The 57671-nt window shown below is 46.5% G+C and carries 44 protein-coding genes and 2 tRNA genes (2 of these 46 running past the window's edge); 33 read left to right on the forward strand and 13 right to left on the reverse strand.

Going from position 1 to position 57671, the window contains the following annotated elements:
• The 6 genes in view from MYF79_RS17075 to MYF79_RS17100 are tightly spaced (at most 26 nt apart) and all read left to right on the forward strand, a layout consistent with a single transcriptional unit that may run on beyond the window.
• Window positions 1-775, forward strand: partial view of a SusC/RagA family TonB-linked outer membrane protein gene (locus MYF79_RS17075; RefSeq protein ID WP_247808863.1) — the 3' portion only. It extends 2378 nt beyond the left edge of the window; 775 of the gene's 3153 nt are visible here — the last part of the coding sequence; its start codon lies off the left edge, out of view; it ends in the stop codon at window positions 773-775.
• Between the two features lie 11 nt (window positions 776-786).
• A complete protein-coding gene (locus tag MYF79_RS17080; protein WP_247808864.1) occupies window positions 787-2628 on the forward strand; it encodes a RagB/SusD family nutrient uptake outer membrane protein in 1842 nt (613 codons plus the stop codon).
• A gap of 26 nt (window positions 2629-2654) precedes the next feature.
• Window positions 2655-3062, forward strand: coding sequence for a hypothetical protein (locus MYF79_RS17085; protein ID WP_247808865.1), 408 nt, complete (start codon window positions 2655-2657; stop codon window positions 3060-3062).
• Window positions 3063-3086: 24 nt separating this feature from the next.
• The gene (locus MYF79_RS17090) at window positions 3087-4076 is read left to right on the forward strand and encodes a DUF4466 family protein (RefSeq protein WP_247808866.1); all 990 of its coding nucleotides are present in this window, start codon (window positions 3087-3089) and stop codon (window positions 4074-4076) included.
• Window positions 4077-4087: 11 nt separating this feature from the next.
• Entirely contained in the window at window positions 4088-5302 is a 1215-nt protein-coding gene (locus tag MYF79_RS17095) for an alginate lyase family protein (RefSeq protein WP_247808867.1), read from the forward strand.
• A gap of 16 nt (window positions 5303-5318) precedes the next feature.
• A complete protein-coding gene (locus tag MYF79_RS17100) occupies window positions 5319-7256 on the forward strand; it encodes a heparinase II/III family protein (protein WP_247808868.1) in 1938 nt (645 codons plus the stop codon).
• Between the two features lie 89 nt (window positions 7257-7345).
• On the opposite strand, the gene MYF79_RS17105 is transcribed toward MYF79_RS17100, so the two are convergent.
• Complete coding sequence (locus MYF79_RS17105; RefSeq protein WP_247808869.1) at window positions 7346-8428, reverse strand: TlpA disulfide reductase family protein; 1083 nt, start codon at window positions 8426-8428, stop codon at window positions 7346-7348.
• Between the two features lie 534 nt (window positions 8429-8962).
• On the opposite strand from MYF79_RS17105, the gene MYF79_RS17110 reads away from it, so the two are divergent.
• From MYF79_RS17110 to MYF79_RS17120, 3 genes are all read left to right on the forward strand, one after another.
• Window positions 8963-9328: a hypothetical protein gene (locus tag MYF79_RS17110; RefSeq protein ID WP_247808870.1), complete on the forward strand. Its 366-nt coding sequence runs from the start codon at window positions 8963-8965 to the stop codon at window positions 9326-9328.
• A 404-nt stretch (window positions 9329-9732) separates the two neighbouring features.
• Window positions 9733-12723, forward strand: a complete 2991-nt coding sequence (locus tag MYF79_RS17115; protein ID WP_247808871.1) for a SusC/RagA family TonB-linked outer membrane protein — start codon at window positions 9733-9735, stop codon at window positions 12721-12723.
• Between the two features lie 30 nt (window positions 12724-12753).
• Entirely contained in the window at window positions 12754-14070 is a 1317-nt protein-coding gene (locus MYF79_RS17120; RefSeq protein ID WP_247808872.1) for a RagB/SusD family nutrient uptake outer membrane protein, read from the forward strand.
• A 66-nt stretch (window positions 14071-14136) separates the two neighbouring features.
• Here MYF79_RS17120 and MYF79_RS17125 read toward each other — a convergent pair whose 3' ends face one another.
• Together MYF79_RS17125 and MYF79_RS17130 are read right to left on the reverse strand one after the other, a co-directional pair.
• Complete coding sequence (locus MYF79_RS17125; protein WP_247808873.1) at window positions 14137-14877, reverse strand: ROK family protein; 741 nt, start codon at window positions 14875-14877, stop codon at window positions 14137-14139.
• Between the two features lie 63 nt (window positions 14878-14940).
• On the reverse strand, window positions 14941-15126 hold the full coding sequence (locus MYF79_RS17130; RefSeq protein ID WP_247808874.1) for a DUF3606 domain-containing protein: 186 nt from the start codon (window positions 15124-15126) through the stop codon (window positions 14941-14943).
• Between the two features lie 142 nt (window positions 15127-15268).
• Here MYF79_RS17130 and MYF79_RS17135 point away from each other — a divergent pair, with 142 nt between their 5' ends.
• Window positions 15269-15529 (forward strand): SemiSWEET family sugar transporter, encoded by a 261-nt coding sequence (locus MYF79_RS17135; protein ID WP_247808875.1) that lies wholly within the window; start codon window positions 15269-15271, stop codon window positions 15527-15529.
• A gap of 215 nt (window positions 15530-15744) precedes the next feature.
• Here MYF79_RS17135 and MYF79_RS17140 read toward each other — a convergent pair whose 3' ends face one another.
• From MYF79_RS17140 to MYF79_RS17150, 3 genes are read right to left on the reverse strand one after another with little or no spacing between them, the layout of a single operon-like run.
• Window positions 15745-17691 carry a sialate O-acetylesterase gene (locus MYF79_RS17140; RefSeq protein ID WP_247808876.1) on the reverse strand — a complete coding sequence of 649 codons (1947 nt, stop codon included), beginning with the start codon at window positions 17689-17691 and terminating at the stop codon, window positions 15745-15747.
• A 21-nt stretch (window positions 17692-17712) separates the two neighbouring features.
• Window positions 17713-18462 carry an SDR family NAD(P)-dependent oxidoreductase gene (locus MYF79_RS17145; RefSeq protein WP_247808877.1) on the reverse strand — a complete coding sequence of 250 codons (750 nt, stop codon included), beginning with the start codon at window positions 18460-18462 and terminating at the stop codon, window positions 17713-17715.
• Between the two features lie 24 nt (window positions 18463-18486).
• Complete coding sequence (locus tag MYF79_RS17150; RefSeq protein WP_247808878.1) at window positions 18487-20616, reverse strand: alpha-glucuronidase family glycosyl hydrolase; 2130 nt, start codon at window positions 20614-20616, stop codon at window positions 18487-18489.
• A gap of 521 nt (window positions 20617-21137) precedes the next feature.
• Between MYF79_RS17150 and MYF79_RS17155 the strand changes: the two genes are divergently transcribed.
• A complete protein-coding gene (locus MYF79_RS17155; protein WP_247808879.1) occupies window positions 21138-21611 on the forward strand; it encodes a hypothetical protein in 474 nt (157 codons plus the stop codon).
• 3 nt (window positions 21612-21614) lie between these two features.
• On the opposite strand, the gene MYF79_RS17160 is transcribed toward MYF79_RS17155, so the two are convergent.
• Window positions 21615-22649 (reverse strand): LacI family DNA-binding transcriptional regulator, encoded by a 1035-nt coding sequence (locus MYF79_RS17160; RefSeq protein WP_247808880.1) that lies wholly within the window; start codon window positions 22647-22649, stop codon window positions 21615-21617.
• A 551-nt stretch (window positions 22650-23200) separates the two neighbouring features.
• On the opposite strand from MYF79_RS17160, the gene uxuA reads away from it, so the two are divergent.
• The 3 genes from uxuA (at window position 23201) to MYF79_RS17175 (ending at window position 27203) form a co-directional block, all read left to right on the forward strand.
• Window positions 23201-24367, forward strand: a complete 1167-nt coding sequence (uxuA, locus tag MYF79_RS17165) for a mannonate dehydratase (RefSeq protein WP_247808881.1) — start codon at window positions 23201-23203, stop codon at window positions 24365-24367.
• Window positions 24368-25255: 888 nt separating this feature from the next.
• Window positions 25256-26341 (forward strand): major royal jelly family protein, encoded by a 1086-nt coding sequence (locus tag MYF79_RS17170; protein WP_247808882.1) that lies wholly within the window; start codon window positions 25256-25258, stop codon window positions 26339-26341.
• 286 nt (window positions 26342-26627) lie between these two features.
• Entirely contained in the window at window positions 26628-27203 is a 576-nt protein-coding gene (locus MYF79_RS17175) for a YdeI/OmpD-associated family protein (protein WP_247808883.1), read from the forward strand.
• Here the strand turns inward: MYF79_RS17175 and MYF79_RS17180 are convergent.
• Entirely contained in the window at window positions 27200-27382 is a 183-nt protein-coding gene (locus tag MYF79_RS17180; RefSeq protein ID WP_247808884.1) for a hypothetical protein, read from the reverse strand. The two genes, MYF79_RS17175 and MYF79_RS17180, sit on opposite strands and share 4 nt — an antisense overlap.
• A gap of 150 nt (window positions 27383-27532) precedes the next feature.
• On the opposite strand from MYF79_RS17180, the gene MYF79_RS17185 reads away from it, so the two are divergent.
• On the forward strand, window positions 27533-28168 hold the full coding sequence (locus MYF79_RS17185) for a hypothetical protein (protein ID WP_247808885.1): 636 nt from the start codon (window positions 27533-27535) through the stop codon (window positions 28166-28168).
• 113 nt (window positions 28169-28281) lie between these two features.
• Here MYF79_RS17185 and MYF79_RS17190 read toward each other — a convergent pair.
• Window positions 28282-28353: transfer RNA gene (locus MYF79_RS17190), tRNA-Met, on the reverse strand.
• Window positions 28354-28473: 120 nt separating this feature from the next.
• Window positions 28474-29076, reverse strand: coding sequence for an FMN-dependent NADH-azoreductase (locus tag MYF79_RS17195; protein ID WP_247808886.1), 603 nt, complete (start codon window positions 29074-29076; stop codon window positions 28474-28476).
• A 167-nt stretch (window positions 29077-29243) separates the two neighbouring features.
• Here MYF79_RS17195 and MYF79_RS17200 point away from each other — a divergent pair, with 167 nt between their 5' ends.
• Complete coding sequence (locus tag MYF79_RS17200) at window positions 29244-29630, forward strand: winged helix-turn-helix transcriptional regulator (protein WP_247808887.1); 387 nt, start codon at window positions 29244-29246, stop codon at window positions 29628-29630.
• Between the two features lie 8 nt (window positions 29631-29638).
• Here MYF79_RS17200 and MYF79_RS17205 read toward each other — a convergent pair whose 3' ends face one another.
• A complete protein-coding gene (locus MYF79_RS17205) occupies window positions 29639-30028 on the reverse strand; it encodes a winged helix-turn-helix transcriptional regulator (RefSeq protein ID WP_247808888.1) in 390 nt (129 codons plus the stop codon).
• A 144-nt stretch (window positions 30029-30172) separates the two neighbouring features.
• On the opposite strand from MYF79_RS17205, the gene MYF79_RS17210 reads away from it, so the two are divergent.
• The 10 genes from MYF79_RS17210 to MYF79_RS17260 all read left to right on the forward strand — a co-directional run bounded on the left by MYF79_RS17210 (window position 30173) and on the right by MYF79_RS17260 (window position 39978).
• Entirely contained in the window at window positions 30173-31063 is an 891-nt protein-coding gene (locus MYF79_RS17210) for an NAD(P)-dependent oxidoreductase (protein WP_247808889.1), read from the forward strand.
• A gap of 294 nt (window positions 31064-31357) precedes the next feature.
• Entirely contained in the window at window positions 31358-33685 is a 2328-nt protein-coding gene (locus MYF79_RS32475; protein WP_317233071.1) for a TonB-dependent receptor, read from the forward strand.
• A gap of 234 nt (window positions 33686-33919) precedes the next feature.
• The gene (locus MYF79_RS17225) at window positions 33920-34186 is read left to right on the forward strand and encodes a hypothetical protein (RefSeq protein WP_247808890.1); all 267 of its coding nucleotides are present in this window, start codon (window positions 33920-33922) and stop codon (window positions 34184-34186) included.
• A gap of 129 nt (window positions 34187-34315) precedes the next feature.
• Complete coding sequence (locus MYF79_RS17230; protein ID WP_247808891.1) at window positions 34316-35062, forward strand: hypothetical protein; 747 nt, start codon at window positions 34316-34318, stop codon at window positions 35060-35062.
• A 36-nt stretch (window positions 35063-35098) separates the two neighbouring features.
• Window positions 35099-35572 carry a hypothetical protein gene (locus MYF79_RS17235; protein WP_247808892.1) on the forward strand — a complete coding sequence of 158 codons (474 nt, stop codon included), beginning with the start codon at window positions 35099-35101 and terminating at the stop codon, window positions 35570-35572.
• 143 nt (window positions 35573-35715) lie between these two features.
• A complete protein-coding gene (locus MYF79_RS17240) occupies window positions 35716-37059 on the forward strand; it encodes a hypothetical protein (protein WP_247808893.1) in 1344 nt (447 codons plus the stop codon).
• A gap of 1 nt (window position 37060) precedes the next feature.
• Window positions 37061-37136, forward strand: a tRNA-OTHER gene (locus MYF79_RS17245).
• Window positions 37137-37339: 203 nt separating this feature from the next.
• Window positions 37340-38257 carry a hypothetical protein gene (locus MYF79_RS17250; RefSeq protein ID WP_247808894.1) on the forward strand — a complete coding sequence of 306 codons (918 nt, stop codon included), beginning with the start codon at window positions 37340-37342 and terminating at the stop codon, window positions 38255-38257.
• A 289-nt stretch (window positions 38258-38546) separates the two neighbouring features.
• Entirely contained in the window at window positions 38547-39431 is an 885-nt protein-coding gene (locus MYF79_RS17255; RefSeq protein ID WP_247808895.1) for a DUF2911 domain-containing protein, read from the forward strand.
• The gene (locus tag MYF79_RS17260; protein WP_247808896.1) at window positions 39406-39978 is read left to right on the forward strand and encodes a hypothetical protein; all 573 of its coding nucleotides are present in this window, start codon (window positions 39406-39408) and stop codon (window positions 39976-39978) included. Before MYF79_RS17255 ends, MYF79_RS17260 begins: the two co-directional genes overlap by 26 nt.
• Window positions 39979-40121: 143 nt before the next feature.
• Here the strand turns inward: MYF79_RS17260 and MYF79_RS17265 are convergent, their stop codons facing one another.
• On the reverse strand, window positions 40122-40574 hold the full coding sequence (locus MYF79_RS17265) for a hypothetical protein (RefSeq protein ID WP_247808897.1): 453 nt from the start codon (window positions 40572-40574) through the stop codon (window positions 40122-40124).
• A 262-nt stretch (window positions 40575-40836) separates the two neighbouring features.
• Between MYF79_RS17265 and MYF79_RS17270 the strand changes: the two genes are divergently transcribed.
• From MYF79_RS17270 to MYF79_RS17280, 3 genes are all read left to right on the forward strand, one after another.
• Window positions 40837-41424 (forward strand): DUF4202 domain-containing protein, encoded by a 588-nt coding sequence (locus MYF79_RS17270; protein ID WP_247808898.1) that lies wholly within the window; start codon window positions 40837-40839, stop codon window positions 41422-41424.
• Window positions 41425-41617: 193 nt separating this feature from the next.
• A complete protein-coding gene (locus MYF79_RS17275; protein ID WP_247808899.1) occupies window positions 41618-42214 on the forward strand; it encodes a hypothetical protein in 597 nt (198 codons plus the stop codon).
• A gap of 181 nt (window positions 42215-42395) precedes the next feature.
• Complete coding sequence (locus MYF79_RS17280) at window positions 42396-45431, forward strand: T9SS type A sorting domain-containing protein (protein ID WP_247808900.1); 3036 nt, start codon at window positions 42396-42398, stop codon at window positions 45429-45431.
• A gap of 88 nt (window positions 45432-45519) precedes the next feature.
• Here MYF79_RS17280 and MYF79_RS17285 read toward each other — a convergent pair whose 3' ends face one another.
• Complete coding sequence (locus MYF79_RS17285; RefSeq protein WP_247808901.1) at window positions 45520-46638, reverse strand: polysaccharide lyase family 1 protein; 1119 nt, start codon at window positions 46636-46638, stop codon at window positions 45520-45522.
• Between the two features lie 253 nt (window positions 46639-46891).
• On the opposite strand from MYF79_RS17285, the gene MYF79_RS17290 reads away from it, so the two are divergent.
• The 4 genes from MYF79_RS17290 to MYF79_RS17305 form a co-directional block, all read left to right on the forward strand.
• Window positions 46892-47857 (forward strand): DUF5996 family protein, encoded by a 966-nt coding sequence (locus tag MYF79_RS17290; RefSeq protein ID WP_247808902.1) that lies wholly within the window; start codon window positions 46892-46894, stop codon window positions 47855-47857.
• Between the two features lie 257 nt (window positions 47858-48114).
• On the forward strand, window positions 48115-51609 hold the full coding sequence (locus tag MYF79_RS17295) for a gliding motility-associated C-terminal domain-containing protein (protein WP_247808903.1): 3495 nt from the start codon (window positions 48115-48117) through the stop codon (window positions 51607-51609).
• A gap of 92 nt (window positions 51610-51701) precedes the next feature.
• Entirely contained in the window at window positions 51702-54317 is a 2616-nt protein-coding gene (locus MYF79_RS17300) for a hypothetical protein (protein WP_247808904.1), read from the forward strand.
• Window positions 54318-55116: 799 nt separating this feature from the next.
• Window positions 55117-57671, forward strand: partial view of a SusC/RagA family TonB-linked outer membrane protein gene (locus tag MYF79_RS17305; protein WP_247808905.1) — the 5' portion only. Its footprint extends 667 nt past the window's final position; 2555 of the gene's 3222 nt are visible here — the first part of the coding sequence; its start codon is at window positions 55117-55119; its stop codon lies beyond the right edge, outside the window.

Raw genomic sequence — 57671 nt, forward strand, 5'->3', positions numbered from 1 at the left:
CAATCTCATCTGGTCGGACAAGGTGGGAGAGCTGAAATATGGATTCGGTTTTAATGCATCTTACAACACCACTACACTGGAGAAATGGAACGAGTTCCTGGGGCGGGGATGGGTGTTCCTCGACATGCCATATCATTTCCTGTACACGTATGAAGACGCGGGTATCGCTCAGACCTGGCAGGACGTGTATAGCCATACACCACAGGGCGCCTCTCCCGGAGATCTTATCCGTAAAGATCTGAACGGCGACGGGCGTATTGATGGTAATGATATGAAGGCCTATCCGAATGTACAGCGTGACAGACCTACCACTATTGCTGCATTGAATACAAGCCTTTCGTGGAAAGGTATTGACCTGTCATTCCTCATCACGGGGGCTACCGGACGGAAGGATTTCTGGATCAACAACTACAATAATATCAACTTCGGTTTACAACGCTATGCTTCGAGCTGGAATCACTGGAACAATCCGTGGTCGGTGGAGAACCGCGACGGTGAGTGGCCCCGCCTGGGAGGAAGTAACAACAGGGTGGAAACCAGTTTCTGGCTGGATAATCTCAGTTATATCCGCTTTAAGAACATTATGCTGAGTTACAGCTTCCCTAAGAAGTGGCTGGAGAGGATCGGCCTCGCGGGCTTCCGCATTTATGGTGCAACTGAGAATATAGCCACTATCACTTCTTTCCGCGGACTTGATCCCGAGCTGACGGGTAACAGAAGTAATGCCTATCCGCTGAACAGATCTTATGCAGTGGGTTTAAACATGAGTTTATAAATGTAATGATCATGAAACAAGCAAGTGTTAAAATATATTTCACCGGTGTGTTGTGCCTGTGGGCTTTCTTTACCAGCAGCTGTATGAAGGACCTGTTGAACAGGGACCCGACCACCGAGCTGGGAACAGCATCTTTCTGGAAAACAGAGGCAGATGCAACTTATGCCCTTATGGGCGCCTATGCCGATATCAGACCGCTGTTTGACCGCGATTACTATTTTGACGGACAGGGGGAATATATCAGGACCCGCGGCACCAGTACCGCCAGCGGCAATCTGCAGAAAGGCGATGCCTACAATGGAGGCGATTACAGTCCTTCGGGTTATGGCGACAACTTCGACAAAATGTATGAGCGTCTCTATGGCGGCGTACATCGCGCCAATTACGTCATTGAGAATGTGAGGAAGATGCTGCCGGCAGCGAGTGAAACATCATTGCCACAACTGGAAAGAATAGTGGGAGAAGCCCGCCTGCTCAGGGCGATAGTCTATTTCCGGCTGATCTCCATGTGGGGGGATGTGCCTTATATAGATCATGTGATATACGATAACGCAGAAGTGGCTAACCAGACCCGTACACCGCTGAAACAGGTGAAAGATTCAATTATCGCTGATCTCACCTATGCGTTTGATAAATTGCCCGCGCGGGCGCAGGAGCAGGGCCGGGCTTCAAAACCGGCGGCGCTGGCTTTCCGAGGTAAAGTGCAATTATTCTGGGCCTGCTGGAACAAATTTGGCTGGCCTGAACTGGACACCTTCACGCCGGATGAAAACGAGGGCAATGCCGCCTACAAAGCAGCGGCGGATGATTTTGCCAAAGTGATCAATGACTATGGCCTTACGCTTTTCAGGGGAGGAGAACCTGGTGAATGTGATGAACCGGGGAAGGCTGACAAACTGCCGAATTACTATTATCTGTTCACGCCTGTGGCCAACGGAGATGCTGAAATGATCATGGCCTTTACACATGGTGGTACGGGTACCAACCAGGGGGAAGAGCTGATGCGTGATGTAGCCGGCCGCTCACATGAAGGTTCCCAGTGCTGGGTATCTCCCCGTTATGAAATTGCAGACAGGTACCAATCGACCATTACAGGCGATTTTGCGGACAAACTGATTCCGATGAGCCCAACTACGCCCGGCGCAAGAACTGCTCTTAATTCGGCTATAAATCCCCAAAGCTACGCAAACCGCGATTATAGGATGAAGTCGTCCATTATGTGGGACTATGAGGTGAGCGTGGGTATGATCTCTTTAAAATCGACCGGATGGGTCCCATTCATTTACAAGACCTGGAATCAGCCCGTTACGATCAATGGCGTTCAATACACCACCTACAATACGGATGGCTGTAATTCGGGTTATGTGCTGCGCAAGTTCCTCCGTAACACCGCAGGGCTGGGCCGCAGCGATGGTACTTATAGCTATCCGGTGATGCGCCTGGCGGATGTATACCTGATGTATGCAGAGGCGACGAATGCGGTGAACGGTCCGCAGGCAGATGCGATTGCCCTGGTGAACAGGATACGCCATCGCGGGAACCTGCCACCACTGGCGGCAGATAAAACTGCCAGCAAGGAGGCATTTTTCAGCGCTATCGAACAGGAACGTATCGTGGAACTGTTCGGCGAGGGGCAACGGGCATTTGACCTCCGCAGATGGAGGGCTATAGAGAGAGTATGGAATCCGCCCTACGGTAATGGCGTATGGCGTATCGATACCTACGGTGCACAGGCGTCCCGTTACTTCCAGAACATGTCTGAGCGGGAGTATCAGCAGTGTTACATTTTCAGGATCCCGCCGGGCGAGCGTAACAGGAACCCTAACCTGACACAGAATACGCCCTGGCTCTAATTGCATGACCTAATAAAATCAAGACGATGAAAAGATATTTCACTTTACTCTTATTACTTTTCCTCAGCGGCCTGGCTTTGATGGGTTGCCGGAAAGATCCTCCAATTGACGAAGACGGCCTGCTGATCACTACCCGTGCGGAATGTTATGTGAGCAATTTTGAATTGCTGGGCTCCGATTTTCAGACAGTACGTACCAAAAATGCTGTAATAGATACAGTAGCCTGTACGGTCAACGTTACAGTGTTCTTTGGCACAGACCTGAAAAACCTCTATCCACAGTTCACATTAGTGACAGATGCAAAGCTGGACCCTAAGATCACCGGCTTCACTGACTTTTCAGACCTGGCCAACCCGAGAACATATACGGTTATTTCGGGCAACAGGCAGGTGAGAAAGACCTATAAAGTGATCGTTACTGTACAGCCAAGGTAGTATTTACACTTAAACATGCTTTCTATGAACATTAAATATGTTGGATATACACTGTGGTTCTTCTCGATCTGTGTTTTGGTGGCAGGGTGTAAGGACGACAAATACGCCGTTCCGTCGCCTAAGAATGAGTTGCAGAACGACTGTATCAAAAGAACACTGGGACCGAATGTGGCGGGCCTGAAAATAGAGTTTGCCTATGCCATAGCGCTTCCTGCTGCAAAAGGAAAGATCGTGTCTGCACAGGTGGAAGCTTCGATTGCAGGAGATGCGGCCACTTACCTGGAGAATAAGTCCTATTACACAAATGGTAGTGGTGAAGACGTGGGTATTCCCATCGGAGATCCCTCTGTGAATGAAGGGCCGCTTACAAAAGTGGCATTTACAAAAGATACCAATGCGGTGACGCTGAGGTATTATTATGTGATACCCAGGGCCGCGCAGGGTAAAGAAGTGAAGTTCACTTTCTCTGCCAGGAGCAGTAACGGGGAAACAGTGTCTTATACAATGGGGCCTTATACTATTTCCAAAATGGATATGGTGCTCGATCTGCCGGTGAAGAACGGAGATGCCTGTTTCATTTCCATTGCAGATATGGCGGTATATAATGCGACAGATGCCGCCGCGAATGCCGGCAAAATTGACCTTGTTTACCTGTACAGGGCTATTTCGGGTATCTCATTTAATCATGCACTGGTAGCGCCGGCTGCTGATACTGCTTATCTTCCGGGCGTGGTATTGCCCACCGGGGTGAACAGGGACACGAAGATCCGCAAGACCTGGAACCTGCGCGACTTCCATCTTGCGCGGCTGCAGTATGGCGTTTATATTGACGACCTGGATTTCCAGCAGCTGGATATGAAAGATGCGCCTGATTATGCTATCAATCTTAAAACAGAGGCAGGCGCCTGGATTGAAACAGCGGATGGGAAATACCGTGCTTATATTTTTATGAATAAGGCTGATGATGGCAAGAAGAGCGCCACCATCAGCATCAAACGTTACACACTTAAATAACTGATGTTTTTATGAGGACGCCTGCAATAGAGATTTGTATTATGTTGATCCTGGCGCTACTGATGTGTATCAGCACCTTGAAGGCGCAAGCGCCGCCGGAGACTTTCCTGATCAAAGCGCGGAAGCTGCTGGAGGCAAAACGAAGGATTGCCCGGCAGGAGCCGGCTATGCAGCAGGCGCTGGCAGAATTGCTTTCCATAGCTGACCGGTCACTGAAGAACGGGCCTTATTCCGTCGTGTATAAAGATAAGGCGCCACCCAGCGGTGACAAGCATGATTATATGAGCGTCGGGCCATATTGGTGGCCCGACTCCACTAAAGCGAACGGCTTACCGTATATCCGGAAGGATGGACAGGTGAACCCCGAACGCTATGCCATCAAGGATGATGAATACCAGAATGCCATATCCAGGGATGTATATTTCCTGGGACTGGCCTGGTTTTACACCGGTGATGAAAAGTATGCTGCACATGCGGCGGGGCTGTTGCGTACCTGGTTCCTCGACACTGCAACCAGGATGAATCCGAACCTGAATTACGGGCAGGCCATTCCTGGTATTACAGCAGGCAGGGGAATAGGGCTGATCGACACTCATAATGTGACGATGCTGATAGACGGCGTGCAGTTGCTGAAGCGTTCAACGTCTTTGTCTGCCGCGGAATACAAAGGTATCCAGGACTGGTACCGGGAGTTCCTGCAGTGGATGCGAACCAGTCCGATAGGGGTAGACGAAGCAGATGAATTGAATAATCATGGTACCTGGTATGATGTACAGCAGGTGGTGATCGCACTGTTCACCGGTCAGCGGGAACTGGCGAGACAGTTCCTGGAGGAGCAGACCAGGAAACGGATAGACCTCCAGTTGGAGCCGGATGGGCGTCAGCCGAAAGAACTGGCCAGAACACTTTCCTGGAATTATTCCCTGTTCAACCTGCGTGCTTTTTTTGAACTGGCCTTACTGGCAGAGAATGTAAATATTGATCTCTGGCATTATGAAAGTCCGGACAAGAAAAGCCTGAAGAAAGCATATACATGGTTGCTGCCCTATGCTACCGGAAAGAAGGACTGGCAGTACCAGCAGATCAAGCCGAAGCATGATGAGGAGTTCCTGGAGCTGTCGGAAGTGGCCGCTAAAAAATATACAGACATTGATCTGGCTGCGCTCAGGGAGCTGCACAAGGACTTCCGGAATAATTTATTACTCCTTACTGACTGGGCATATTAATGAAATAAAAGGTCTCATGAAAAAATATACTGTTTTAACCTGTATGCTGTTGTTGCTGGGAAGCCAGTTATCTGCACAGAACCTGCTGAGCGGCCGTTATACATCCGCACAACTGGCAGAAAAGCTGATGCCATATGCCAAATGGGAGCCTTTTCCGCGCCTGGAGAACAGGGCGGGATGGGAAAAAGCTGATCCGGCAACAGGAGCGGCTATCATTAAAAAGGCAGAAGCTTATCTGGACTACGAATGGCCGGGTATCCCCGCTGTGAAATCTTTACTGATCATCCGTAACGGGAACCGTTCAGAGTACCAGGACATCAGCGGAAAAAAAAGAGAGGTGTTAGGTACGCTGCTGCTGGCAGAAGTATATGAGCACAAAGGCCGGTTTGTTGACCAGGTGGTGAATGGCGTATGGTCGATCTGTGAGGAATCTTTCTGGGGAGCATCGGCGCACCTGCCAAGGTCTTTCGACGGGTTGATGGATGTATCTGCGCCTTTTGTAGAGCTGTTCTCGGCGGAGACAGCCACTCTGCTGGCCTGGGTGGATTACTTCCTGGGGGCGGAACTGGACAGGGTATCTCCGCAGGTAAGAAAACGGATCTATTATGAAACGAACAAACGGATCTTTGAGCCGCTGATGACCAAACCTCATGGATGGATGAGTTCCAGCGGTAGTGGCCGGAGGCCGAACAACTGGAATCCCTGGATCTGTTCCAACTGGCTGAATTCCGTGTTGCTGCTGGAGAAAGATGAGAGCAAACGGGTGGCCGCAGTATCGAAGCTGCTGGGCGTACTGGATGCATTTCTGAATCCCTATCCTGCTGATGGCGGCTGTGATGAAGGCCCGGGGTACTGGGGCGCAGCAGCGGCATCATTGTATGATAATATCTCTTTACTGAACCTCGCTACTAACAACGCTTTCGCATATGTGTATGCTGACCCGAAAGTAGCCGAGATGGGCAGGTTCATTTACAAGGCACAGATCAGTGAAAAGTATTTTATCAATTTTGCAGATGCTGATCCACAACCTGGTATGGCAGCCAGTATGATCTACCGGTTTGGGAAGGATATAAAGGATACAGCCATGATGCGTTTCGGAGCCTATTACCTGAAAAACGAAAACCCCGCATCGATGAGGGGGTATCATTATTTCAGGCATCTGTTCGTGCTATTCATGCAGGATGAACTGCAACATGCCGATAAAGGGCTGGTATTGCCCGGTGATGTCTGGTGGCCGGACCTGCAGGTCATGATAGCCCGTGACAGGAATGGCAGTACGGATGGCTTTTTTGTGGCAGCACAGGGCGGACACAATGACGAGAGCCATAACCATAACGATGTGGGCAACTATGTAGTATACCATGACGGATTACCGGTGCTGATCGATGTAGGAAGAGGGACGTATACAGCCAAGACTTTCAGCGGCAGGCGATATGATATCTGGTACAATAGTTCCGATTACCATAATGTACCTGCTGTGAACGGCTATGCACAGTTGCCTGGCAGCAGGTTTAAGGCAGAAAAGGTGGCGTATAAAAGGACTGCATCTGCGAGCACAATGGCCATGGATATCAGTGCCGCCTACCCGGAGCAGGCAGGTATAAAGCGATGGCAACGGAGTATCCGGCTTAATAAGGGAAAGAACGTGCAGATAGAAGACGTGATGCAGCTGGAGGAAGATGGACAGGTGACGGAACATTTTATGACCTGTTACCCGGCAGAAGTAATTAAACCGGGCGTATTGGTGATACACCGGAAAGAAGGTAGCGGATCCAAAGATTTTTATTTGCGTTACCCGGCGACAGACCTTGTAGCGAGCGTAGAGAAAGTGCCTTTACAAACGGAGGAAGACGGAGGAGTAAGGCAGAAGTGGGGCGACAATATTTACAGGATCAACCTGCAGGGGAAGGTGAAGGCGCAGGGTAAACTGAAGTTTCTCGTGGAAGCAATGTAGAATTTTAATTAAAAAAGAACCGGCAGGTTTTCACCTGCCGGGTTTGCATTAATTCACTATGACTACCTGTTATGATTACACTCTTTTACTTATTTACCAACTATACCAGCTAATTTATCTGACAGTTGACTCCCCTTCAGATTTCTGGCAATAATATTTCCGGAACCGTCTATCAGCACGTTCTGCGGAACAGCAGTAACGTTATAAAGTTCGGCGATCTCGTTTCTCAGGAATTTCAGATCAGATACATTGTACCCTGGCATTCTGTCTTCATTCATGGCCTGGATCCACGGCTCTTTGCGTTCTTCCAGTGCAATGTTGATCACAGTCACATCTTTCGCGGTGTATGTTTTCAGGATCTGTTTCAGCTGCTGGTTCTCCAGTCTGGAAGCTGCCGACCAGCTGGCCCAGAAGTTCAGTAATACTACCTTTCCTTTGAAGGAAGACAGGGTTACCCGGTTACCATTAGCGTCTTTTTGTGAGAACTCAGGAGCAGCAGCGCCAACGGCGGTCTGTTTCGCGGTTTCGATCTTTTTCAGGTATGCCTTACCTTTTGCAGATGTTTTTGTACGATCGGCCAGTGATTTAAACAAAGGCTCAACATCGCGGTAGTCGATAAAGGCGCCCGCATATTCTTCCAGGATATCCAGGCTGATGTACATCTCGGGATGCAGCTGGATAAACTCCTTCATTTTTTGTTTGCGATAGTCCATTGCCGCACGGAAATGCTCCATATATGAGCCTTTGGCTGCAAGTGCTTTTTCCGATACATCATTCTGCAATGTGTTGGATGACTCGGTGGTCAGCAGTGTCAGTTTTTCTTCTGCATCTGCCATGAACTTCTGGTAGGTTTTATAATCATCCTGTGAAGCGGAGCCGTTAGCATCAAAGTTGGCGATGCTTTCGTCGGATGTTAACCATACGATTGAACCTGGTTCTACGTAGAGATGAGCAATGTCCTTGGCATTAAAGAAAGTCTGTGGCTCTCCGTCCCGGCTTACAGTCAGCAGGATGTTAGTAGGATAGGAGACAGGCCTGTCGAACGAAAAATTACCGTTGTCAACATCTGCAGAATCGTAAATGCTTTTGCCGTCGAAAGTGTAACCGATGTACACTTTGGCAGGCGCCTGTAATCGTCCGAGCTTTCCTTTGATCTGAAAGGATTGTGCCATTGCAGGCATAGTTATGCAGCAGGCTGCAAGAACCATTAAGCTTCTGTTCATCTATTTTACCTTTTACCTTTATTATTATGGTTACACGAATTATTAACCCAGATTCAAAATTTAAACGCGCATTGAACTGAATGAACCCTTTGCATATAAGACAACATTTAATACCCGATATGCGTACAAGGGTTAAAAAAAATTTTAAAGTATATAGGTGAGAAAAATGGAGATGTAGATATTATGAGTAAGCCAAATGTGGTGGGCTGTAACACATAATTGATTTATTTTATGAGAGTTATGTGCCAGTAGGTAGCCCCGACTGAACGAAAATACGCCGGGAAAATTTTTTTTAGCCAATTGTCCATTATACGTATTAAGTGGTTGATAACCAGTTGATAAAAATTTTACAAAAAATTTTTCTGCCTTCTCAGGAAATTATTTTTCCCGCATAAGGAATAAAAATTGTTTTTAAATATAAAAAAATGTTAAATTGTAATAGAACCTTGAACCTTTATTATTATTTAAACGAAAACTATCCCTATGACGAAGCGCGCATTGAACCTGTTTCTGATTGTTATGATGGCACTGTGTTCCTTTACTTCAGTAGCCAATGCAAATGATAACAAACCTCCTTTTACTGAAATCGGATACCAGACTGACGGTAACTATTACTATACTTTTTATGTAGACTTGTCTAAAGACGCGCCTAACGCTATCGCTTATATACAGGTGCAGAAAAATGCTACGGGTGAAATACTGAAGCTGGATAATTTTAGTGGTAAGGTAGTCCTGTTGAATCCAGTAAAATTCAGCATCAAAGACAAAGCTACTGTGTCATTCTTTGACGGGAACCAACTGATTTCCAAAGACCTTAAAGGTGCGATCGACGGTAGTGTAAAACCCTGATCAATGCTATATATAGATAAAAATCCTGTAACCGGATTACTATGTAATCCGGTTACAGGATTTTATTGTTTAATGCTGAACTATTGCAGGTGAAATGAAGCCATCAGAAAATATAGTATAAATAGCCCAAACAAAAAAAACGAAATGCTTTGAGTTTTTCGTAATCTGCCGAACTTATTCGACGTTATAAAGACCGCTTATGAGAGTCGCCTGCCGATGTACGGAAACCCCGCAACTGAAGGAACATTCCGGCAGGGAACCACAATGCACTGTTAACTGTTAAATAAGCAGACATGACCAATAGCACGTTTAACACCAAAATCTAAAGATCGCGGATCATAAGATCAGTAAAGGAAACTGTAGCAATTTTTATCAATCATCATCATATCTAAATCGAACAAGCTATGCTTCTACCCAAATCCAGCTTGCTTGTGTTGCTATTTCTATGTAGCGCACTGGCACTATTTGCGCAGCAAAACATTTCAGGTAAAATCAAGGACGCCGTGAATGGCAAGCCTATTCCCGGTGTGACTATCAGAATACAGGGCACCAACAAGGGAACGATCTCGGATGGAAACGGCGTCTATAATCTCTCCGTTCCATCCAACGCGACGCTGCTTGTTTCCTTTACAGGATACAAAACACAAACGATTAAGGTATCGGGCAGTTCTTCTCTGGACATTACGATGGAAGAAGACTTTGCCAAATTGGATGAAATTGTGGTAACCGGTCTGGCCACTACTGTAAAAAGGAGCAACCTGGCCAATACCGTGGTGACCATCAATGCCAATCAGCTGTCGGGTACAGCGCCTGCGCAGACCTTCGATGCAGCGTTGAGCGGCAAGGTGCCCGGCGCCCTGATCACGGCCAACTCCGGTGCCCCCGGTGGCGGTATTTCTGTAAAGATGAGGGGTATCACCTCCGTATTTGGGAACTCACAGCCACTATATATAGTGGATGGTATCTTCTTTAATAATAGCAGTATCCCTGCGGGACTGAACGATGTAACCGGTGCAGCTACTGCGGGTAACCCTAACAACCAGGATAACCCTTCCAGCCGTATCGCTGATCTCAACCCACAGGATATTGAGAACATAGAGATCCTTAAAGGAGCCTCTGCTGCTGCCTTGTACGGCGCGAAAGCAGCAGCCGGTGTGGTGATCATCACTACAAAAAAAGGAAGGGCCGGTAAAACAAAGATCAGTGTGAATCACGAAACTGGTTTCGCCAAAGTAAGGCACCTGATGGGTGTGCGTGCTTTTACCGCTGAAACAGCTGCTGATCTGGCCGGACCGTCTTCCAGCGCTGATCCTACCGTAATAGCGAGGCGTGCGCAATATGCAGCGCAATATAATGCAGCTAAGAGCGCAGGCAAGATCTACGACTATGAAAAGGAAATGTATGGCGAAACAGGCCTGATATTGAACACTGGTCTGTCGCTGAGTGGCGGTGGTGAGAAAACCACATTCTACATCTCGGGCAATCGCAGGCAGGAGCAGGGTATCGTAAAGAATACCGGTTATTTTAATAACTCTGTACGCGTGAATATCGATCACAGGATCAGCGATTATATCTCTCTTGGCGTTACTACCAGTTATATTCACTCTGATGCTGACAGAGGGCTGACCAACAATGATAACAATGGTGTTACTTATGGTGTGGCTTTGTCGTCTACGCCCGATTTTGTGGACCTGTTCCCTAATGCCCTGGGTGAATATCCCCGGAACCCGTTCGCGGCGTCCAATCCGCTGGAGACCCGTGACAAAATGAAAAACAACGAACTGACCAACCGCTTTGTTGGCGGCGCCAACCTGGAGATCCGCATTCAGCAGAATGAACATTCTTCCACCAAATTCATTGGCCGTGGCGGAGTGGATTATTTTAACTATAAAACTGCCGCCCTGTTCCCCCGTGATCTGCAGTTTGAGGAGAACGCTTTACAGGGGCATTCCATCCAGGGTAATACAAACAACACCAATACAAACTTAGGTGGGTTCCTGGCCAATACCTTCACACCAAATGATAATATCAGCCTGACCAGTACTGTAGGTGCTACACTGGAAACTGGTTTTATGGATAACATCGTGACTGTAGCCACCAACCTTGTATCGGGTCAGAGCAATCTGGACGCAAGCGCCAATACCACTACCCGGCAGTTCAGGCAGAAGTACCGCGACAATGGTATCTTCATACAGGAAGACCTCTCGCTGCTGGACGCTATTACGCTGAGCGGAGGTGTACGTTTTGACCGGTCTACCAATAACGGCGACTACAAGAAATATTATGTATTCCCTAAAGGAGCTGTTTCCTGGAACATTGCCAAGATGAAATTCTGGGATGTGAAGGATGTGCAGAACCTGAAGATACGTGCAGCCTATGGCCAGTCAGGCAACGTACCGCCATACAGCAGTAAGTTCACCGGTATGCTGGGAAGTAATATCGGCGGATTTCCCGGTATATTGGTCGATAACCTGCTTGGTAATCCTGACATCAAACCGGAAAGACAGTCTGAGTTCGAAACAGGTCTGGACGTAAGTGTGCTGGACGGCAGGGTGAGCCTGGAAGCTACTTACTATATCAAGAAAATACAGGATGTACTGCTGCGTCACGCCCTGCCCGGATCTTCCGGTTATGCGAACGAGTGGAAGAACAGTGGAGACCTGAAAAACAACGGTATTGAGCTGGGACTGACCGCCCTGCCGATCAATAATAAATACATCAGGTGGTCATCTTCCATCAGCTGGTGGCGTAACCGTTCCAAAGTAACGAAACTGATCATACCTCCATATGCGATCGGCGCCTTCGGTAACTCACTCGGTACTTTTTACCTGGAAGAAGGACAACCCGCTACTCAGATCAAAGGAACGGTGGGCAGTGATCTGAAACTGATCGGTAACTCAGAACCTAAATTCCAGATGAGTTTTTATGATGAAGTGACCTTCCTGAAAAACTTCACCCTGCGCTTCCTGGTACATTGGAAGAAGGGCGGCGACAATATCAACCTCACGCAGCTGCTGACAGATCTGGGCGCTACTTCATTCGACTACGACGATGTGTCGCATGGCACTAAAGCGGGTGTGTACCGCACGGGTGCAGGTGATGCTTCTATCTACGTACAGGATGCATCTTATGTACGTATCCGCGAGATTGGGCTTTACTATAATGTACCGTTGAGAAACACCAATTTCATCAAGGGCGTCCGTCTGGGCGTATCGGCCAACAACTTCTTTACCTGGACAGATTATGTAGGGTACGACCCTGAAGTATCCAACTTCGGAAGTAATACCATCACTACTTCTACAAGCCGTGGTAGTAATGGTTTATCTACCGGTGTGGATGTTACACCGTTCCCTGCTTCAAAAAGAGCGAGCTTCCATGTTGGTGTGGATTTCTGATCATTTTCTGTCTGTTAAAAATTATTACATATGAAGAGCTATTTCTCAATTATAACTGCCGCCTTTTTCCTGCTGATCATGAGTGCATGTCAGAAAGGAGAAATAACCAGTCTGAATACGCCTGTAGTAGGTGGTATCATTAATAACCCAACCCGCAGCGACCTGTTTAACCTTGTAACAGGTGCGGAATCGGGCATGCGTAATCACTATGCTGTTTACCTCGATGGCCTGGGCGCCATTGGCCGGGAGATCTATCGTTTCTCCGGTTCTGAGCCCCGTTATACCACTGATATTCTTGGCGGTGGTAGCAGGAGACTGGACAACAATACTTTCTACCTGACAAATCCCTGGGGCGCCCGTTACCAGGTGGCCAGGCAGTGTTTCATCCTGCTGGATGCGGTTAAGAATGCCCGTACGGAAATTGCTTCCGATGTACAGAAAAAAGCCTTCTCCGGTTTTGCAAAGACGCTGATCGGTTACCAGTTGTTGTTGAACATCAATATGACAGATTCCAATGGCGCGCGTATACCGGTGCCTAATGGTGCTACATTAGGTCCTGTGGTGACAGACCCCGGAAAAGTAATGGACACTATCCTGCAATTCCTGGACGACGGTAAAGCCGACCTGACAGGATCGCAGGTCATGTTCCCCTTATCAGATGGTTTTGCCGGTTTCAAAGATGCTGCCGGTCTGCTGAAATTTAACCGTGCGCTGGCTGCCAGGGTGTACATCTACAGGAAGAACTGGGCAGCGGCATTAACGGCTTTGAACGAATCTTTCTTCGATCTGAACGGCGCACTGAATACAGGCATATACCATTACTTCTCTACAAATGGTGGCGACCTGGCCAATACAATGTTCATCGCCCCAAACAATACCGGTGAAGTAAGAGGAGCACATCCTTCCTATGCGGCTGATATTGTTCCCGGTGACGATCGTATCAATAAGACCGCCCTGCGTAATGCCGCTTTCAGTCAGAATGGACTGACCGCTACGCGTGACGTGGTGATCTGGAGCTCACTGAATTCGCCGGTAAGCATCATCCGCAATGAGGAACTGATCCTGATCTATGCGGAAGCCAAGATACAGAGCGGTGCTATTCCCGATGCTATTGTAGCGCTGAACCGTATCAGGACAGCGCATAACCTGACGCCATATGCAGGCGCCGTTACAGTGGCCGCGTTGACAACAGAGCTGCTGTACAACAGGAGGTATTCCCTGTTTATGGAAGGACACCGTTGGATAGACGCAAGACGTTATAACTTATTGGGCACCCTGCCGAAAGACAGGCCCGATGATGATGTGTGGGCAAGGTATCCGTTGCCGCAGAATGAGAGCAATTTGTAGTTTTAGTCAACAACAGCGCCGCAGAGGATACGTCTTCTGCGGCGCTGTTGTTTTTTATCTGATGCACTAGTTTTTAGGATGGTTGGTGCTGATATGATATCTGTCTTCCAGATCCCATAGTCGCGCACCGCCCTTAATACCTTCTTTATTGGTGAAAATGTGCATGTTATCGTCCAGGGGGATGGTGAGTTCGTCAGCACTTCCTCCTCCTATATACAGGCGGTCGTAATTAAAGACGATCTTCAGGATCTCGAATACCCGTTCCATTCTTTTGTTCCATTTCTCTTTCCCTTCTTTTTCCAGGGCTTTATTCCCGATGTATTCGTCATAATCGTGCTCTTTGGTCACAGGGTGGTGGGCCAGTTCGAGGTGAGGCAGGAGATACCCGTCTATCAGCAACGCGGTGCCGAACCCGGTGCCCAATGTGACAGCCAGTTCGTATCCTTTACCGCTGACCACGCCCAGGCCGAGCTGGTCTGCATCGTTCACAAGCCTTACCGGCTTACCAAGCAGGTCAGCGATCTGCTGGCCCAGGTCGATGTTCTTCCAGTTGGGATTGCCCAGGTTGGGTGCGGTATAAACGATACCATTGCGTACATAACCAGGGAAGCCTACTGAAACCTTGTCGTAGGCCGGCATATCCTGGACCAGTGTGGAAATGGTTTCCAGTACATCCGCCGGCTTCGCGTCTTTAGGAGTTGGAAGCCGCTTGTATTCCATCTGCCATTCGCCTTTGCTGTTGAGAATCGTGCCTTTGATGTGTGAACCGCCTACGTCTATTGCTAAAATGTGATCGGATGATGCCATTGTTTACCCTAATTATGATGAGTGAAAAACCCTGCGTTCCTTACGCAGGGCGTTTCACTGAAATTACTTCAGATTCTGCAGATATTTGATAACATCTTCCCGGAATGGCCCTTTATTTTTGATGGCCTCCAGTACCTGTTCATGTTTAAGGTGCGGAAACTGCCTGTGAACATATTCCACTTCTGCCGGATCATTGGCATCAATTCTTATGCGGTCCTGCTGACCAACATTGGTTTTGTTATCAGACATATGATAAGGTTTTGGGTGAAAAAATCTTATGATATGCCTGATCAGAGATTGTGCCATTCTTACAGCTGCCGGAGCGCGGCGCAACTATGCAAGGGGCTGCCGGTATTGGCATTATTTTACTGCCGGAATAATAAACTGGGTCATGGAATTTATTGAAATACTGGGGCTTGTAGCAGGTATATGTACATCTTCTTCATTACTTCCACAGCTGATTAAGACGGTAAAGACAAAAGAGGCACAGGATGTGTCCGTATTTATGTTCATAGTGATGCTAACAGGAAACAGTTTATGGATATACTATGGATTCGCCAAATCCGATCTTCCTATTATTTCAACCAATTTTCTGGCATTGGGATTGAATATCGCGATGCTGGTGTTCAAATACAAATACAGGCATCGCTGAGCGCTATGCCTGTATTTGTATTAATGGATAAGCGGGTAGTATTGGACAGGTATCGCCGGGGGCTGCGCCAGTATGTATTTCGGAGGAATGCAGCCAGTCTTGCGTGCTTTGATACAAACAATGATCTCTGCGTGATACGCCCGTATTTGAAGGACAAACGGGATGCTGCTTAGATATACATACAGGCATCGGCTGCGCTGCGTTCCGTAGATGTTTTAAGGAATAGCCGGGAAATCATCTGTTCTGAAAGGTGATGCGGGCAGGCCTTCTTTATTGTATAGATTAGCATCCAGCGGACTGTCGGCCCAGGCATAACGCACCGCTACAGGCTTGCTGACAGATTCATGCCATACAACCACCGTGTTGCCTTTTATTTCTGCATGTGCCCACCTGAATTTGCCATCGGCTGCGGCAATAGCGAAGTGTTTGAGCGGTCCGCCTTTTGCTGTCAGGCCAGCGCCGGTATTGGTGAATTGCAGGATGATCTTATTCCCCTTTATGGTCATGCTTTTATACAGGGGACCTGAGCTAACCAGCAGGCTATCATGATACGCCAGTTTACGGGCGGCCAGGGCCAGCCGTTTGCCTACATCTTCTTTGTTGAGCGGATGGATGTCGTTCCATTCGCCGATATCTGTGGTTACGGCCATCGCTGTATTGGGAACAGAAAGCGTCTTTAACTGTGCTTCGCGCAACAGGGCCCAGTTGCTGTTGGTAGGTTGCGGATGAACGGGCATGTAACTGGTCAGCTGCGCATAGAGGAAAGGAAAATTCCTCATGGGATGCATGCCTGCCCATTTAATCCGCCAGTCTTTTATCAGGGCGGGAAGCAATTGGGCGTATTCAGCTGCCCTGTCTGAATTGGCTTCTCCCTGGTACCAGATAACGCCTTTGATAGCGTAAGGCAATAAGGGGGCTATCATCCCGTTGTACAGGCCTAAAGGCTGAGTATAAAAGGTCATGGTGGGTGGAATAGGATCAGCAGCAGCGCCCAACTGGTATTGCCATGGTCCTTTCAGATCGATGGTATCGGTAGCAGTGAACAGCTGATAAGATTTGTCAGGATAGAATCCGCCCTTACCACTGTAGTTGATCAGTCGTATGACGATGGTGTTGGCGCCTTCCTTCAGCATGCCGGCAGCGATAGGGTATTTCCGGGGAGGGTACTGGTATTGTGTAGCGCCTACCAGCTGCCCGTTGAGGTAGACGGAGTCCCTGTCCACCATATTTCCGAGGAATAACCTCGCTGCCTGTCCGGCCATCTTTGCAGGCACCTGTATGGTTTTCCTGAACCATACAACGCCGTGTATGTTTTTCAGTCCCTCGTCGTGCCAGTAAGCGGGAATGTTCATGGTCTTCCAGTCCTGCGGGTGATAGTTGCTGTCGGCCCACCTGACAGGTGCCTGTATACCTTTGTCCTGCCACCATAAGTTGCTATACCAGTTGTCGCTGGCTTGCTGATCGGCTTTACGCACGCTGTCGAGGTACCTTTGGTCTCTTAATTTCAGGGAATTGTAAATAGCTGGGAACTGCTGCAGTGCTTCGTCGCTTAGCCATGCTTCCGCAGTTGAGCCACCGGTAGCTGCTCTGATAATACCGATGGGGATATGATATTTTTCATAGAGCGCTTTCGCAAAGAAATATCCTACACCGGAGAATTGCAGCACAGATTCCGGGTCGGCCGGCATCCAGGCGCCGCTTTCAAGGTCTTCCTGCGGCTGTTGCCAGTTCATCCGGGTAGCCACGTTAAACGCCCTGATATGAGGGTTAGCGGCTGCTGCAATCACTGCGGGGTATTTGTCCTTTAAGCGTGCCATGGGCAGTTCCATATTAGACTGACCGGAACAAAGCCATACATCGCCAATAAGAACGTTCTTAATGGTGAGATGATTGCTGGCGTCGATCCTGATGTCGTAGGGACCGCCAGCTTCCATAGGCGGAATGGCCACCCGCCAGTGGCCATCCGCAGGAGTGACCGTTTCGTATTGTTTACCGGCGAAGCTGATAGTGATGTTTTCCCCTGCGGTAGCCCATCCCCACAGGTTTAGCTGGGTTTCCCGCTGTAATACCATGTTGTCGCTGATCAGGCGTGGAAGCCTGACCTGGGCGCATATGGAAGTGCTTATTATTGTACTGAGAAGGAACAAACGAATAGTCTTCATAAAACGTGAGATATGTTAAGCTTAGAATCCAATTGAATTACCACCGTCTACCGGCAATATTACCCCTGTAATATACCTTGATGCATCGGAAGCAAGGAATAGTGCTGCATCTGCCACATCTTTGGGCTGGCCCATGTGTCCCATGGGTGTTCTGCCAATGGCTTTCTGTTTCCTTTCAGGATCTGCATTCAGTGCTTTGGCCGTCATCGCAGTTTCGATGAACCCGGGAGCGATGGAATTGATGCGGATCCCTTTGGGTGATAATTCAACCGCCATGGCCCTTGTCATGCCGTCTATTGCCGTTTTACTGGCACTATATGCTATTACCCTTGGCATGCCGTATTGGGCCGCCATAGAGCTTATATTGATGATGCTACCATTGCCTTTGGGCAACATGTATTTCACCACTTCCCTGGAAATGGAGAATACGGAGCAAAGGTTGGTGGTGATGATCTGCTGGAACTCTTCGTCGGTGATCTCGGTAAAATCCTTCTTCATATTGATGCCGGCATTGTTTACCAGTATATCGATATGCCCGAACTGGTCAATTATTTTTTTGATGAGATCAGGAATAGAAGGCAGCTTGCTCATATCATGGATGATGGGATAACAGAGGTCGCCCAGTTGTATTTTGGCGGCCTGCAGCTTCTTTTCATCTCTGCCCACGATCACGGTGTGAATGCCGCTGGCGACGAATTTCTCCGCGATAGCGAGTCCTATACCTGAGCCTCCGCCGGTTACTATTGCTACTCGATTGTTTGCGTTGTCCATAGAGGTCTGTTTATTTAATGCATATCAGTTTCCCGGTGCGTAAGGGAAGCGTTGCTGTTGATAGTATTCAAGTGTATGGTCTGGTTTTTCATAATTGGCCGGGAAGGGCATTTGGGAGAAGGTCTGGAAGTACAGCAGGCAGACATTCCTCCACCAGATGGCATCTTTATGCTGGATAGCCAGCAGCATCTGTACCTGGTGAAATCTTTCCGGGTCGATATTATTTTTTAGCTGCTCCCATTTGTGTTGCATGGCGCCGACGGTGTCTACGCCTTCCTGGTATTTATGACAAAGCTCGTTCCAGAGGGTTCGGCCGGAATGCATTTTATGCTGCCAGCTTACGTGGTGGAACCATAGCAGGTATTGATCACTGCAGGTATTGCTGTCGGCGTATAACTGTTGTACGGCGGTCTGGTACTGTTGTAGTGCATTGGTGCCGGAGGCTGTTCTGTCAAATCCGATACCTTTAGCATCTGCTTTATGATAATACACCGGGTCCCAGTCGGGCCGGGGGGCGTTGTTACTCCAGGGAGCGGGGCCATAATGATGGCCGTTACCCATGATGTGATGCAGGCCGAGGGGCGTCATGTAATTCACAACCGCTTCGCGCGAGGCAAGCATGATCTGTTTGATTGACACAACGACCGTAGGATCATTGCTGAAAGTTTGTTGAATCCATTCTGTCGCTATCTGTTCGCTGCTGAGTGTATAGTCCCATGCCAGTCGCCCGAAGGCATACCAGTTGGCCTGCCCAAACAGGTGACCTGTCCAGTTACGTTCATTACCGATATTGGATACACCGGCAATGCCTGACAGGCTATGATCGTAGAGACTACCATCGATGACCTTTGCAACGGTGCTGTTCGGGCCTTTGGCATATGTATCTGCATTGAGCACTTCCTTAAACAGGGGCGCTTCATACACAAGGTGCGTACCCTGACCCAGGTATTCCTGTGTGAGCTGGAATTCCATCATCAGCGGCGTTCGTGGCATAGCGCCGAACAGGGGAGAGAAGGGCTCTCTGGGCTGGAAATCGATAGGTCCGTTCTTTACCTGTACGAGTACATTCTTACGGAACTTACCATCCAGCGGGGTAAATTCAGCATAAGCCTGTTTGAACCTGTCATTCGCCTGCGGGTCGTATACAAAGGCGCGCCAGATGACGATGCCGCCGAAAGGGCTTAGGGCATCTGCCATCATATTGGCGCCGTCTGCATGGCTGCGGCCATAGCTTTGCGGGCCGGGTTGTCCTTCGCTGTTGGCCTTTACGAGAAAGCCACCGAAGTCGGGGATCAACTGGTAGATCTCTTTCGCTTTGGCCTGCCACCATTGGCGTACGCTATCGTTGAGGGGATCGGCTGTTTTCAGGTGACCTATCTCTATCGGCGCACTGAAACGGGCGCTGAGATATACTTTAATGCCATAAGGACGGAGTACATTGGCAAGTGCAGCTACTTTCTGCAGGTAAGGCGCTGTGAGTACCGTCGCATTGGCGTTGACGTTATTCAGCACTGTACCATTGATGCCGACAGATGCGTTGGCGCGGGCGTAGTCTGTGTAACGGTCGTCTATATAGTCGGGGAGGGTATGCCAGTTCCAGATAGATATACCGGCATATCCGCGTTCTACGTACCTGTTCAGATTATCCCAGTGATTCAATAGCCGGAGCTTCACACGGGGAGAGGATATGATATGTAAGTTTTCGATGGATTGGTGGGTTTGGATCAGCCTTAACAGGTGAAATGCGCCGTAAAGTATATCTGTTGCCGTGTTGGCGGTGATGATCGTATTGCCGTTGGCCACGTTTGTAGTAATGAGGAACCCGTCTGCAGGTACCTGGGCGCCTTGCGGCAGTAGCTTTGATGTGGTTAATGCTTCGCGGGTACCGGCGATGATCGTGTTGCCTCCAGGCCTGCTGGTCACGGCAATTTTGGTGTCGAGCAGGCCGTTCAAGCCCAGTTCCAGTTCTTTCTTCACTGCGTCCATGGTGGGGGATTGGCCGGCCACGTGGATGGCGGTGATTGTTTTCCTGTAGGATAGCAGGAGCTTGTTGTTGTCTATGTGGTTATAGCGAAGCCAGAGCCGGTATCCGTCTTCGGCGTGTGATAGCTGTACGAGGAATAGTGTCAACAGCAGCAGGAGTGCTTTTTTCATAACGGGGATGTTGTATAAATTACAATCGGTTGCGTAAAAGTCGGGAAAAGAAATTTAATTACAAAGATTTGTTTTGTTTTCGCTTTGCCTTGGAGGATTATGTTTTGTTGTTTGTTTGGTTTGTTTGGGGATGTTGCTGCGGTTTCAGGTGGGACCCCGGGCTGTATCCCTCTGCGAGTCCTTGCTATTTGGCTTTATCAATCGTGTTTGGCTTTTGGATCTTTATTAAACCCCTGGTAGGTCGTATCAGCGCTCTCCAAGGGATAAGGCCCTTGGGTCTCCACCTGAAACCCTCCGCTACATTGGGGGATTTTGGGGTGGTTGGGCGTTCATTAATACGGAGCGCCCGCCGCAGGTGGGCGCGTGTTTGTAGCCCCGGGTTTCAACACGGGGTGATACCAGGCGTACGTTGTGGTGATGGCTGTAAACCCCGATCCCGGTTATATGCGCATGTTTGTGGTCATATTGGTTCCCGCAATAGGCAAGGTGTGTTTGTACCAAATTTGTATATAAAAAAGGATATGCGTTACTTTGCAGCCCTTATGTGTGAATTGTTTACGAATTTATATAATGCTTATTTCACCCTTGGAGGGGCTGATAAATATATCATAGGCAGGAATCTTAGAATGGTGAGTCAGTCGGAGAATGCCTATTTGCTTCACCTGGATACCCGTGAGGTAACGTACCTGAACTGGTTTTATGGGAATCCAACCTGTGGGGTCATCAGTGATGACGAAAAATGGGTAGTAGTGGCGGGTGATTTTGAGATAACGGTATGGGATGAAGGCGTTGTGACTACGATCGATACTAATCCCGTGTTTGATATCCGCCAGAAAGATGCGTTTACAGTCGAATTGTTAGTGAACATACCATACCTTGACGCAGCGGTGTGGGAGTTGAATGTGGCTACTATGGAACTGCGGGAGACTGCACATTACACCACTTTCTTCAATAAGGAGTACCTCAGTAAATGTACCATCCTGTCCGGATCATAAGGCTTATTTCCGCTTTCCTGAAGAAGCCCTGATAATCAGCTCAGATCTCAGTACGATCGTGTTCATATTGGTAATGTTGGTATCGCCATTCAGATGGCTGGCGAGACCGGCGACTGCGGCCTGGCCCATGTTATAGCCGGGATAGTTGACCGTTGTAAGATTGGGTTCTATCACCCTGCTGATAGGATCGTTGTTAAAGCCGGCAAAGGCGATGTCTTCCGGGATGTTGACGCCGGCATTCCTGAGGGCGATCATGCAATAGACGGCGGCTGTGTCGTTGGCGCAGAAGACGGCTTCCGGCCTGTCTTTGGGTTTCAGTTTCAAAAGTTGTATGGCGATATCTGTACCGCATTCTTCTGTCAGGTTGCCTGACATAACCAGTTTCTCGTCGAAATGCAGTTTGTGGTCCTGTAAGGCCTGTTTGTAGCCTCTTAATCGTTCGGAATAAACATTCAGCAACATATTTCCTCCCAGGTGCATAATGCGTTTGTGGCCCTGCATGATAAGATGGCGGGTTACCTGGTAGGCGGCAGTGAAATTGTCTATAATGATACTGGTACTGTCAGGATGGGAGGCCACACGGTCGAAGAAGATCACGGGGATCTTCTTATTAAAGAATACGTCGAAATGCCGGACGTTCTCTGAGCTATGGGCCAGGGATACCAGCAGTCCGTCCACCCGCTTGTTGAACATTGTCATCACGTTCTCCATTTCCTTGTCTGCCTGCTCCAGTGACTGCGCAATGATCAGGTTGTAGCCTTCCTTGCTGGCCGCATTCTCCATGCCGGCAAGTACAGAAGACATGAAACTACTATTCAGCCTTGGCACGATCACGCCCAGCGTCTGCGTCCTTTTGCTACGCAGGCTGCTGGCAAAGGTATTGGAACGATAGCCCAGCTGACGCGCCACTTCAGCAATCTTCTTCCGGGTCTTTATATTAATAGTAGGGTGATCTTTCAGCCCACGACTAACCGTCGTAGGTGAAATATTCAGAAGCCTGGCTATGTCGTATATCGTGATTTCTTTTTCTTCTGGCATGACAAGAGTGTTTCCCGTGCAAATAAAAGCAGAAATATTTTACGATAAAAATACAATCGGTTGTAATTTTATCGAAATTGCTATATTCGTTGTGTGAAAAGACTGATTTAAAGATTCCACTATGAAAGCACATTTCAAGGGTGCCACGAAATAAACGAAAGAAGGCTGGTGCCAAGGGCTTAATGAAAAACAGACAGCTCATTTCCTGCCTGCTGAAGGCTATCAGCAACCCTTTAATGTGACTTCGTAATTATTGCAGTTCTCGTTTTTGTATCGCCCCGGGCAATGCGGTATCTTATGTGTGTAATCGATGCTGGTATTGGCTTATAGTTTATTACAACCGATTTTAATTATATTAGTCAAATACGGAAGAATGGGCAACCGGGCAACGGCAAGAAATAGTTCATAGGGTAGATAAAATGCCTGCGGTGTGATGCTGCAGGCATTGCATTTTTCCAGTTGTTTAATTATGTGGGTGTCAGGCGGGGCGAAAAAGCATCAGACAAAAAATATTCATTTCATTGAGAATAATACTATAGCTAATGTTATTGATGGAGAAAACAATGCGCTGGTTTGGCCCTAATGATCCGGTTAGCCTGCGCGATATCAGACAGGCAGGATGTACAGGCGTGGTAACAGCCTTGCACCACATACCAGTAGGAGAAATATGGACAGTACCGGAGATCCTCAGACGGAAGAAAGAAATTGAAGCTGCTGGTATGGACTGGACGGTGATTGAAAGTCTGCCGGTCAGTGAAGACATCAAGAAGCAGTCAGGTGATTATCTGCAGCATATAGGGAACTATAAACAAAGTCTGTTGAACGTCGCAAAATGCGGTCTGAAGGTGGTGACTTACAATTTTATGCCGGTGCTGGATTGGGTGAGGACAGACATTAATTACACCCTGCCCGGTGGCAGTAAGGCATTGCGTTATGAGCGCTCAGCCTTTATTGCTTTTGACCTGTTTATGCTGGAGCGGCCAGGGGCAGCGCAGGATTATACTTCCGCAGAGATCGAAGCTGCTGCAGCTTTGTTGAAAAATATGAGTGAGGGGGAGAAGGCGACGCTGTACAAGAATGCCTTACTGGGATTGCCCGGCAGTGATGTACCTTTTACTGCAGCTGAAGTGCTGTCGGCGCTGGATACTTATAAAGGTATCGATGCTGATAAGTTAAGGGAGCACCTATATTATTTTCTACGTGAAGTGGCGCCAGTAGCAGAATCTGTAGGGGTACAGCTGGCTATTCATCCGGATGATCCACCTTTCCCGGTGTTGGGATTGCCGCGTATTTTAAGCACTGCTGATGATGTGGAGGCTTTGTTGCAGGCGGTGCCATCGCCGGCGAACGGCTTGTGCTTTTGTACCGGGTCTTTTGGTGTAAGAAAAGACAATCATCTGCCAGAGATGGTGCGGCAGTTCGGAGATCGTATTCACTTCGTTCACCTCCGTAATACGCAGCAGGATACAGCCGGGAATTTCTTTGAGTCTGATCACCTGGATGGAGTTGTCGATATGTATGCCGTGGTGAAGGAATTGGTGCTGTTAATGCAGCAGAAAGGGCATAGCTTGCCTATGCGACCGGATCATGGTCACCAGATGTTAGACGATCTTACCAAAACCACCTATCCTGGTTACTCGGCGATAGGTCGCCTGAAAGGCCTGGCGGAGCTGAGAGGTTTGGAAGTGGGGATCGCCCGCGGCCTGAGCGGACACTAGTACGACGCTTTTTTGTTTATGTTTGGTTTATTGAGGATGTTGCTGCGGTTCCAGGTGGGACCCCTCGGCTGTATCCCTTTCCGAGTACCTTGCTATATAGCTTATCAATCGTGTTTGGCATTTGTGTGTTGATTAACCCCAGGTAGGTCGTATCAGCGCTCTCCAAGGGATAAGGCCCTTGGGTCTCCACCTGAACCCCTCCGCTACATGAGGTGCTTGGAGGTAGGCAACTAATAATACAACCGCCCCCCCCAGTGGATATAACTCCAGCTGCCCTCCAGCGGATCTTAGTCATTGCAATATTTACTCAACGGTAACAATACCCGCAGGCATGATCTTTCCCCATCGCTTTTGCCTCCTGCACTGTCACAGAATCAATATTGTGTGTACATCGTTTCAAGCCCTCGCAATATCCTTTGTGGTACGAGTAACTGGTTGGGGACTTGCAGATATACACTTTTGTAAAATGCATAGCACTTAAGGAGATGGATGCAAGAAGTAATATTGAGAAGGTGTGTAGGTGTTTTTTCATAACGGTATATTTACAAATGTAATATAAATACTTGTCAGAATATAGCAATAGGTGTAAATATAAATATTTCTAGTTGTTAATCTTTTCCTGTTAAATCGCTTTTGTTGCACGATTATTTAGCGGCTTGTAATGCATTATGAACAGCTGCCTTCGCTGTTCTTATGAGAGTAATTGCCACATTGATAATTATTTAACGGGCAAAGACTGCAACAGCTTAGAGATGCATTTGATGGTACGTGAGGAAAATGGGAGTGTTTCGCGCCGACCAGCGCATCATTGTCCCCATGGGATAATGTATTGGCACAATGTTTCTGAAGATGAGGTGATTCAATTGCTATCTTTTAAAACACATGTTTATGAAAAATTGTGCTGTACTCTTCTTGCTGTTAACAGGCATCCTGGCAGCCTGTTCTGATGATAATGATCCGGATAATAATCACGGTTTACAATTGGTCTTTGAGGATAATACCTACCAGCTGACAGGCGTCGCGAAAGAAGAAGGCGGACGCATGCTGGTGAACTATCCCCGCTGGTCGGATATTTATAAATACGCGGTAGTGGTAACACAGGGAAGAACAGGTAAAACACCTTATCCGAATGAAGACATGCAACAATGGCAACATGGATTGTCCGGATTGGATAAATGGGTATGTGTACAGTCCGTTTATTTTGATGATGCAGGCGATCTTTGGATACTGGATCCTGCTGCACCCCGTTTACAAACGATACAGGGCAATGGGGCCAAACTGGTGAAAATGGATAAGACCAGTAATACCGTGGCCAGAACCTATTCGTTTATGGATATTCTCGCGGATACTTCCTATGTCAATGATGTACGGATAGATGTAGCCCGTCAATATGCTTATCTCACCGAATCCAAAGGAGGAGGTATCATTGTCGTGAACCTGGCTAACGGACAAATGAGGAGGGTATTGCAGGCACATTATTCTACGATATCAGACCCCGCATATAAGTTTGTCATTGATGGACGGGAACTGATGAAGAATGGCCGGCCGGCAAAATTTAATTCAGATGGTATTGCGTTAACGCCCAATGGTGATTGGTTATACTATAAACCGCTTTCGGATGATAAACTTTATCGTATTAAGACAGAATACCTGCGCGACTGGAATATGAACGACGCTGATCTGGGTAGCAGGGTAGAAGACCTGGGACATTTTACGACCACTGATGGTATGATCTTCGATAAAAAAGGGAATCTGTACCTGGGCGACCTGCAACGGTATCGCCTCGTGAAGCTGGATTCAACCCTGAAGATGACTACAATAGTACAGGACGACAGGCTAATATGGCCCGATAGCTATTCAATTGCAGACGGATATTTGTATGTAAGTTGCTCACAGATCCAGAAGCAGCCAGAATACAATAACGGAGTAGATAAACGAACATCTCCGTATACAGTGTATAAAGTGAAGATATAGAAGGTTGATAGACGAAAAGAATATATAATAGGGAGAGCGGTGATCAGATGAGCCTCTCCATGTATAAACATTATGAAGTGGAGAATACAAAAGCATGTGAATGATGTGTCAACAAATATAGACATTTGCGTGGTTATATAACTACGTATATATTTGTAGCAGTATATCCGCAATGGGTGATATGTAAATCAAATATTATCACCCATTGTTGTTCCTGATCCCGACCATGGCATACCTGTTCAGGACAGGAGCAGGCGGAACATTCGTTAAACCAATAAGTCATAACATGCACCCTAAAGTTGACGCATACATCAGCAAATCCAAATGGGAGAAGGAACTGGAGAAGTTGAGAAATATTATACTTGATTGTCAGCTGATGGAGGAATTTAAGTGGGGAACACCCTGTTACACTTATGAGGGTAACAATGTAGTGCTGATACACACATTCAAAGAATACTGCGCCATGCTGTTTTTCAAGGGCGCTTTGTTAAATGATCCTGAAGGTATTTTAATCCAGCAGACAGAGAATACACAGGCAACACGGCAGATCCGTTTTACCAATGCCAAGGAGGTGGCAGGAATGACACAGATCCTGAAATCTTATATCTATGAGGCCATTGAAGTAGAAAGGGCTGGTTTGAAAGTGAACTACAAAAAGACCACAGAATTTCCTGTTGCTGAGGAGTTTCAACAGAAACTGGATACCCACCCTGCCCTAAAGGCTGCTTTTGAGGCATTGACGCCCGGAAGGCAACGCGCATACCTGCTTCATTTTTCTGCACCTAAACAATCGAAGACAAGAGTGTCGAGGGTTGAGAAATGTATGCCACAGATTCTTGAGGGAAAAGGCCTGATGGATTAAGAGAACCGTCTTCCTATCATCTTCGTTGCTATAATACTTTTTATTTCTGCCGGATTAGCATTGAGATGGCTGATAGCAATCTGTAAAGGAGACCTATAGCTTTTATAGTTTAACTGCATCGTTTTGCGGATGAGAAAATTAGGCTGACGGGCAATATATTCTTCCGGATTCCTGACCATCAAGGTCAGGAATTCCTGTTTTCCACTCTACCTGTGGCGATTGAATATGAGACCTGATGGGAGAGAAGTATAATATGATGAAATAGCGTTAACTTGCGGCTATAAACTAACTGTTACCCCCGGCTTGTACAGCCACAAAATAGACAAGATATGCTTAGAAGTACTGATGCGGCAAAATTCTGGCGTTGGTTTGAGGAGAAGAGCGATGACTTCCGCTTTTTCAGGGAGATGGAACCGGAAGAATGTGAAGAAATATTTGAAGAGCTTACCACGAGACTCCACCTATATTGCACCAGCTTGTTTTTCGAAATGCGCATAAACATAGAAAATGAAGGTGAACTTATTATTACCGCTGAAGGTAATGAAGCGTTCTTCGACGACGCAGAATACCTGGTGTCAAGAGCGCCAGTAATTGATCATTGGACCTTCACTGCACTGATACCCGCGGAGGAAGATAACGAGGGTATTGAATATGAAGACCTGGATCTGTCTCCATCCGAGATGTGGTTTACTGCTATTGAAGATGAAAACCAGCCGGAGAAGCTGAACCTGGTGATCCATTTCAGGGACTATGAACTTGTGAAATCGAGTGAGCATCTTGATACTGCTATCTTCCTTTTATTACAAAGTTTGTTGGGCGAAAAAATGTTTGCCCGGTATATTAATCTTTATACGATGACGGACCTGCCTGGGGATACTGCGGAGGGGGGCTATCCGGAGTTGAATAGTTTGCCGGAGTATATCGCGGCCATGAAAGGAGAAAGGAACATTGGTGACTATAGATAATAGATATTAAGTAAGATGGCAAGCCGTGTATGGCTACTTAGAGTGGTCCGAAAAAGTCTTACCGGTAGTTAAATAGAAAGAGGGTGTCAACACTGACACCCTCTTTCTATTTGTAGCGAGGAGGGGATTCGAACCTCTGACCTTCGGGTTATGAGCCCGACGAGCTACCTCTGCTCTACCTCGCAATGAGGGTGCAAAGGTGCATAAACGATTTTAATTAACCAAGTTTTTTTTTGCCCTGGCCTTTGATCGTCAAACATCATCCTCGGAGGAGGTGCTGCAGCATGGGATGCAGCGCTAAGTCATCAGTCAATGTATATGCTCGCAATACCTTTTTCCAGGGCCTGCTCTTTCACGCCGGCAAGTTTGACGCCTTCCGCACGAAAAACCGTGACATCAGTCATACCTAAGAGTCCCAGGAAGGCCTTCAGATAAGGCGCTACAAAATCATTGCCTTTTGAGGGGCCTTCCGAATAGATACCACCAGATGACATGGCAACATAGACTTTCTTACCGGTGACCATACCAACGGGGCCTTTCTCACTATAGCCGAAGGTAATACCAGCCCTTGTGATGTGGTCGCCCCAGGCTTTTAAAGTGGAAGGAATCGTCAAATTGTAAAGAGGAGCACCAATAACAATGATATCAGCTGCTAATAATTGCTTCACCGCTTCATTGGAATAGCGTATGGATGCCCTTCCTTCGTCGGTCAGCTGGGCACCGGGCGTAAACATAGACTGAAGGATCATGGGGTTTAGGTGCGGAATATCCTGCTCGTTCAGGTTCACTTCTTCCACCGTGCTGCCTGGATACTTTTCAATCACTTTATTAACAATCGCATTGCTGAGTTTATAGCTATAAGATTCAGTTCCCTGAATGCTTGAGATCAGATGAAGGATACGTTTCATAAAACCTTGATTAATATTTATTAGCGTTTAGATATAACAGGAGCCCTGGCGCCGGCTTTACCCGCTCCCGTTACTATCGGAGACAAAGGTACAGGCGCCGCGTACTGAAACGATCCGACTTACCTGTAGGAAAGCGCTCACATTCAGGAAAGTGTGTAACTTTGGATATGGAAATAATGGTTCATGAAATAGAGTCAATTCCCAACAGGCAGGAATGTGCGACGTCGCTTCACCACGTGGTGGATGCACTATATGTACTTGGGGGTAAATGGAGATTACCTTTGATATTAAGCCTGGTACAATCTCCTAAAAGGTTCAATGAAATACAGCATGAGTTGAGTGGTATTTCCCCGAAGATCCTGGCGAAAGAATTAAAAGACCTGGAACTGAATGAATTTATTACACGTAAGGTATATGCCGGTACACCGGCCATCATCGTGTATGAAGCGACTCAGCATAGCCTGACCCTGAAGAATGTATTGCGGGAATTGAGCCTGTGGGGTAAACAACACCGGGAAATCATTAAAAAGAGTATGAAGCGACAGGCTGCTTAGATACCTTTTCAGCTGACATTCGCCAGTGCCATGTTTGCAGGACGCTTCTCCTTCTGCTCCATGAGCATTTTGAAATTATCAGCGTGGCGGCTACCCCATCTATCCATTTCCTGTATTACGGGGAGTAAAGATTCACCGAATTCAGTCAGGTAATATTCCACATGTGGCGGCAGTTCCGGATAGATCACCCGCTTTACAATACCATGAAATTCCAGTTCCCGTAACTGAAGATTTAGCGCACGGCGTGTGGCGGAGGGCACCTTTTTGTGCAACTCATTGGGCCTGCGTACACCAGTACTGATCATGAAGAGAAGATAGGATTTCCATTTGCCACCAATGATCTCCATGATAATGGAAAATCCACAGTTAAACTCTTTGGGCATTTTCTTTTCGTACATAGCCAATCGTTTTTAACAGGTACAAAAATACACCTATGTCCCGGACGAAGCGGGTATGGAAAAAATTTTCCATACCCGCAATTAATTTCCCGTATTGGTAGCCGTCTGCGAAACAGTTCTCTTTGCATTAAAATATAAATAGCAATGAGAACTTATCATGAAGACAAGCTGCCGGGCACAACACGGGAAAAAGTATCAGTTATAGGTCTGGGCGCAATGGGATCAGTGCTGGCACATTTACTGGTGAAGGAGAAGCAGGAGGTTACTGTCTGGAACAGAACGGCAGCGAAGGCTGAGCAGCTTGTTAAAGAGGGCGCCAAATACACGGGTGATATCCATGCAGCAGTGAGTGCCAGTTCACTGGTTATTATCTGTGTGCTGGATTATGCGGTCACTAATGAGATTTTCGGGGAGGTAGATGTGCAGGGGAAGACGATTATCCAGTTAAGCACTGGTACACCGCAGGACGCACGGGAAATGGCTGCGATGATGAAGTCGCGCGGGGCCTTGTACCTGGACGGAGCTATACTGGCTACGCCTTCCCAGATGGGGCAGCCGTCTACACCTATTTTCTTTTCGGGATCTCAAACGGCCTTTGAACGCAGCGAAGCGGTTTTAAAGATACTTGCCGGCATGCTTTTGTATGTGGGCGAAGCACCGGGAGCGGCTGCAGCCTGGGATCTTGCCGCGCTTTCCAGTATGTTTGGAATGATGTTCGGGTTCTTTCACGGCGTGCGTATAATAGAGTCGGAGGGCCTGGACGTTGCCGCCCTGGGTAATATGATAGCTGACATCTCCCCCGTGTTAGGACAGATGGTGAAGAGCACGGCGGATGATATACAGCAGGCGCATTACACTTCCCCTCAAAGTTCGCTGGAGATATGTGCGCTTAGTTTTGAGCTGATGATGCGCCAGGCGGCGGAAGGGAATATTAAAGCCCCTTTCCCGGTATTTGCGCTGGGGCTTTTCAACAAGGCCAGAGCCGCAGGGTATGGAGATGAGCGATTGGCTGCGATGATGAAGGTGTTGCGATAGAAAAGGGTTTTATTGGAGGATGTCTGCCTGCATCAAATAGGTATTATCACGGAGTATTTTGTACTGAACAAAGAGTCTGTATCAGAAGTAAGATAAAGGCCTCACTTTAAATACTATAACCGTGATCTGATTAATAAAAGATATAATGTTACGGCCCAGCTCAGGAAGGGCTGTTAAGCGAGCTACTTTTTCCTTTTTTCGTAAATGAATTTCCGCATTACATAAACCTGTCACCCCGCTCCCGTGTAAGTTTGCAACTTTTTGTACCAGAAGATCTATCATTCAATCTGAATAATGAAAACACTAGTATGGTTGCTGACAGCGGTTATTGTCAGTTTGTCTGCCGTTGGGCAACAAGCAGTTATTACGGGGACGGTATACGATAAGGAGCATCACAGTCTCGCATTTTCTGCCGTTAGCATACCGGCGCTTAAGACCGGGGTGACACCCAGTCAATCCGGAGTATATACGATAAGCGTACCCGCAGGAGCATATATCATTGCATCTTCCCTTGTTGGATATAAGCCGGCGATTCAAAAAGTTGAACTTAATGCGGGGGATACGGCTCATTTGAATTTTACTTTAGAGCAGGACACAAAACTGAAAGAAGTTATTATTTCTGCCAGTCGCAGGCAGGAAACACTGGATGAGGTGCCGTCTTCTATTAATATCATTGGTGCGAAGGATCTTGCTATTCAGAAAACGATCAATAATAATCTGAGCGATATATTGGCCAATAGTGTTCCTGGTCTCGGCTTTAATACTAACCGAAGCAGCAATCTTGGGCAGACGATGCGTGGTCGTGGCATTTTAATCATGATAGACGGCGTGCCACAATCCACTCCCTTACGTAATGGCGCCCGCGATATTCGCACAATTGATCCTGTTGCTATTGAGAGAGTGGAAGTTATCAAAGGGGCTACTGCTATTTATGGCAACGGCGCAGACGGTGGATTGATCAATTATATTACAAAGAAGCCGGACGCGAATAAAGTGATCAGTGGACAGACTTCTATCGGATCCAGTACTTTTCTGATAAAACCACAGCATACGCTTGGTGCGCAGGCAAGCCAGCTGTTAAGCGGCACAATAAAAAAACTTGACTATGTTGTTTCCGGACGATATGAACAAACAGGCGTCGCCAGGGATGCGAAAGGCGAAGTGTTATCTCCTGAATATGGATTGAATGATCTGCAAATGTGGAATGTATTTGCCAAAGTAGGGTATAATATCAATATCAATAACCGACTGGAGCTGATGTACAATTATTTCAGCAGTAAACAGCGCACTGATTATATTGCCAGGGCGGGAAAGTATGGTGTTCCGGATTCCGCGACTATAGGGATCCTGGGTGTTCGGCCGGGGGAGCCGGAAGGTACGCCTTATAATCACAATGTGAATCTTCATTACAGCAGTCAAGGGCTCATAGGCGGCACTGATCTTGACGTAAATATGTATTTGCAGGATTTTTATACTTTATTGTCTTCAAGTAACTTCTTTGAAGGAAATGGTCAACCTGGAATTCTTGACAAAAAGAAAGGCTTACGAATTAACCTGAATAGTCCTTTTCTCATCTCAGATATTTGGAATGGTAATGTTATATATGGAATTGATGTACTTTCCGATAAAACTTCCACTGTGCTTACAGATGGACGTGTCTCTGTTCCTGAAATGAATATGCGTAACCTCGCTCCTTATATGCAATTAAAATCAGTGTTTCAGAAAAACCTGATATTTAAGGCAGGGCTCCGTTTTGAAAATATAAATATTGATGTGCCCACGTATACGACACTTAATACGCTTAATTATAGCACCGGCGGATATTCCGGCGGCGGTGTTGTGGTAAAGGGCGGTGCGCTCAATTATAATGCTTTCGTGTTTAATGCCGGTTTAAGATTTAATAAGCTGTCTTATTTTAAACCATTTGTCAGCTTTTCGCAGAGCTTTAGCATCGGGGATCTTGGATTGGTACTTCGGTCTGCTGCTGAAAATACGCTTGCTGATATCACTACTGAGGCGGTAACCGCAAATAGTTATGAAGCTGGTTTTAACAGCACATTCGGGAAACTTAATATTGAAGGAGCTGTTTACCTTAGTACCTCTGAACTGGGGGCCTCTTATGTATATGTGAACGGTAAAACGCAGATTGCCAGGTCGCCGGAGAAAATTCATGGTTTTGAGCTGGCAGCAGATTATGCTTTACTGGAGCATTTAGTCATTGGCGGCTCTTATTCCTATACTGAAGGGAAAAGAAATGTCAATGATAAAAAGGTTTATCTTGGTGGCGACCGTATCAATCCACCTAAATCTACAGCCTATGTTTCCTGGAATATACTACCTGATTGGCTGATCCGTGTACAGATGCTCCATGCAGGCAACCGCAAACGCTTTGAGCCTGTCAACGGCAAGTACAGTTATGGCACTGGCCCAATCAACTCATTTACCACTTTTAACCTTTTTACCAGCTATCATCTTGATAAGAAAAGCAGTATTCAAATCGGCATAGAGAACTTATTGAATAAGAATTATTTTACTATTCCTTCACAATGGATGTCGGACAATCTGAGCTATGTGAAAGGAAATGGTATCAGGCTTACAGTGAATTATGTGTATAAATTTTAAAAGAGAGCCGGCTCTTAGGTGTGCTAATCATGAATGTATCTTTCAATAGTAACCTAGTAATGTTAAAATATTTTAATATATTACAGGTGCTATTTCCAACAAGTGACTAATCGCCTGGCGCAGGCAATAGCAGATAATTGGTATAAGTCGCTTTGGCTTTCAATTTTCAGCGAAAAGGACTGAGGATTATTTCTGAGCGCTGTAATAAGAACATTAACACTAAAAAACTTAACTATGTTTGCATTGGGAGGTACAGAAATTTTATTGATCTGCGCAATTATTGGCGGCGTGATCGGCTATTTTAGAAGGGTTAAAAATAGAAAGAATGGTGCTCTTATAGGTATTATTCTGGGGATGGTCGGTGCTGTAGTTGTAAACATATTATTGATAACTTTCGTATTTCAGTCATACTTCGCGATACCTGTTTATGCTATTTTGGGCGCCTGGCTTTTTACTTATATCTGGTCCAGGTTCCAAAAGGAGGAAGAACCTGTTAGTTAGATGGGGGCGTAGAATTAACTTTAGAGGTAAATAATTATAAGAGGTAATAACATGCAAGCGCCATCGGGCGTCAAATTTGTTATTAATTTACAATTCTTTATATTTACCCTAACCTTAAAATTCACACCTATGCCTGTATTGTCCCGGTACTGTATTGCAGTTTCCCTGATAGCTGTTACTACCACGACTGCCGCACAATCAAAAGCTGACATTGAATCGCTGGCAGCGACACCCAGAAAAAGCATAAACCTTCCGCTTGATTATGCGATATCACTACCCAGACCTAACGTTGACCAGTGGGATGAAGACTATCATTCCTATGACCATTTTGCTACGCCTTTGGTGAAAAAGACGCAAATTGGTATGTCGTACGAGAACAAGGGTGTCCATATATGGTTTTGCTCTCCGTCTGCCCGGCCGCATGCCGAATTAGACACATCGATGCTCATAGCTGATCCGGCAAAACTGATCGGCACATGGAGGATTGTGTCCAACCGTACGATGAAATTCCAGGATTCCGCCTCATTGAATACATCAGACTTTTCACGGAACAATACACTTGTGAATGAGGATAACAGTGATGATGCGTTCCTGCAAATAAGCGATAGACAATTCCAGCTCTTTGCTAAAGCTGAGGGAAAGAAAGGGTTTAAACGCAAAGCTAATGCACGTTACTTACTGGAAGGTGGCCGCTATTTGCTTGTTTATAAGCTTGCTAAAGCCGGGGCTGCAATATCCCAGGCTGGGATTGACAGAGAAGGGAGACTGGTACTGCATTCGGCGGTTGTAGAGGAGAGAAAGGTACCCAACCATTATATTGTCTATATAGCTGTGGTCAATCAGGCTATTTACGAACGTGTAAACGTACAGCCATGAGCTGATATTATCCATAAGTTGTAATCTATTTAACCCATGAATACTCCCCGACGTATTGAAAATGAAAATTTAAAGGAGAGAAGCACATATTTTTTCCGGCTTCTTATAATGATTGCAGCGATGATCGTGTTTCAATTCTTATTGCCGGTTATCCGACCTCATCGTTTTTCTGGTTCAATCGAGGAATGGATATTGACCTTTATCCTTATTTTGGTTTTGACCGGATATTTCCTGTTCGAGAAAATATTTGTAAGTATAACTTTTGACCCTGATAATAGGAAAGTAACTTTAAAAACGCTCACCGTGATCAATGGCGAGGAAATCAAGGACTATAATTATCCGGACATTTCCTTTAAAGGAGGTGAAGAAGCCGGAGGTTCAAACAAGCAACAGAGAGAATTTATTGAAATTTATAACAAAGGGAATAAGGTGATAAAGCTGAAAAGATTAGGCATTGGGGATTACCCTTTTGATAATCTACTGGCGGAATTGAAGCAGTTGAACAATTGATAGACATGTTCAGCCGTTGAAAAGCAGCGTTGTAAAAAAAGGACCCGCGTATGAATTTAAACCTGGACAAAATGTAGGACTTGTTATTAGGGCAACTATAAATAACGGGATCGTTTGACTACCGCAGTTGTATAGCTGAGGATATGTTATTACTTTTGAATATGGATAATATGCATTTTCTTTACAACTCTCTACAATTGAGGATACGTCCCGAGGACGTAGCTGATGTTATTATGGAGCTGGTGGGAAATGACATGTCAGTTTATGAAAGGGCAATGTTGGAAAAAGCGGCAAAGGGCGCTCTTGCCAGAAGTGTGCATAGTTATACCAGTATGGCTCAATCATTTTCCAGAGCAATAGGAGCTGAAAGGCAGGTAAAGAAGGCAATTGAACTGTTTAAGCTGGATGAACCTGCAAGGGATTATAACATAGTGGATAACATCAAGGAATTTATCGTTACGGTTTCTCCACTAATAGGAAAGAATCCGGCTTATAACGATTTCTCCGCGGATCGCCTGAATAGGGAACAACGCATGTCGCATGGGATCGATCTGTCTAAGCGAAGTTATAATAAGCGTTGGCGCTTATTGAAAAGATTGGAAAACAAACTGGAAAAATTCATACGGGAACTTCGCAAGCATGAATTTCAATTGGTCTCCAAGCACGGACTTGCCCATAGAATTAAGCATGAGGACTTCTTCTCGGATATCAATACTGCCTGTTTTATTGCGTACTACAATGCCCGTTGTAATGTAAGAAGTAAATTTACTTTCCAGGGACAGGACAGGCCGTTTGATGAGATTAGTGAAATGTTGTTAGCCCGCTGTGGTGATAGTGCTAATTGGTGGGCTATCGCACATATTTATACCGCTCAATCGGTATTATTCCACCTTACCGATGAACAAAAAGGTATTTTGCTTGGAGAATGGACTACAATTCTGCAGGACATTGCAGCCCTTCTCCGGGATCTGTGGTCGGAGAACCTCATAAACAAAGCGACAATGATCGTGCGCAGAGGTAATGATTCCTCTACCTGGAACAATACCGCTGGCGCCTGGAACAAGGCAAGAGACAACTGGATCGACCTTATTTTTGCTTTAGGCATGGACGAACTGCTGAACGAAATCTGCTTTGGAAAGGTTATGCGTTTAATGGCGGGAGATCTTGCGTACGGACATACTATGCTTGGTGGTGGTTTAGATCCAAATACATATGTATGGGACGCGCTGCCATTTCCGTGGGAGGTAATAGAAGGGAAAGCCCAATGTACCCGGATCATGATATTCGAAGAGTGTAGAAAAGCAAAGGTGGATCCTGTAAAGAGCGGGTGGATTGCACCCCGTGAAAGGTCTGTGGCCAAATTCACACCAACACCTGAGCTTGTTCATGGAGTGGTGATCAGCAATCCTTTTTTAGCCAGCGTTTTGAAGAAACATAAATATTACTCAGGAAAAAACGCGAAACCGATTAATCCTGAAAAAAACTAGTTCTGGTATAGCTCAGTGGTAGAGCGCCCGGCTCGATTTCCGGGTGGACACAGGTTCGAGCCCTGTTACCAGAACCATTATTATTCTTTTCCTGTGATTGTACCGTTCCCATTGAATGAGGGATACATAGATTTGTTTCAGACAGGTTAAGCATGCCCCAACCTGGAAGCCATTTCTATTCGAAGGGATAATTTATTTGTCCCGACATGTTACTTTTCTTTCATGAATGCTACTACATTCACTCTAGTCCTGACATGTAGTTTAAACCGGTATATAGAATATGAAAAACATAATTACACTTTTATTCGCTGTGTTCCTTTTGAATAATGTACAAGCACAGGAACACATAAGTGCGGAAACAAAACAAGGAATTATAACGCTGGCAAGATTCTATAAAGAGAATAGTTCTTCAGGAAAGGATGCGACAAGGGAGGCGAAGGAAAAAATCAACAGTGAAAAGATCGACTCGCTGGAGCTTGCTAAGCAATTTTTTCTGGCAGTCGTTGATACAGACAAGAGAATACTTTCAGAGAAATATTTGAGCAAGCCAGAACCTGCCACATTAAGAAATATATTCCTTGCTGTAAATGTTAACTGGAACTTGTATGAGGATACCCCTAAGGACAATGATTTTTTGATAGACAGTCTTGCAAACGCGGATATAAGTGACCTTGAAATGTTGAGTACCTACTACGGCACAATTTTCGGATGTCTGACGAACAAAGTTCAGCCCTTCAACCTCAAAAAAATAGATTTCAATTTAAATGAGTATGGGTTAACAGGCGCCACGGAACGTAGCATATTTTTCCTGATGGCAATGGAACGGTTTGGAGCCTTAATCTGGGGGTATATAAACATCCCGAACCCACCTAATTTCCAGGCTGCTGTTGACATAGTCAGGCAATACCCGTCGTTCAATCATCAACCATACTACGAATTTAAAGATCTCGAATTTCCCGACTTTCTTGTGATTACAGATAAAAGGAGACCTAAAGAGAGCTTTAAGCAATATTATATTGGCAAGTATTTGGAAAATCTATATTATTATGCCGGAAGTCTTGAGCAAACAAATCACAGGAACGAGTGCAGAGAAGTGATTTCAAAATCAATTTTAAATGATACCAGCTACCTGAAATATTCGGCGAATCGGACCAACATTTCCGGGTTTATTCAACATATAAATGCCAAACATGACTGATAATTTGTAGTGTAATTGAGAAGTCGAAGCTGCTCGAATTTACGTTTAAGTACCATCCTTGCCTAAGTTTGGAAAAGCGCATACAAAAAGAACCCGCTAACGTTCAAGATAATTTTGAGCGCTTATTAATTTATTGAACCGGCCGTTTTTAATAAGTGATATACATCCATGCCTGTCAGACTACTCACAGGATAATTGTGTATTTGTTTCCTGCTTAAAAAAACGTATACTAGCGAAACATAAGTGCCAGCGACAAGACGCTATAAGATCAAGTTATCAAAAAAATAAAATGAAGACACTTTTAACAATCGTTTTTCTAATAACGGCATGCACTTCCTTTTCCCAGTCAGTCTTTCCGAGTCTAAGCCCCAAGGGGAGGATCGAGCAAACGGTTGGGCTTACAAACATTGCGGTTGACTATGAGCGTCCGGCTGCCCGGGGGCGTAAAGTATTCGGTGAGTTGGTTAAGTATGATAAACTGTGGAGGACGGGAGCAGGAAATTGTACAAAGATCACATTTAGTAAGCCAGTTGTCATCGACAATAAAAAGATAGACAAAGGAACTTATTCAGTCTTTACGATTCCGGGTGCAAATGAATGGACCGTAATATTCAATACAGATACGACATTATATGGAACCGCCCGTTATGACGAAAAGAAAGATCTATTTCGTTTCAAAGTAAAGCCCAAACCGACAAGCCGGTATTATGAGTCATTGACGGTAGACATTGACGTGATACCAAACAATGCCGTTGTTTATATAACATGGGAGAAAACCCAGGTTTCTTTCCCGGTAGAAACAGAAACAGACAAGATGGTGGATATCTTCATACAGCAGAAGTTATTGACAGGCATGTCAAAGGACCCGGATGAGTATGCAGCGGCATCGGAATATTATTTCTACATGGACAAGGAATTGGATCGGGCGCTGATACTTATGGATCGGGCAATTGGAATCAGAAAAGACGCCTGGTACTACAGGCAAAAGCTTGACATTCTGGAGAAGCAAATGAAGTATCAGGAAGCGATTGACTTTGCTAATATTGCTATGTCAATAGACAAGCAGCGAACAGAATGGGATTTGAAAACGAAACAACTAAGTGAAAATGAATACAGGGAGCGGATTGAGTTTTTTAAGAACAAGCTGAATGGAAAAAGAAAATCGATTAAATAGCGAATGCAAAGCGGTGAAATCTAAGAAGCAGTTCGAAATATTACCTTCCTTACCCACATATGGGCCTATGTATATCCCCGTAAGTGAAACAGGCAAACCATTTTATTCAGAGGGATTCCCTGTTCGCTTTTACAGGCGTGACGGGACTGAATGGGTTGCAAACTTTGAACCCGGGTGGACTGATTTAAAACAAGTTATTCAACTCGACAATACGGACCTGCTACTGGTAATTGCCTGCGGTACCTGTTACCTGATGGATCCGGATGATACAAAGCCTGTTGCGGTATTTGGTGTTGGTTATTCTCATATTTTACAAGCAAACGCCAGCAGGTATGTATTACATGACGAAACGCACCTCACTGTCATAGCGGCGGATGGCACACACTGGCGCACGGAAAGGATCTCGTGGGACGGGCTGGCAGACGTTAGGATCGAAAAAAATGTAGTCTCGGGGCTTGCTTTTAGCCCGACTTGTACCTCAGATGAGTGGGTAGCGTTTTCTTATGATCTTGATACAGGAAGTTTGGTAGGAGGGGGGGGTAGGTGAAAGTTTTTCCGTTCCAGACCCGAAGCATCCTTCTGAATGTCTTCATTTTTTTTTCTAAATAAGGAAATAAAAAGTCCGCTGTATTTGTCAGCGGACTTTTCATTAACGTAAAGAATATTATTTTCACCAGGTTAAGGGTTAGTTTACACCTCCTTGACTTCAGCCTCTGCTTCCTCATTTTTTGAAGGAATAACTCCCCAGATCAGCAACCCGATAAGCAGTATCGCAACTACTTTACCTCCATATCTGGTGTAGAAAGGTAATTTATTAAGTTCTTCTTTATTTAGCTTTTGTGATGCTATAATTGCATCCACCTTTTCTTGTGGCAGATCATAAAAGGAATCTGTTTTTTCATCAAAGCAAACCAGTTTAGGCTCATCTATGACGTATAATGGAAGAAAATAGGCAATGTTATATTCCTTATGAAGTGTTGCCAGGTCAATAAAATTGCCGGTTTCTGATTTAAATTCATCAGTGTTAGGTAAGTCGTATACCTTGTTCAACACTTCTCTTTGCCCAAAAGGAATTCTAATGCCAGCAAGAACGGTACTTGAAGAAAATGCAATTAGCAGGGCGATAAAAACTGGACGGATCATGGAAATTAAGCTGATTTAATATTACTTATTTAAGGGTTTAATAGCTCAGACACAGGTCTATAGGGCTAATTTCAAAATAAATATACATCTTTAATTTAAATATGATAAAATAAATGTATTCATTTCGGACTATTGATGGTTATTGCAGGCACTCCGTATGCTAGCGGATTTTACTGCGGTCACCGCGATGAACTTCACTCATGATATATGATATTATCTTTATTATATTTACAGCAATGACATCACTAAATCGTTGGTCTTTATGACAAAAATAGAACAAGCCTTTCGTTTGTTTGATACTTATAATCAACAGGACCCATCCCGGATAATATGGAATGGGGATCAGTATCCATCAGAATATTTTTACGCTATTCAATTGTATGAATGGGTGAACAAACTTAATCCGGAAGCCAGCGAGCCGCTTTTACTTGCTTCGAGGTGCCAGCACATAGGAAGATGGGAGATCGACAGAAAAACATACCCGGATGGTAGAGTAGGCTACCTGACATGGAAAAATGACCTGGCGCATTTCCACGCCCGCAAAGCAACAGAACTATTACAATCTATTGGATATGATGCTGACATCATTGCCCGGGTCAACGAAATTGTATTGAAGAAAAGACTTAAAACGGATGCTGAGGTTCAAACGATGGAGGATGCCCTTTGCCTGGTGTTCCTGTCATTTCAGTATGATGATCTTATAAAGAAGCATACGGAAGAAAAGATGATCGGCATTTTGCAGAAGACATGGGCAAAGATGAGCGAAGCAGGAAGGCAGGTGGCCTTGTCGCTTACTTATAGTGATGCGGGAAAGATGCTTTTGAATAAAGCGCTGCAGGGAGAGGACTAAAAGAATGTTTGCATATCGAACATGTTGTGACGTCAGTCGAGTTCGTTTTGGCATAGAGAATTTCAGCAATGTTGCAGACATACTACTGATAGATAATAAAGTGCGTTATTCAACTAAGGCGTGTATTTGCATGTCTGTTATCTTCTGGCAAGGTTTGACGCAATAACTAAAATCAGTACGCATAAATTAGCAGATGATACTAACAGGTAATGTAGGAAAGTTTACGGTGATGTTGTTGATGAAGTTTCCAGCTTTTAACAGACACTTTGTAATTGTCAATTTAGGAAAAGCTTATAAAATATTTCGCTCTATACCCACGGAAAAACTAAAAAGAACTCCAATAACGACGACGAACATCCTGAGCTTTAAATTTGATATATATGATGCATTTCACCTTTTAAAGGAATACGCTGCACAGATTGACAGGCTGGACATGATAAATAAATGTATTTCAATAAATGTGTGGGATAGTAGGCAAATGAATACTTTAATAAAGACGGTTACGCTTTCACTAACAGAACAGACATTTTTTGAACTGAAAGAACTTTATGACAAAAAAGTGTTTAATGAAAGATTGGGGAATAATTATATGCATTTTATTTCCATCTATCTTCACTCCGATATTAAAAGAAAAGCAAACGGTAATAGAGGAGTTGCAGAGGGTACATTGTTATATTCTTTAAGGTCAGAAAATGATAATAAAGAGAGGCGCTTAAAGTCAAAATTTAGCTTAACAAAACAAGAGGCAATTGCAATTTGTTCGTATGTGAGTTATTGGCAGACAGATTAGTAATACAGAAATATAAAATCAGCTGCATGCCCCGAGTTACTTCCGAAATCGTATCTTTACCCCGAAACCATATTCTTTTAACCCAGTAAACCCATTACCTGATTCCATACCTGTTGATTTACAGTTCAATCTGTAGAAAACCCATCAATACCTCGCATCTTTTCCCACTTAAATACTATATATGAAACACTCTCTATTACTATTTGCATGCCTGCTATGCGCATGCATGCTCAAGGCGGGCGATATTGTCCTGCCGCCGGTATCTGCGTGGATCAAATTTACCAATCCCGTCCGATCCGGCAGCCTCTCCTATGGCATCGAAAACAACCAGAGCGGTGAGGGCTACACGGAAGTGGCCACTGTGGATGGTGTCACCTGCAGAAAGGTTCCCGCAGGGAAATTTATGTATGTACGTTGTGACAGGGCAGCTGTTCCCACCACAGCTAAGAAAGTCATCCTGTCTATCACGTACTACGACAACAGCATGAATTTCGTGTGGCTGAACTACACCCGTTCCGGTAGCGGCTGGGGCGGTGCCGACTTCAAGAAATCCAATACAAAGAAATGGATCACCCGCCTGGTATTCCTGGAAGATGCTGGCCTGGATGGTAGCATGGGGTATGGTGGAGATATCCGCCTCGGCTATGGCTCAGAAGATACTTATATCAAAGACGTCACGGTATACCTCGGATCGCTGAACCCTGATGCGCAGCCTATTCCTGCCAGACCAGACAATCCTGCTTCTGAGTTTGTAGGAAAGTCCTTTGCCGGTTACCAGCTATGGCACGAGGCCGGCCCTAAGCCGGAAGACTGGACGCATTGGGCATACGATAAAGTACCCGCTGCCGGAAGGGGGAATCACAATACAGAAACATTCCCCCAGCTGGCGGATTATGAGGACAATCCGAATGTACCAATGTATGCCTCCAATTTTGCAAATCTAGGCAATGGTAAGCCTGCGAAGCTGTATAATTCCACCGATAAAGGTGTGATAGATGTGCAAATGGCCCTGTTGAAAAGAACTGGTTTTGATGGCGTGGCTATTCAGCGTAATGCACCTGTTGGAAGGAATATGAAATATACCTCCACAGACGACTATTACGTCCATATCAAAAACGCCTGTGAAGCCAACGGCAGGCTGTTCTATGTCATGTATTGTATGCCCGATCAGAACAATGGAGAAGTGAACTCCATTGACCTGGTAGAGGGTATTAAACGTGACTGGGTATACCAGATGGAACAGATCTATGAACTTACTAAATCAGGCGCTTATGCTACCGTGAATGGCAAGCCGGTAGTAGAGCTCTGGGGATTAGGCTATTCCACTATCCTGGTCGATAAAGCGCAGGCACTGGAACTGGCGCAGTTCTTCAAAGACCGTGGTTGTTATGTGATTGCTGGCGTACCGAGGGACTGGCGACTAAGGGACGCCGGTTCCCGTCCCGATTTTGAAGAGGTGTACAAAGCCTATAACATGATCTCTCCCTGGACGGTAGGTGTATACAATGATACAACCGGTGCAGATAATTTCAGGACACAATACCTCATCCCTGACAAACAATATTGCGATCAGAATGGCATGGGATTTTACCCGGTGATATTCCCCGGTAGCGCATGGTCTCAGCATGTATCGGGTTATCCGAATGATACCCGCAGGCTGGGAGGAAAGTTCCTCTGGAAACAGGCCCGTAATATCAAGAGTATCGGTGTGAAGTCGATGTACTATGCTATGTTGGACGAGTTTGAGGAATCGACCAATATCATCAGTTCAGCAGTAGACTATTTTGATATTCCAACAGATCAGTATTTTGGTACGCTTGGCATGGATGGCATCTGGACCTCGTCAGACTATTACCTGCGTCTCGCAGGACAGGCAGCGCGTTTGCTGACCAGTGCAGACACGCCTGCGGATATACCGATCCCTTATTCCCTCGGTCCCATCTATTACAGGAACAGTTTTGAAAGCAGGGTGGCAAATTGTATTATCAATGACGTACCACAGAATATAGTGTCTCCCATTGATGCCTGCTTCTATAAGAACGCCTTGCTATCTTCCGCAGGTGTGAGCAATACAACAGTCACTATTGACAATGCCGCCGCGTTTTCGAAGAGCGGTGTATATACCGTCAGGATCAATGGTACTGCTGCGGGGGCATCTTCCTACTACTATAAAATATCCGAAACAAAGATTGCCGTGAAAGCCAATATGCAGCTGAGTTTCTGGAAGTATACCGTAAATAGTCCCGGCAGGTATACTTCTGTTGACCTGACATTTAAATCGGGTAAGGTATTACGCAACCTGACTGCCTATAAAGACAACAATGGTAACGCTATGCACCCGAATGTGGGCCGTGGCACTGTAGGCGGCTGGGAGAAATTTTCCTGCCAGATCGGTAAGGGAGAACTGATCGGAGACGAGATCACCGGTATCAGCATCGCTTACGACAATCCGGCTCTGAATGGCAATTTTACCGCTTATTTTGATGATATTATCATTGAGGACGCCCTGGATACTACTATTGCGAATCCACCATCACCGGCGCCAATAGGCAGTACTATTTACCTGTATAATGATACACTGCTGGTATGTTCGGAAAACGGAACGCAGGCCATGAACTGCAACCGTGCAGCTCTGGGACCGTGGGAGAAGTTTATAGTGGTGGATGCCGGGAACAACACCGTTGCTCTGAAAGGAAGCAATGGGCTTTATGTTACTGCTGCCAGCCCTATGTACTGCACGGGCACCACGTTCGATAGCACTACAAGATTTAAATGGGTTGGTCTGAGCAGCAATACGGTTGCCTTCCAGAGCCTGAGAGGGCAGTATATCTGTTCCGAGAATGGTACAAAGCCAATGAACTGCAATCGTGCAGCTATCGGTGGATGGGAGACCTTCAGATGGGGCACTACATCCGCCGCCAGAGTAGCGGCTATGCAGGTACTGCTGGCTGAGAACAAGCCCCTAAAAGCAAGCCTGAAGATATATCCCAACCCTGCCAGGGAACAGGTAACGTTGTACTACCAGTTGCCCCTGGCAACAGAAGCAGTAATAGAGATCTATCAGTCTAACGGAACCCTGGTAAAGACACTGAAGCAACATATCGCAGCAGGTGAACAACGTATAGCGGTAGCTACAGGTGATCTGACGCCCGGTGTTTATCTGGTGAAAACTATAGCCAATACAAAGATTGAGACGAAGAAGTTAGTCGTGGAATAGCCCTTCTTACGGTGGTTTTGAAGACAGGGATACAGCCCGGCTGTATCCCTGCTTTTATTTAAACTGAGCTTCAGGGACCTTTCTGCAACTATAGGGATGAGCAGCTGTTACCCGCTAAAGTGGCTCCGGCGCCTTTGTGCCCTGTTACAGTTGATTTTACAATTGCCGTATCGAGTATGGGAATGGTATAAGGAGGAACGAATGCGGTCACGCCATTGCCTGAAGTCGTACCTGATGTGTTGTTGAAAGCATTGCCTCTCAGTTGCACCGCACTGGAAGTCTTATCCATCAGGTCGATTGGGTTCTTCACGTTCTCAAAAACGTTGGACTCTATCAACAGGTTCGCTTCAAAACCCGCCTGGATGCAGCTCTTGCTGTCGGTACTGCTGAAGTAGTTGTTGACAATGTGTACCTGTCCAAAACGCACCCGTGGCATTCTGGCAACACAGCCCTGTGCCCACCAGCATCTTACAAAAGTGATGCGGAAATGGCCTCTGTCGGCCGTGGCGCCGTCGCTGGAGCCGATCAGGTCTGAAAACCTGTGGTCGTCAGAACCGCCGGGACCACCAGCTTTTGGTGCCTTTAAGTAAGTGAATTTACAATTAGAGACAGTGATATAGTCGGATGTGTTCTTAATGTCAAAGTTGCCATCCAATCCATCTCTGAATTCGCAATGGTCTACCCATATGTTGGTACATGCATCCAGTGTGGCATTATCCCAGCCATCCACATCATATGCGCCCGGACCATCAAAAATGAGGTTGCGGATAATGATGTTTTTACATCTCTTTACATAGATAATGCCTGACTTGTCCTTGGTTTGATCAGTCGATGCTAAAGTAGCACCGGGACTGCCAAAGATGGTTTTGCCTGCCTGGTCCTGGAAGGAGATCCGGCCTCCTGATGGGATGGTAATGGTGCCGTTCACCTGTATTACCTTAATGCCTGTATTTTGAATAGCGGCTTTTAATGCATCATATGTAGAAACAACGGTAGGTTTTGCCGTGTCTCCACCGGTAGTGCCTCCATTCACAGATGCCCATGCCTGTGCTGTGCATGTTGCAGCAACAGCTACTACATCGCTTGTCGCGGCGGCAGTATCGGTATTTGCTATGCTGGTGTCTTTTGTTTCGTTTTTGTTACAAGCAGCAAAAATAAATGTCATTAAAACAGTTATCCCTGCATTGCGCAAAGAATTGGTTCTCATGGATACTTGGTTTTTCTTTTAAATGTTCACTTGATTAATTGTTCACTGTCAGGTGAAGGGTCCTTGAAGTTATTTTGAGTTGTATGGTGCTCATTGTTCGGCTACAAATGTACAAATAAAATGATATAACGGAAATTGATTATTACTTAGCTTGTAAGCATCTGAATTACTTCTTCAGGTAAACAAGGTGTTACTGATTATTTTGGTAAATTACCACGGAAACATTGCTCTCTTCATTTCCAAATAGTTAGTTATGCAAGATGCTGCTTTAAAACAAGACACATGGCCGGTGTTGAAATATGAAGAACTGAAAGACACCCTGGCAGCGGTTCATCTGTGGACGCAGATAGTGGGGAAGATCCGTCTCAGGAAGATGCCCTGGTTAAACCATTCCTGGCATGTTACATTATATGTTACGCCATCCGGCCTTAGCACGGGCAGTATGCCTTACGAGCATGGTATTTTCCAGATCGATTTTGATTTCCATCTTCACCAGTTAATAATTACAACGAGTACGGGCAAACGGGAAACCGTTGACCTCCGGTCCCGGACCACCGCAGATTTTTATAGAGAGGTATTTGAAAAACTGAATGCATCAGGCATAGACGTTACAATCTATACTACTCCGAGTGAAATGGAAAACGCTGTTCCTTTCGAAGATGATGATGTAGCCCGTGCCTACGATGGAAAAAAAATGACAGATTACTGGCAGGCACTTGTCAGGGTACATAATGTGTTTACCCGTTTCAGATCCCGCTTTACCGGTAAATGCAGCCCTGTGCACTTCTTCTGGGGAGCCTTTGACCTGGCTGTTACCAGGTTCTCAGGCCGGGATGCACCGCCACACACCGGACAGGCGCCTAATATGCCGGCGGATGTCATGAAAGAGGCATATTCTAAGGAAGTAAGCTCCTGCGGATTCTGGCCCGGTAGCGAACAATTTCCGCATGTCGTTTTCTACGCCTATTGTTATCCGGTTAACGAGGCATTCGGCCAACAGCCCGTGAAGCCGGAAGGGGCTTTCTATAGTAAAGAAATGGGAGAGTTCTTCCTGTATTACAACACCATTCAGCAGGCAGCAGATCCGGAAGAAGCCTTATTGTCCTTTCTGCAATCTACCTATGAAGCAGCCGCTAATACCGGCAATTGGGACCGCAGGGCGCTGGAATGCGATCTTTCCCGGTTTGAAGAAGAATACGGCTGTTTCAGGACTTTATAAGTTGAAGGTGAATGTTTAACCACGGATATACGGGTATCAGTATGTCCGTGGCAGCCCTGTACACAGTGACGCCGGGATGGTTTGGTAAGTAGCACGTTTGTGTTATAATATGAGGCCTGTTGGGCCTTGTCAGGGGGTATTTAATGTTATTTTATCTGCAGAACCCGCTTTCTGTATTATATTCCAAATAAATATATGTATTTTTCGGGCAGGTAGTATAAAAAGGTATTGCCTATATATCCCGAATATCGATTAACATGAAACCTACAACAGGTGTATTACTCCTGCTAATTACCATATCTTGTTTTTGTGTTCTTACTCCAACAAAGGCCGCCACATTCATCGTCACTTCGAATGCGGACAGCGGACCAGGAACCTTAAGAGATGCAATCACTAAAGCGAATAGTAACGGTACTGCCGTAAAAGACTATATCTATTTTAATTTGCCCGGCTCACTGCCCGGCGATGTAACGATCACGCTCCTTACTGATCTGCCAGGGCTAACCGGCAATATTGCTGTTGATGCTTCCACACAGGCTGCCCCCTTATTAGGCGCCAGCGGGGCCAGGGTGATCCTGTACCGCCAGGTAACCGGTACGCCGGCATCTTATTATGCCCTGCGGGTGGATAATGCACAGCAGGTAGAGATATATGCATTAGCCATCAAGAATACACTGAATGCCGCCATAGAAGGGCATGGTATTGAACTGACAGGTACCTGTTCGGATATCATCATTGGCGCATCAGGGAAAGGAAATATTATCAACGGTTATAAATACGGCATCTTTGGCGATTCAGGGAACTTCAATCCGAAGACTATCAGCAACCTGGTAATACAAAGCAATATCATTGGTTATGAAGAAGATGGTATGACGGCAACTGCTCAGTTGTCCACTTATCAGCCTATCCTGCTTACTCATCTGAACGGTGTGACACTGGGTGGTAATCTGCCTGGCCTGGGAAATGTGATCATGGGGAATTATTATGGCATCGGACTGAATATCGCAGGTGGTGATGTTGTAGCCTCTTTTAATAAGATCGGTACTGATATAAATGGGACCGGTACCATGCCCTTTAATATTTTCACAGGAGAGCTGCTGGGCGTCTATGGCAACACCAGCGGAACTGTATTGATCACCGACAACCAGGTAGCTGGTGTCAGTATTCAGGGTATTGGTTTATTTGGTTTACAGACGGGCACTTTTAGAATACTACGCAATAAGATAGGAACAGAAGTAACGGGCCAGAGTGTATTGGGACAGCGCTCTTCCGGTATACTGATCAGGGACTGTAACCAGGGTATGATAGGCGGATCCTTGTCAGATAAGAATATCATCGCCGGTTGTTATGACGCACCTGTCAGTGTGATCAGTTCTTATCGTGTGACGGTCTCCCAGAACGAGATGTTCTGTAACAATGCTACTTCCCTGAATGCAACGCCTGCAAACAGCATTCAGCTGGCCAACTGGAATCCTGCGGATGGGAGGGCGGTACCCTTTGTGCATGTCACGGCCTGTACTGCCAGTACTTTAAGCGGGATCGCTACACCTAATGCAAAAATGGAGGCTTTCGTACCCTACAGATGTAGCGCAGGGCAGAAGTGTGATGGCCGTAACTATATAGAGACTTTCTTTGCCGGCGCGGATGGTAAATGGACATATGCCCTGAAAGGCAGGGATGGTGTGATTCTATCTGCTACCGATGCGGCAGGTGCTACCTCTGATTATAGTAATCCTGTATGGGCCAATGATATTGATGCGAATATTGTCCATACTGCCTGCGGCAAAACTACCGGTAGTATCAAAAACAAATTACTTTATAATGCTACGCCTTTCCATTGGGAGGACGATGCAGGCAATACAGTAGGGACAGATACTTCACTCGCCAATGTACCTGCCGGTAAATACAGGCTGGTGATGTACGGTGGCGGATGCAACAAGCCAGAGTGTGTCGTATATTCTCCCTTTTTTGAAGTAAAAGATCAGACGCCGCTTGTAACAACAACTGCAACAACAACGATAGTGCCAGCCACCTGCGGCGCAAACAATGGACGCATCAGCGGATTGCAGATACAGGGAATCAATCTGAAGTTCGCATGGCGTAATGCCGCCAACGTGGTAGTCGGTGCAGGACCTGCCCTGAGCAACCTGGCGCCGGACAGTTATACATTGACCATTACCGATACCGTGAACGGATGCACGGCTACTGGCGGACCTTTTGTGATAAAAGGAGTTACTGCTCCGGTACTGGATCTCAGCGGAGCCATAGTAAAAGATGCGATCTGTAGTTTGCCCAATGGTAGCATCACCGGATTGAAAGTGACCGGCACCGGGGTGATTACATATACCTGGAAAGACGCTGCTCAGCAGGTAGTAGGAAATGCTCCCGACCTGCTCAACAGGCCGGCAGGTGTATACACCTTGTCGTTTACAGATGAATCTAATTGCCCTGCTTCCCCTTCAGCACCTTTTACCATAACAGCACCTGGTCTGATCGCCATCAACCAGGGCAATGTAACGATCAAAGAGGCTTCCTGCGCTGCCGATGACGGAGGCGTGACCGGCCTGCAGGCTACCAATGCGGAGACCGTACGCTGGGTAGATCAGAATAACGTGACGGTAGGCAGCAGCCTGGATCTGACCAATATGCCGGCGGGTACTTATACCTTACAGATCAGTAATACCATAGGATGTAGTGCAACTGCTACTTTCACTGTTCCAAAGCACAAGCCGCTGCCGATGAACGTTGCGCAGATCAATACACAAAACCCCGTCTGCAACCAGCAGAACGGTAGTATAACCGGTCTTGTTGTTGTCGGCGGAACGCCTGCCACTTACAAATGGTTCGACCAGACAGGCGCGCTGATCAGTCAGAATAAAGACCTTACAAATGTCGGTGATGGCAATTACAGGCTGTATATCACAGATATCGAGCAATGTGAACAGCTGGTTACCACTGTCAACCTGAAAACGCCGGATCTGCCGGTGATAGATGATAAATCAGCTTATGTGATAGATGATGTGTGCAACACTACATCTGGTGTGATCACCGGTATCAGCGTAGCAGGCAAACAGCCGATAAGCTATGCATGGCTGAACGAAGACAGTGCAGTCGTGTCCTCTTCCGTGAGAGCGGATGGCTTGCCGGGAGGCGATTATACCCTGCAGGTTACCGATGGTTATGGATGTATCGTCTATAGTCGCCCTTTCCCTGTATTGGCGGTAGACATCCTGTTGCTGGCCCCTGCTGCCAAAGATGTGACCATCATGAAAGGAATGACGGCCGAGATCAAAGTGAACGATAAGCGCATTGGTATCTACACATTGTTCAAACCCGGTACCGAATGGTCTGCAAGCAATGATACAGGCCTGTTCCGGATCGATGGTATTACGGAAACGACGACATTCGGCATGAATTACCAGTTTGGGGATTGTGTAAGTCCAACCACCATGCTGAAGGTGCATGTGATAGATGCTATCAAGGTAGTAGCGCCAACAGCTTTTTCTCCAAATGGCGATGGGCACAACGATATATTCAAGCCTAAAGGATATGGCGTGGCTTCCTACAATGTTTTTTCCGTCATTGACCGCTGGGGAAATGTGGTGTTCACTACCAAAAATATTGATGCCGGATGGGATGGTACTTTCCGCGGTAAGAAGGTAGAAGCGGGTGGTTACGTATGGATGATACAGGGGATTGACATCCTGGGGCAGCCTGTTCAGGCGAAGGGCGCCGTACTTGTTGTCTATTAAGCAAAAGAGTAAAAAAATAACTGTAAGATTGCGCAATACAACTTAATATTGTTTTTTGCTTAAGTATGTATCGATCGTTCCTTACTCTAGTTTTGTTACTCATTTTAAATACCATAGGACAGGCACAATCTTATTTATCCTATGGCCTGGCGTTTAATGGACATGAGGCCCTTGCCGAGAAAAGGACCGCGTTTGAAATTGCCGGTGCTGAACCGCTCTGTTTTTCCGGTACTGTACGTCTCGAATTTGATCTGAACTTTGTATCCTACAATCATATCTATTTCGGTTACATACTTCGTATTGTTAATGACAATCAGAATATTGACCTGATCTACGATCAGAAGACTTCCCTTTTCCGGGTTATTTCCGGTCAGCATTTTTTCAATATCTCTTTCTCCTGCGATGCCTACAAATTGTACAATGAATGGAATCATGTGTCCGTTACGATGGATCTGAAAAAGCAGCAGATCTCATTCGCAGTAAACAATAAAAACGTTGGCAGCCGCGCCTTCTCATTCAAAGGGAACTGTTTTAAATTCCTCTATGGAGCAAATGATGATGAAAGATTTCATACCAGGGATATTCCGCCCATGCGTATCAAAGATATCCGGATCTTTCATGACGACGAGCTGACCTGTCACTGGCCGCTGGCCGAAGTAACTGATACGCTCTGTTATGACGATATCCGGCGGGAGCCCGCAAAGGTCAAGAATGGTGTATGGCTGAAACCAGGACATCAGTACTGGAAAACGATCGGTTCTTTCCAGGTGAACGGGAATGCCGTAGTCGCATTTGATCAGCGGAACGAACAGTTGCTGATCACCGGCATCGATTCTGTTATCACTTACAATCTGCGTCAGCAACAGCATGCGAGAACCGCAGTCGCGGCGCCGCAGCAGAACATCCTGGTAGGATGCCAGGGTATTTATGATACGCTCAGCAGCCAGTTGTATAATGTTTATATTGATCATCGGAAAGTGGCTGTGTATAGCCCGGAACATCCGCAGTGGACCACTACTTTTCCCGACACGATACTGACGGAATTCTGGCATGCCAATAAATTCATTTCTCCCCTGGATTCCGCCTTGTACATCATCGGCGGATATGGGCAACTGAAATATAAGAACCAGGTACAGCGATATCAACCCCGCAGCGGTCAATGGCAGATATTGTCTACAGGCGGCAGCTTTTTCCCGCCGCGTTACCTGGCAGGTTTAGGAATGAACAATACCGGCGATACGGCTTTCATTATCGGCGGCTACGGTAGCATGACAGGCGATCAGATGCTGGACCCCCGCGGATATTATGACCTCTTTGCTTTTGATGTACGTAGCCGGACCTTCAGCAAACGCTTTAGCCTGGACTCGGTGTATGGCAGTTTCACTTTTGCCAATAGCCTGGTGATCGATGCTAAAAGACGACAATATTACGGGCTGGTATTTTCAAAAGATAGTTTTAATTCCCGCCTTCAGCTGATACACGGCTCACTTGATAAGCCGGTATACAAGCTGACAGGTACACCTATCCCTTATTCTTTTTATGATGTGCAGTCATTTGCGGACCTCTATTATGCTCCCGGCGTTGGTAAGCTGATTGCGGTGACCTTGTTGTACGATGACCAGGAACTACGGCAGCGGAAAACGACTGTGAATGTCTATACCATCGATTTCCCACCGCTGGACCTTGATGCTCAGGAAGAGACGATCACCAGGGGAACAGGATTTCCTGGTAAATGGCTCATTTTCATACTCCTGTTTTTGCCGGCTGCCATAGGCGCTTTATGGTGGAGACGCAGCAGGCTGAATGTAAAAAGGAAGCAGGATGCTGACGCTGCCGATGAGGGTAAACAGGCCGGAATAGCATCTCCGGCAGAGCGGCCTGCCATCAAAGAACCACCGGCCGGGGCGCTGCCTTCCTCCGAAAGCTTTGTCATTCAACCGGAGGTAGAGGAGCAGATTGTGATAGAGGAGCAACCCGAAAGGCCCAGGTCCAGCATACGCCTTTTCGGCCCTTTCCAGGCATTTAATGCGGAGGGGGAAGAGTTGACAGGACTGTTCACTCCCTTGATGAAAGAGCTCCTGCTTCTGATCCTGATCTACACCGTGAGGACCGGGCAGGGCATTACCGCCGATGAACTGAATGAGATACTCTGGAATGGTAAATCGGCCAAAGACGCCAAGAATAACAGATCGGTCAACCTGGCCAAACTGAAAACCATCCTGGAACGGATCGGGAATTGCATGGTCAATAAGAAGTCGGTATACTGGCAGTTTCAATACACCGAAGACCGGTTTTATCTTGATTATGAACACTTTGTTGGCCTGACTAAAAGAAAGGCGCCGGCAGACCGGTCCTTTATGGCCGATCTGCTGAAAGTGGTAGAAACGGGGGCCTTCCTGGCCAAGACGGAATATGACTGGCTGGATGACATCAAGGCCGAAGTGAGCAATGCCGTTATTGACCTCAGCCTGGGATACCTGAAAGAAGATAACCATGCCGGAGACGACCCGGAATTTGTGATAAGAATAACGAATGCCGTCTTTCTATTTGACCGCCTGAACGAAGAGGCGCTCGAGTATAAATGTAAGAGCCTCATACAGTTGAAACGCCATTCATTGGCGAATAACACCTACGAAAAGTTCGTAAAAGACTATAGGGACATTTACGGGGAGGAGTTTTACAAGTCGTTTAATGACCTGATCAGGTAGTCTCTGGTCCCACCTGGTATTCGCTTGGTATTCGGTGTGACTGTCCTGCCGATTCCTACCTATAAGCACTACAGTCCTACATTTCACCTACTATTCTATAGCGTTCGCTATAGAACAGTGCCTAAAATGCTATAGCAGAGAGCCGGTAGGTAGGAGGTTCCATCGAATCTGTACCGAATCTCCACCGGGCTACAAACACAGCAACCCCTATCGGGGTTGTATTGTATTTGTTGTTTATTCCCGTTGTTAATACCCGGTTACGGGTTGCGCCTAATCGCCGTTTGTCGTCCGTTCCCGGGGTTGCCACCCGTTCCCGGGGGTGTCACCCCGGGCTACAAACACAGCAACCCCTATCGGGGTTGTATTGTATTTGTTGTTTATTCCCGTTGTTAATACCCGGTTACGGGTTGCGCCTAATCGCCGTTTGTCGTCCGTTCCCGGGGTTGCCACCCGTTCCCGGGGGTGTCACCCCGGGCTACAAACACAGCAACCCCTATCGGGGTTGTATTGTATTTTGTTGTTTATTTTGTCTCTAACCGGAGCTTTTTTTAATGAAAATTACCCGTTAATACCCCCGTTAACCCTTTTGTTAAGCCTTTTTTAATCTTCCGGATAGTTAATTACACCCGGTTGCTACGGTCTGATTACCAGTTCTCTTTGAGGGGGAACCTTAATCATCTATGTCATGTCTCTGTATCCCCGGATCAGCATTAAAAGTATTTGAATCGCATAAAGAGTTTATTCCTGTTATGAAATCAGAGATCTACAGACCTCCTTATTAAAAGCAAAGCTTGCAAATATGAAAAGATCCACGTATGACGCATGCGTCCATGTTATGAAGAACAGGGGCGGAAAGTCCTTGTTGTTACAATTGCTGTTTATTGGGGCCATCATCCTTTCGGGGGGTGAAAAGGGCACAGCGCAAAAGAGGGATAGTGCCGGAACGGCCAGGACCATCACAGGGCAGGTGGTCGATTCGGCCAATGGAAATGTATTGGAAGGAGTAACTATCGGTATTGCCGGCACGCAATCGGGCGCTATTTCCGACAGGGAAGGCCGTTTTGCCGTCAGGGTGCCGGATGGTTCGCCGGTATCTCTATACGTACGCCTCGTCGGCTACCGGGAACTGCGAATTCCCTATAATGGCCCGGGGAACGTATTGGTTCGCCTGCCATCTACTACGGCCGGCCTTAACCAGGTGATCGTGACGGGGTATGGCACCCAGCGAAAGGCAACGGTGACCGGCGCCGTTTCGGTGATCAGGGCCAGTGAACTGGTGGTGACAAAAAACGAAAATGTCATCAATATGATGACCGGGAAACTGCCAGGCCTGCGCGTAGTGCAGAAAAGCAGTGAGCCGGGGGCTTATGACAATGTGTTCGACATCCGCGGGATGGGCAATCCCCTGGTGGTCATTGACGGGGTGCCGCGGAGCAGCGGCGACCTGTCCAGGATGGACCCGAATGAGATTGAGAGTATTTCTATCCTGAAGGATGCTTCTGCCGCCGTTTATGGTGTGCGTGCAGCCAACGGGGTGATACTGGTGACCAGCAAAAAAGGTACTCGCAGCCAGACGGGTAAGTTTGACATTACCTATGCGGTGAACCAGAGCTGGCAGCAGTTCCTGAATGTGTCGCAGGGAGTGGATGCGCTACAGTATATGATGCTCAAGAACGAGAAACAGAAACGCGACTTTGGCAATAACTTCTATAACCAGATGCCGCCTTCTTTCTCAGACGCCGATATGGAACTGTACCGGAATGGTACATTAAAATCGTCCGACTGGGTAGGCGCTACCATGAAGGAGTTTGCGCCCGAAATACAACATACCCTGAGCGTAAACGGTGGCAATGACAAAGCCAATTACTTCTTTAACCTGGGCTATTTCAACCAGGATGGTCTGTTCCGCAGCGGAGATATGAACTATGACCGCTGGAACTTCCGCTCCAATATCAATGCTAAGATCACAGACCGGCTGCGGGCACAGTTGCTGCTATCCGGTTATACCGATACCAAAAATCAGCCGGGGGGCAGAGGTATTTGGGAGATGTTCAAATATACCTGGAACCAACTGCCGACCGACCAGATCTATGCGAACAATAATCCCCGGTATCCGCATGTGATGCCCGACAACGCCAATCCGGTGATCATGACGGACGCTGACTATGTGGGCAAACAGGCATTTAAGAACAGGAACTTCCAGGGGCAACTGGCCCTGGAATACGATATACCCGCCATTGAAGGACTGATGGCCAGGGGAATGTATAACTACGGCTTTAATATCGTGGACAATACCATGGTGAAGAAGTCCTATATGCTCTTCGAATACGACCGGCAGAATGATAAATATATCGGGACAATGGTCAATGCTCCATCCACCGTTAACCGCACTTATGGCAATAATACATCTACACTTTACCAGTTATCACTGAACTATACACGGAAATTCGGTGGCAGGCATAATGTGACCGGTCTGTTACTGTACGAAGAAAGTCATGCTACGGCCGATAATTTTTATGCACAACGGGAATTCTCCCTTGGACTGCCATACCTGTTTGCCGGTGACGCCAATAACCAGTTGGGTAGCATGGATGGCAATGGTTTATGGGAGACGGTGAATAAGGGTATCGTAGGTAAAGTGAATTACGATTTTAAGGGCAAATACCTGCTTGATTTCAGCTTTAGGTACGACGGATCCAGTAAGTTCAAACCAGGGGCGCAATGGGGCTTTTTCCCGGCAATATCGGCTGGCTGGCGATTGACAGAGGAACATTTCTTCCAGGGATTAGTGTCTCCCAATATCCTGAGCAACCTGAAACTGCGCGGGTCTTATGGTAAGACCGGCGACGACGGCGCTACCGGCTTCCAGTATATATCCGGGTATAACTATCCTGCCCCCGGTTATTTCTTCGGAGGCAATTATGTGAACGGGATGGCCTCGCGGGGTGTAGTGAATCCAGACCTGACCTGGTATACCGCCAAAACACTCAATTTGGGTATCGACTTTGACCTCTTAAAGGGAATGATCGGTGGCTCGGTGGATTATTTCATCCGGAACAGGGACGGCCTGCTGGCTACCAGGACCACCACGCTGCCTGGCACTGTAGGCACCAACCTGCCACAGGAGAACCTGAACAGCGACCGGACCAGGGGTATTGAAGTGGTACTGACACATCGTAATACCATCGGCGATTTCAGCTATCATATCAGCGCGAACGTATCTTCTACACGGACCATGCTGCGTGAGGTACAGCAGACCCGCGCCGGCAACTCTTATGAGAACTGGAAGAACTCCCAGCAGAACCGCTACACCAATATCTGGTGGGGAAAACAATATGGCGGGCAATTTACTTC

The organism is Chitinophaga filiformis (assembly GCF_023100805.1).
Classification (GTDB): domain Bacteria; phylum Bacteroidota; class Bacteroidia; order Chitinophagales; family Chitinophagaceae; genus Chitinophaga; species Chitinophaga filiformis_B.

Bases quoted from the DNA above. Each gene is read 5' to 3' on its own strand.
- MYF79_RS17080 (WP_247808864.1), top strand. From the start codon at position 787: ATGAAACAAGCAAGTGTTAAAATATATTTCACCGGTGTGTTGTGCCTG.
- MYF79_RS17100 (WP_247808868.1), top strand. From the start codon at position 5,319: ATGAAAAAATATACTGTTTTAACCTGTATGCTGTTGTTGCTGGGAAGC.
- MYF79_RS17280 (WP_247808900.1), top strand. From the start codon at position 42,396: ATGAAACACTCTCTATTACTATTTGCATGCCTGCTATGCGCATGCATG.
- MYF79_RS17150 (WP_247808878.1), bottom strand. From the start codon at position 20,616: ATGAAAAAAGCACTCCTGCTGCTGTTGACACTATTCCTCGTACAGCTA.
- MYF79_RS17225 (WP_247808890.1), top strand. From the start codon at position 33,920: ATGTTTGCATTGGGAGGTACAGAAATTTTATTGATCTGCGCAATTATT.
- MYF79_RS17140 (WP_247808876.1), bottom strand. From the start codon at position 17,691: ATGAAGACTATTCGTTTGTTCCTTCTCAGTACAATAATAAGCACTTCC.
- MYF79_RS17160 (WP_247808880.1), bottom strand. From the start codon at position 22,649: ATGCCAGAAGAAAAAGAAATCACGATATACGACATAGCCAGGCTTCTG.
- MYF79_RS17085 (WP_247808865.1), top strand. From the start codon at position 2,655: ATGAAAAGATATTTCACTTTACTCTTATTACTTTTCCTCAGCGGCCTG.
- MYF79_RS17260 (WP_247808896.1), top strand. From the start codon at position 39,406: ATGGAAAAAGAAAATCGATTAAATAGCGAATGCAAAGCGGTGAAATCT.
- MYF79_RS17205 (WP_247808888.1), bottom strand. From the start codon at position 30,028: ATGTACGAAAAGAAAATGCCCAAAGAGTTTAACTGTGGATTTTCCATT.
- MYF79_RS17090 (WP_247808866.1), top strand. From the start codon at position 3,087: ATGAACATTAAATATGTTGGATATACACTGTGGTTCTTCTCGATCTGT.
- MYF79_RS17210 (WP_247808889.1), top strand. From the start codon at position 30,173: ATGAGAACTTATCATGAAGACAAGCTGCCGGGCACAACACGGGAAAAA.
- MYF79_RS17125 (WP_247808873.1), bottom strand. From the start codon at position 14,877: ATGGCATCATCCGATCACATTTTAGCAATAGACGTAGGCGGTTCACAC.
- MYF79_RS17175 (WP_247808883.1), top strand. From the start codon at position 26,628: ATGCACCCTAAAGTTGACGCATACATCAGCAAATCCAAATGGGAGAAG.
- MYF79_RS17285 (WP_247808901.1), bottom strand. From the start codon at position 46,638: ATGAGAACCAATTCTTTGCGCAATGCAGGGATAACTGTTTTAATGACA.
- MYF79_RS17240 (WP_247808893.1), top strand. From the start codon at position 35,716: ATGTTATTACTTTTGAATATGGATAATATGCATTTTCTTTACAACTCT.
- MYF79_RS17145 (WP_247808877.1), bottom strand. From the start codon at position 18,462: ATGGACAACGCAAACAATCGAGTAGCAATAGTAACCGGCGGAGGCTCA.
- MYF79_RS17115 (WP_247808871.1), top strand. From the start codon at position 9,733: ATGCTTCTACCCAAATCCAGCTTGCTTGTGTTGCTATTTCTATGTAGC.
- MYF79_RS17155 (WP_247808879.1), top strand. From the start codon at position 21,138: ATGCGTTACTTTGCAGCCCTTATGTGTGAATTGTTTACGAATTTATAT.
- MYF79_RS17170 (WP_247808882.1), top strand. From the start codon at position 25,256: ATGAAAAATTGTGCTGTACTCTTCTTGCTGTTAACAGGCATCCTGGCA.
- MYF79_RS17250 (WP_247808894.1), top strand. From the start codon at position 37,340: ATGAAAAACATAATTACACTTTTATTCGCTGTGTTCCTTTTGAATAAT.
- uxuA (WP_247808881.1), top strand. From the start codon at position 23,201: ATGGAGAAAACAATGCGCTGGTTTGGCCCTAATGATCCGGTTAGCCTG.
- MYF79_RS17275 (WP_247808899.1), top strand. From the start codon at position 41,618: ATGATACTAACAGGTAATGTAGGAAAGTTTACGGTGATGTTGTTGATG.
- MYF79_RS17230 (WP_247808891.1), top strand. From the start codon at position 34,316: ATGCCTGTATTGTCCCGGTACTGTATTGCAGTTTCCCTGATAGCTGTT.
- MYF79_RS17295 (WP_247808903.1), top strand. From the start codon at position 48,115: ATGAAACCTACAACAGGTGTATTACTCCTGCTAATTACCATATCTTGT.
- MYF79_RS17135 (WP_247808875.1), top strand. From the start codon at position 15,269: ATGGAATTTATTGAAATACTGGGGCTTGTAGCAGGTATATGTACATCT.
- MYF79_RS17185 (WP_247808885.1), top strand. From the start codon at position 27,533: ATGCTTAGAAGTACTGATGCGGCAAAATTCTGGCGTTGGTTTGAGGAG.
- MYF79_RS17195 (WP_247808886.1), bottom strand. From the start codon at position 29,076: ATGAAACGTATCCTTCATCTGATCTCAAGCATTCAGGGAACTGAATCT.
- MYF79_RS17235 (WP_247808892.1), top strand. From the start codon at position 35,099: ATGAATACTCCCCGACGTATTGAAAATGAAAATTTAAAGGAGAGAAGC.
- MYF79_RS17095 (WP_247808867.1), top strand. From the start codon at position 4,088: ATGAGGACGCCTGCAATAGAGATTTGTATTATGTTGATCCTGGCGCTA.
- MYF79_RS17180 (WP_247808884.1), bottom strand. From the start codon at position 27,382: ATGGTCAGGAATCCGGAAGAATATATTGCCCGTCAGCCTAATTTTCTC.
- MYF79_RS17265 (WP_247808897.1), bottom strand. From the start codon at position 40,574: ATGATCCGTCCAGTTTTTATCGCCCTGCTAATTGCATTTTCTTCAAGT.
- MYF79_RS17255 (WP_247808895.1), top strand. From the start codon at position 38,547: ATGAAGACACTTTTAACAATCGTTTTTCTAATAACGGCATGCACTTCC.
- MYF79_RS17290 (WP_247808902.1), top strand. From the start codon at position 46,892: ATGCAAGATGCTGCTTTAAAACAAGACACATGGCCGGTGTTGAAATAT.
- MYF79_RS17120 (WP_247808872.1), top strand. From the start codon at position 12,754: ATGAAGAGCTATTTCTCAATTATAACTGCCGCCTTTTTCCTGCTGATC.
- MYF79_RS32475 (WP_317233071.1), top strand. From the start codon at position 31,358: ATGAAAACACTAGTATGGTTGCTGACAGCGGTTATTGTCAGTTTGTCT.
- MYF79_RS17200 (WP_247808887.1), top strand. From the start codon at position 29,244: ATGGAAATAATGGTTCATGAAATAGAGTCAATTCCCAACAGGCAGGAA.
- MYF79_RS17110 (WP_247808870.1), top strand. From the start codon at position 8,963: ATGACGAAGCGCGCATTGAACCTGTTTCTGATTGTTATGATGGCACTG.
- MYF79_RS17130 (WP_247808874.1), bottom strand. From the start codon at position 15,126: ATGTCTGATAACAAAACCAATGTTGGTCAGCAGGACCGCATAAGAATT.
- MYF79_RS17105 (WP_247808869.1), bottom strand. From the start codon at position 8,428: ATGGCACAATCCTTTCAGATCAAAGGAAAGCTCGGACGATTACAGGCG.
- MYF79_RS17270 (WP_247808898.1), top strand. From the start codon at position 40,837: ATGACAAAAATAGAACAAGCCTTTCGTTTGTTTGATACTTATAATCAA.